Raw genomic sequence first — 57671 nt, 5'->3', positions numbered from 1 at the left:
GTGACGGCGCTGTCCGGCGTAATGGGAACGCTGGGCTTGGCGAGTAACTCGGTCTTTCGCATCGATCCTACCGAGGTGCCGAAGTAGTAGCCGATGATGCTGATCCACGCCGTTCCCAATGCGCCGACAATCACGTTGACGAGATCCTTGTTCGGCCCCGGCAGCGGCTGGAACGCCATGAGCAACAGAATGCCGAAAAAGCCTGCCGTCACCGCCATGGCGAGCACCTTGGGCACCCAGTCCTTATTGCTGATACCCATTGCACGCGCGTCGGCCCGATCGGCGGCCTGAATACGCGCCATGTCGCTTTCGTGCGCGAGGCCTGCCTGGGCGGCAGTGACCATCAGTTGTTGCAACTGCAACGAGTTCGCGCTCTCCGCCTGCCGGATCTTCTCCATTGCGCCGGGATCGTTCAGCGCGGGTTCCACGAAGGTGGGATCGCTCGGCGTTCCGAGTGCATGTGAAATGATCGAAGCGGCGGCGGTGACACCGAGGCCGACCGGACCACCCACGAGCCCTGCGAGAAGCGGGGCGGTGCTGCCAATGTTCGATGCTACTTTTGACCAGTCCATCATGCTGCTCCAAGGAGAAGGTTAGCGGCCATTCTTTCTGTCCATCCACGGCTGAAATTGGGCCATGCATGCAGGTTCCGCAGGTAACGCAAGCGATAGGCGGCAAAGCGCATGACAAACTTCAGCGGGTCCGCGCTTTTAACCGCGTCCAGTGTGTCCGGGCCGAACTTGCCGTCTTCTTGCGCACCGGACGCTTTTTGCATCCACAACACCACCAGTCCGCCGTTGTAGTTGGCGTCGAATATCTGGAAGGCCACTCGCGAGTCGAGTTCGTCGAGGTGCAAGGGATCCCAGTACCGTTGTTTCGCGATCTGTTTAGCGGTGTCCAGCGGCAGATCTTTCATGGCGCCGGTATAGCCCTGGCTGCGCGCCACGCGTGCTGTTACGCCCCACATCGTTTCTCCGCCAGGGTCATGCGGATTGAAGGAGTACCCACCTTCATTTCCGATCAGAGCCTTGAACGCTTCATCGAAGTTGTCCATCGATCATCTCCTCTTCCACTGTGTGTATGACTGCAACGGTAAAAGTGCGTCTGGGCCGAGCCGCTTGCGTGGCGGTCCATCCGGTACTACGGGGCGCCTGTTAAGCGGTTTGAAACGGAAGTGCTGCGGGGGGATGGGAAACCGGTCTGACTTGACTATCGGGTTTCGTCATGTCGCGGCGATCGCCTTCCTGAACCGCTTTGGCGACGCGCGCCAGATGACTCTCTCGCGCCGACAGACTGCCTGCGTCGAGTTGCAACGCTTGCGCATATTTGCGCGAGGCGCCGAGCAGATCGCCTTTGCGATCCAGTGCACGGCCCCATTCCGCGTATGAAGGCGCCAGATCCGGGCGCAGTGCGACCGCGCGGGAGAGCTTTTCGATCGCTTCGTCATATCGGCCGACGGTGACGAGCGCCTCGCCCCAATCGTGCAGGTTGTCGACGGAATCCGGCTTCATGCGGTCCGCCTGCTTGAATGCGTCGAGTGCTTCGGAGTGACGATTCGCATGCAGCAGCACGTCGCCGAGAAGACGCAAATTCTCGGCCGTCTTCGACTTCTCGCTCGCGCCGGCTCGCAATGCTTCGAGTGCGTCGTCGATGCGATGCTGCTGTTCGAGTGCAATGCCCAGGCTCGCACGCAGCACCGCCGAATGTGTGTAGACGGTCAGCGCTTCGCGGGTCTGCTGTTCGGCTTCTTTGGAGAGTCCCTGATTGGCAAGCAGCCACGCCTTGCCGGCGAGCGCCCATTCGCCTTGTTCGGAGGCGGGCAGTGCCAGAACTTCGTCATAGATCGAGACGATCTCGCCGTAATCACATTGCGCGAGCGAGCATCGGGTTCTCTGGACTTGCGAATAGAGGTGACTGGCGAGAATATTCGGCTCGGCCAGACGCATGGCTTTGACAGCGATGTCGTGCACGAACTTTTCCAGATCGCGTCCTTCGAAAGGCACCGTGCTTTCACGGGAATTGAAGGGGCCACCTTCAATCTGCACATGGGCGATGTAGGAATCCGCGCTGTCGTTCACCTTGGTGATGCCGACGTGAACGACAACGTCCGTGCGCTTGATGATGCCTTTAATGAAACGCACCGTCGTCGCATATGACATTTCCTGACCGGGGATTTGAATGTCCGGTTGCGCGTCGTTATCGGTCATGGTGTCGTGGGGAATCGATTCGGCGTCCTGGCCGATCGCTCTCATCGAAGACATGATGCGTTCCGCCAGGAAGTTCGACGAATAGCCGCGTTCCACGAGCGACTGCGGCGTTTCAACCGGCGGCACTAGCAATTGCCGCGTCAGTACGCCACGTACGACGAGACAGAAGAAGCCGATGGTGAGCACCGCGAAGACCCACGGCAAAACATAGGGCCACAATTGCTTCGGGCCGCGCCCGATGAAACCGGCGGTCCGTAATCCGAACGGCACGAATCCGCTGGCAAGGTGATGAGTTCGAGTGCGATGCTTCGAACCACTCTCCGCGGAAAGAGACCGGCTCCGCCAATTCACTGGACGACGCTGACTTTGCACACTCGACATGACGCACCTCGATTCAACCGATGTTGGTAAGTGCACGACTGGGTGTCGACTCTTATGCATCGACCGTGCCATAGCGCACGGTGTCTTATACGGCGGGCGTGTACGGGATGACGGCCGTTGTGAACGGCGCAAATGTGTTGTGCGTGGACCGACGAATGCCGATCGCGAGTTTGTTGGAGTGAGACAGGCGGTGTGAAATGGCGAAGCACGCGGCCAACTGTCTACGAATAATGGCTACTTCGATTAGACGCCGCATTCGCTTCGTCCAGCCAGACGAGTACGAAAATACGGCGTCGTCATGCAATGAAGTGGACGACTCACTATCCACGTCATGTCACCGGCTTCAATGCTGTCGCGCTCTTTAATTGCCGCCCTTGAACAGATCTTGCAAGCGCGCCGCTTCGCCGTTTTTCTGCGATTGAACGAGTTGCTGGTAGACAGCTGCGCGCGAGAGTCCTTGTGTGCTTGCAGGGCTGCCGGACATCGAAGTGGTGGCGGGTTGCCCGCCCACCGCGTCGGCTGCCGACGGTTGAGTTTGCGCCGTACTCTCCGTGCCGGCGTCCTGAGCGTGCGCTTGCCATGTGAACGCGCAAAGCAGTCCGCCTGCGATGATCAGAGCCTTCTTCATGTCCATCTCCTTCAAACCCTCGGCGTCGCTCTCGCGACACCTCATTGCGGAAGTTCCGCCGGACCTGCACGCAACACACGGCGGACAATCCGACGGAACACAGGGCGGAGACGATTACCGGCTTCCTTGTCGAATTCTGCGCAGCGCACCAGAGAGGTGCGTTATCGAAGTGCTTCGTGTAGCAAGGAAAGGTGCGCGCTGAGGCTTTATTGTTCGGGGACGGTTCAGAGAGCCGGTTTTGCCTCCGTCATGTGAAGCAGACGTATAGATCGCTTTCGGATTCAAGTATTAATCAGCCATCCTGAATGCGTATTTGGAAAAAATATCGGCGGGTGGAGTGGCGGCGAATACGATTGGCGTCCAAGTTTTTATTTGGCTTACAGCGCGAGTTTTTTCCGGCAATCATTGAGCGCGACCCATGTGTCGGCGGTGGCCAGCACACAAATAAAAATGCCGTTCAGTCCATGACTGAACGGCATTAGCCTTCGGTGCAAGTGTTGCTATTCAGCGTACAACGACTCCGCGATCAAACCGCAGCCGGGCGCCACTTCAACAGCCGCTGTTCGACCGCAGTCAACAGATAATCCGCTGCGAGTGCGACCACAGCCAACACAATCATCGCTGCGAACACGCCGCTTGCGTTGAATGCGCCTTGGGCAGTGGAGATCAGGAGACCGATACCCTGCTTCGAGCCGAGAAACTCGCCCACCACCGCACCGACCAGCGCAAAACCGAAGCTCACGTGCAAGCTGGCGAGAATCCAGCTCAACGCCGACGGAATCACCACCGAAGTCGTCACCTGGCGGCGCGACGCGCCGAGAATCTGCGCATTCGCGATCATATAGCGGTCGGCTTCACGCACGCCCTGGAAAGCGTTGGCGAACACGACGAAGAACACCATCACCACGGCCAGCGCCACCTTCGACGCCATGCCCAGACCTAGCGCAATCACGAACACCGAACCGAGCACCACGCGCGGAATCGAGTTGGCGATCTTGATGTAGAGGCTAAATACGTCGGAGAGCAGCTTGTTGCGGCCGAGCACGATGCCGCAGAACACCCCGGCGACCGAACCGATAATGAAGCCGAGGCCGGTTTCTTCGAGCGTGACCCACACCTGGGTGAGCAGCGGACCTTGCGAGGTGCCGTTGACGAACCAGTCGACGATCTGGTCGAAAATCGCGCTTGGCATCGAGAAGAAGAACGGGTCGATCCACTTCAGGCGCGCTGACAGTTCCCACCCGCCGAGTACGACCACCAGCACGACAATACGCAACGAGATCACGAGCGCGTGACGCTGCCGGATGCGTTTTTGGGCCACACGTTCGACTTGCGCGAGCGATGCGGCGTCGATGCCCGAAGGCATCATCTGTTGAGGGCTTGTAGACATGTTTGCCGTTCCTTGATTAACCAATCTGCACTTCTTCGCGCAGGTCGTGCCAGATGTCACGCGAGATTTCGATAAAGCGCGGGTCGTAGCGGACCTCGGACGTAACGCGCGGACGCGGCAGATCGATTTCGTACACTTTCTTCAGTGTGGCCGGGCGCGCGGTCAGTACGAACACGCGGTCGGCGAGCGCAATCGCTTCTTCCAGATCGTGCGTGACGAATACCACCGAGCCGACACCGCCCCACAATTGCAGAAGCTCGTCCTGCATCAACGTGCGCGTCTGCATGTCGAGAGCCGAGAATGGTTCATCCATCAACAGGATCTCCGGCTTGTTGATGAAAGTCTGCGCGAGTGCCACGCGCTTCCTCATACCGCCGGAGAGTTGATGCGGATAGTGCTTGCCGAACTTGTCGAGGCCCACGCGACGCAGCCATTCGTTGGCTTCGTCATACGCGGCCGATTTCGAGCGGCCACGATACAGCGGGCCCGCCGCCACGTTGTCGAGCACGGAGCGCCACGGGAACACGGCATCGGCCTGAAACACGAAGCCGATGCGCGGATCGATGCCGTCCACCGGCGCGCCCATCACCCGTACTTCGCCCGTGGTGGGTTTCAGCAAGCCGGTAATCATGCTGAGTGTGGTGGACTTGCCGCAACCCGTGGGACCGACCACCGCGACGAACTCGCCGCGAGCCACCGACATGCTGAAGTCGCGCAACGCGATGGTCGCCTTGCCATCGGGAGAAATGAAACGGCACGATACGTTGCGCATCTCGATCGCAGGCGTATCGCGTGACATGGGTTGATTCATCGGCTGCTGCCTCGCTGTTCTCGTGACGTTGATATAAGAGCGTTACTTCGCCGCGGTCTTGACCGCTGCCGACACGTAGTCGTTGGTGTAGGTCTTGGCGAGATCGATATGCTTGCCCTTCACTGAAGGATTGAACGCCGAGAGCACCTTCAATACCGTGTCCGGACCGTCGGCTGGCATCTTGCCGTCCTTCGTGAACATCGGCAGCGATGCTTTCAGTGCGCCGACGTACAGGTCTTTATTGTTGCCGTAGTAGTCCTTCGGCATCTTCGCGGCGATTTCTTCCGCGCTATGCGTCGCGATGAAGTTCAGCGTTTTCGCGAAAGCGTGCGACAGCTTGGCGGCCTCGTCTTTGTGCGATTCGGCCCACGCGCGCTGCACGTAGAAGCTCGAAGCCGGATAGGTGCCGCCGAGCGCGGCGCGCGTGCCTTCCAGGGTGCGCATGTCGACCAGCACCTTGGCGTCGCCGGTCTTCAGCAACTGCGAAACAGTCGGCTCGGTCGTCATGCCCGCGTCGATGCGGTTCTGCTTGATGGCCGCAATAAAGCTGTTGTCCGCGCCGACGGGCAGCAGCGTGTATTGTGTCGATGGCACGCCCGCACGTTGTGCGAGGTACTGCGTGAGAAAACTGGTCGACGAGCCGAGGCCCGTCACGCCGAGGGTCTTGCCCTTCGAGTCGGCCATGCTCTTGAAGGTCTCCGCCGCCTTGGTGGAAACCATCTCCACTTCACCCGGCACCTGACCGAAAATCACCAGCGCCTGGACTTCCTTGCCTTTGCTTTGCAGGTCGATGGTGTGGTCGTAAAAGCCCACCACGCCTTGTACCGCGCCCGCGAGCAATTCGTTTTCCGCGTCGACGCCGGCCGGTTGCGAGAGGATTTCGACGTCGAGCCCTTCGTCCTTGAAGTAGCCGAGTTGCTCCGTGAGCTTGGCGGGCAGATAGATGATTTTGGTGGCGCCGCCGACCATGATCGTGAGCTTTTCGGCGTGGGCCGCGGCCGAGGCGGCGGCGAGGGTGAATGCAACACCTGACACGGCGGCAATCTGGCGCAAGGTACGCATGAAGCAGTCTCCTTAGGTTTAGTCGCCGCTGGGTGATGCATGCGGCGCTTTCTGGGTGAATGACGGCGATTATAGAAATTTGAAACCTTCTGGTAGCTTTCGGGGTTGGGGGCAAATCATGGGTGTTAACCCGCAACTTAGCCGCAACCCCGCCGCAACTTCGCCGCGACCCCGCCCAAAACTCGACAGCGTATGGCGCAAACCACAGGGGAAGCGCGCAAAGACCTTGTTTTACGGCACAATCGACGGCCTGACTTTTGCCGTTCCCGCCATGAAGCTGCTGCTCATCGAAGACAACCCCACACTGGCGCACTGGCTCGCGAAGATGCTGGAGCAGGAGTCGTTCGCGCTCGACGCCGTGCAGGACGGCGACGCGGCCGACCAGTTGCTGCGCACCAACCACTACGACGTGATCCTGCTCGACCTGAATCTGCCCAAGCTGTCGGGCAAAAACGTGCTGCGCCGTCTGCGCCAGCGCGGCGACGCGACGCCGGTGCTGATTCTCACGGCGAGCGGCTCGATCGACGAAAAGGTCGAACTGCTCGGGGCCGGCGCGGACGATTATCTGGTCAAGCCGTTCGAAGTGCGTGAGCTGATTGCACGGATCAAGGTGGCGATCCGCCGGCAGTCGCCCTCGAAGGCGAGCGAAGTGGTGTGCGGCGATCTGGCGTTCGACATCGATACGCGGCAGTTCACGCTGAAGGGGACACCGCTGAACGTCACGCCGCGCGAACGCTCCGTGCTCGAAGCGCTGATCCTGCGACTGGGTAAAACCGTCACCAAGCCGGCGCTGGTCGACGCGATCTTCACGCTTGCGGACGAGCCTAGCGAAGACGCTGTCGAAATCTACATCTCGCGTCTGCGCAAGAAACTCGACGGCAGCTCGGCGGCGATCGTCACGCTGCGCGGCCTCGGCTATCTACTGCGCAAGAAAGAAGATGACCAATAGCCTGCGCATGCGCCTGTTGTGGTGGCTGCTGGTGCCGCTCGCGTTGTATGTATTCGTGACCGGCAAGGCCGAATACGATAACGCGCGGCGCACGGCGGATCTGGTGCAGGACAATCAACTGATCTCGTCGGCGCGGATGATCGCCGGCGAAGTGGAATGGGTGGACGGTTTCCTGCGCGTGGATGTGCCGCCCGCCGCGCTCGAAGTATTCGTGTCGCCTTACCGCGACCAGGTGTTCTATAGCGTGAGCGTCGACGACCGCCGGCTCCTCGCGGGCACGCCTGAGTTTCCCACGCGTCCGGCGCAGACCGCGGATACGCCCGATCACTACGACACGCATTTGCAGGGCCATGCCGTGCGCGCGGTCGGCCTTGTGCGTCTCATGTACGACAACGGCGCGACTCATCGCGTGCTCGTGACGGTCGGGAAAACCGTGCGCTCGCGCGACGCGATGGCCGAGCAGTTGTGGCAGCCGCAACTTGTGCGACAGATCGAGATGATCGTGCTGGCGGTCGCACTGGTGTGCATCGGGCTGACTTTCGAATTGCGGCCGCTGATGAAAGTGAAAGAGGACGTGGCCGACCGCGATCCAATGCAACTCGCGCCCATTCGTGTCGAGAGGCTGCATACCGAGTTGCGGCCAATCGTCGAAGCTATCAATCAGTGCATTGCGCGGCTGGGCGTTCAGGTGGCTGCGCAGCGCCGCTTTATCGCCGACGCTGCGCATCAGTTGCGCACGCCGCTTACTTTGCTCGGCACGCAGTTGCAGTTCGCGCGTCAACAGGAGGGCTTGAATCCCGCTCTCGATGAAGCACTGGCCGCCATGCATCGCAGTAATCGTTCGATGGTCGGGCTCACGAACAAGCTACTGTTGCTCGCGCAAGCCGAGGCGGCAGACAACACGCAACTGGCGGTGGAAACGGTGGACCTGGTCCCGCTAGCCATGGAAGTTGTGGAGGATCTCGCCCTGCTCGCGCAGGCGCGGGGCATCGATCTGGGCGCCGAACTGAACGGGACCGCGCCGGTAGCCGGGCACCGCGGGCTGCTTCAGGCGTTGATAGCGAATCTCGCTGAGAATGCGATTCGCTATACCGGCAGTGGCGGTCACGTGACCGTGGGCGTGGATGCCAAAGCCGATACCGTCACCGTACGCGTATTGGATGATGGCCCCGGCATTCCGGCCGAGTCGCGCAGCCGCGTTTTCGAGCCGTTTTTCCGTGCGTCCGCGGATACGGAGGGCACTGGACTCGGCCTTGCCATTGTGCGTGAAATCGCAGATGCCCATCACGGCGCAATTACGCTGAAGCCGGGCGAGGGCGGCAAAGGCGTGCATATCAGCGTTTCGTTTCCACGCGCGGCGGCAGAGCAGCCTCAGGCGGTTTAAAGCCTCGGTAAAGCGGCATCGCGTGTACGGTTGCAGAGGATCTAATGACTGACGGTGATGCGGATCAGTGCGTCCTGCAGACACGACCGTCAACGCAGTAGCTCGCCTCTGATTTGCTACGGCATGCGAAGCAAATCAAATAGCCGATCAGCAATTCGAAAGCTCTGTGCAACATACTGGAAGCAGCTCATTCACCTGGTCGAGCACGCCCGTCTTCTTCCAGGTCATATATCGAAGATAACAAGTCTGCTGCGGCGGAAAAGTGGCCGGAAGCCTGTGCCATTTCTCTTTTCTTTGCTGCAACCAGAGTATCGCGTTGAGAATTTCCCGATCGCTGCGGCGAGGCCGACCGCGGGTAGATCGAAGGTCGGGAAAGAGACTCTGGACGCGCGCCCAGTCGTCGTCGGAAAGAGGGATTTGTAGCATGGCTGCCCCGGAACACTGTGTGAGGAATGCGCAGTCGTTTTCCGCTGCATCTGTGGCGATACTAGTAAATCTTTTCTTATCGGTCAAATTGTCTTGTTGCGACGCGTCGCGGTAGATTGTTCCGGATTTTCTCGCTTGATGTGCTTGACTTCTTTGATGGGCTGGACTTGGCGAGCTTCGTCGGTATTCGTATTTGTTCCGCGCGCTCGCGACGATGTGCGGTGCAACGTAACGTAAAGCGGGACGCTACGTAACGTGTGGTATCGCGCAAACGTTTGGCTAAGCAAATCATGCTTCGCCAAGGTTGCTCCTTGTGCTGTGCAGTGCGATGCCCGGCGGGGGTTTCCGGCGATTCGGCGGGCTTTAAGCGGTAGTGATCGCGTCTGTTGGCACGACATGTGCGTATGTCGGCGAGACAAAAAACAAATTCGCCATGCACACGCTCGACTATGCCAAACCTGAATTGCTTGCGCTCCCGCTCACGAAGCGTGCTGCGCATGCCGCGCCGATCGCGCCAAATGACCCGGATGATGCCGGTGATGTTCCTGTGGGACTGAGCGAATTCGAAAGCCGTGTCTTGAAGGGGTTGAGCGCGGGTGAATTTCACCTTGTGTTTCAAGGTGCATATCGTGCGGCGAGCGGAACTCTGGCACGTCTGGAAGCGCAGGTTCGTTGGACGCATCCTGATTATGGCGTGCTGCTTCCGGGCAGTTTCATGCTGCCGATCGAGCATCCGCAGGTCGCGTTGGAAATGGCGTTGTTTATTGTGGACGGTGTATGCCGCGAACTGCGCGGTTGTCTTGAAGCGAAGCTGCCCTTGCAGCCGGTAGCGATCGCGATGCCGGTTCATGTGGCGCTGCATGAGTCGCTCGCGGGCGAAATTGCGCGTGTGGCCGGCTCGTATGGGGTGTCGCCTGCGCTGTTTGAAATTGAGGTTTCAGATAGCGCTGAAGCGGCGAAACTGCTGTCCTTGCGGACGTTGACCGCGGGTCTGCGGGATGTGGGCATCAGCATCACGCTCGGCAATTGGGGCAACGGCGGTTCCTCGATGGCGCTGCTTGGTGTGCTTGATGTGGATACCGTTACCGTCGCGCGTGAGTTGATGGCGACAGTGCCGAACGATCAGCGGGCGGGGACGGTGATGACTGCGCTGATGGACCTGCTGCATGCGCTCGATGTGCGGGTGGTGGTGAGTGGTGTCGATACGAAAGAACAGTTCCAGTGGGTGAGCCGATGGCCTGACGCGTTGGTGCAGGGGGCAATGTTTGCGCGTGCGCAGGCTGGGTTGGGGAGGGTGTTGGGGCTAGGGCGGGCGCTATGACGCCCGACCATACTCGATGACGGTTCGGCGCGAAATAAAGCTGCATGTCCCAGAAAAAAGAGCAACATGGCGAGGCGATCCAAACGCCGCCGGGTCGAGAAGATCGACCTGATAACCGGTCGATCTATTCCTCATTTGAGTAAGCCTTCACTGGGCATTGGAAGGCCGATATCCACGTCTATGTTCAGTGTTCCTCCGCCATCCGCTTGAACGTCGACGCAAGGCGTGCTCTCAATAGCATTACCGCAAACCTGTTGTTTGTAATGAAATAGCGCCTCCACATACGTCCCGGCTCCTGTGCAACGCGGTAAGCCCATTCGAGGCCGTTGCGTTGCATCCATTGCGGAGCCCGGCGCACTTTACCCGCGACCACGTCGAAAGTACCGCCGACGCCCATCACAAAGTCGACACCGAGGCGATCGTGCCAGCGGTGAATAAAACTCTCCTTCTTTGGCGATGTGATCGCCACAAAAAGAAGCTTGGCGCCGGAATGACGGATCTTTTCGACTACGCCTTCCTCGTCGTCCCAGAAGTATCCGTGATGGTAACCAGCGATCTGCAGACCTGGATGCCGCATTGCGACGGTCGCTGCGGTTCGACCTACGACTTCGTCCGTTGCGCCCAGCAGGAATACCGGCAACCCGCGCGTCGCCGCCATCTGCAAGAGGCGGTCAAAGAGATCGACTCCTGCTACTCGCTCGGGCACGGGATAACCCAAGAGACGTGCACCCCAAACGACGCCCATGCCGTCTATGTTGATAATGTCGCAGGCGCGAACCGATGAGTGAAGTACGCTGTCGGTCTGCATGTTGACAAGCTTGGCGACATTCACAACGACGTGCTGCGTGAACTGCCGCGCTTCAATGCGGTCACCGATGATTTGCACGGTTTCCTGCATGGTGGCGAGGTCCATCGGGCATCCGAATAGCTCAATTCGTTTCATTGTGTTTTCTCCCCGGCGATACTCAAGTTCTTTTCAGTGCGCTTGAACTGGACGCGATTCGCGTATGTACCGATCGCGTAGAAAGCCCATGCCTGCGTCCAGCGTAGGTAGTTAATTCGATTAGTTGTCAGTCTGTTCTTCTGATACATGAAGCGCCGTTCATCCGGCATGTAGAGTGTTTCTAACGCTCTTTCAAATACGCGGGTCGCCAACCGATGATCTTCATCAGCCCCCCCCACCTTCAGCAATGTCAGAATAGCTTGAGCGACAGAATGAGTATCGAGCGGCCAAATGCTATTGTCGTAATATTTGACGGTGCCGTCCGGCAAGAAGAAGTTTTTCCGGTAGTAGTCCATCCCGCGGCTGATGGCGTCGCTAAACTCGCTGGTGTCTGCCGCCTGTTGTAGCGCCGCTAGCGCTTCCAGGTTATAGCCGGTATGAAAACCATCCACGAACGAATGATGATCGCGCGTGCCATAGCGCCATGCTCCGTCCCCGCGCTGCGCCGCGACTGAGCTTCGGGTGGCGCTTAGCGCACGCTGCATCAGAGCGCTATTGCCTATCCGTTTCGCCGTTTCTCCGACAACGGCGGCTGCCCAAAGGTTGGCGTTGTGCACGAACGCGGATTCGCCTGGAATGTATGCGTAATAACCGCCGTCATTCCGGTGAAGTGAATTCAGGAATAGACCGGCATCTGTCGCGGCGTCGACGAACCGTTGATTGCCAGTTTCGTCTCCAAGTGCCGCAAGTGCGCGTGCTATGTAACAAGTCGTGATTGCGTTAGGCGTGCCTTTGGGTACGAAGAAGGCTCGCGCGGCCCAGTCGAAGTGATACCCCCATGCACTATGCTTCCATCTGCTCCGATCGCAACGCTCCTCTAGCAGCCATTCCGCAAGCCGAATGGCTTCCTCGATTTGTGATCCGTTACCGACCAGTTTTTCGTACTCGAGAAGACCGAGGATGATCAATGCAATACCTTTGGGGTTGCGGCGACGCGCCACACCGACTAACGGCCGCAAGTTTGCAAGACTGCGTTTATGGAGTTGCAGCCACGCTATTTTGGCGAATGGCAGAGAGCCAAGGCCTAGTTTCTTGAACAGCTCGCTGTTGAGGCCATCGAATGGGTCGTATCCTGCATAGTCCGTGGCACGGCATTGCGTAATCAGTGCATCGGCGAGTTCGCTGGCGTTCAGATGGATAGTCATTCGCTTGACTCCACGCGCTCGGAGATCGAGACGGGCCCATAGAACAGACCTGTCTCGGTAGTTTTCGAACGAAAGTTTTGCCAACTCGGCTTATAGACTCCAAGCTTCAAGTATGCGTGGCGCTCCTGAGGGTACTCATTTGGGACGCCGCGAGAAGCGAAGACCTGAGTGCCGTTCTTCCATAATTTCGTTACCGCATGCTCGCCGGTCGAATCAGGTCGATAGTGGAGAGTCCAGCGAACCCATTTACCACGGTCCGAACTTGCGCCGGGCAAGCTGGCGTCGTGGCCGTGCCTGGTATCGGAACCGCCGCGCTCAGAAAACACGTAATCGCTCCCGTGTAGTTGCAGCATAATTGGCGGAGAGCCCACCCACATGTCTGGCTGATGGATTTGCATGATGATTTGCATCTGGTCGTCGTCGAATACAAAATCGGCCGGCAGCAACGTGGTCCACTCTATGCGGTACTCACGGCCAGAAACGATTTTTGCCGCTCGTGCGAACACCATTTCGCCGCGGGGCGTGCCGTTCGCGACGTGGGAAAAGTTCTCGCTGCGTCGAATGCTAACTTTCACCGCGCGTTGATCAGGTGATAGCGGATCATTGACTACAATGAGGTCTTGCGTATCCGGACTCTGAATGTCTACCGCCGGACCGAACCCGTGTGCCCAATTGGTGGCGAACAGATTGTGAAAACCCGGCATATCCAGAACCGAAGCATCACGTGTTTGTGCCGAGCAGGCTGTGACGAGGCACAGCGAGGCTGTCACAACGTGGCGTAGCCAGGAAAGGTGTTTCGGGTTCATCGCTTACTCCCGCATTGCGTATCAACGTATCGATAGCACTGAACATATCGTTCGACAATTGATTCCGCTCTAAAGCACGTTTGAGCGCGAGCAAGTCCTGCGGAGCCCATTCGAACTGCATGCTCCGGATCGTCGACTAGTTTGCAAAGCGCCTCTGCCAGCCCGCGTGAATCGTGGACATCAACGAGATACCCGCTCACGCCATCTTCAATGAGATCGAGAAATCCGCCCACGCGGGTTCCTACCACGGGCAAGCCGCAGAACATTGCTTCGAGTGTAGAAATGCCGAACGACTCGAAATGGCTGGGCATGCAGAACAAACGTGCACCGCTATAAAACGCGAGCTTCGCATCGCCTTCCAGCCAACCTTCGAATACCACGCGGTCGGCGATTCCGTGCGATTCGGCGATATGCCTCCAGCGGTGCGTGTCACCGATTCCGGCCACACGGAGTTCGATATCGCGCCCTTTCCGCGTCAGAGCGGCAACGGCTTGAAGGAGCTCATCGAGCCCCTTGGCTTCATTCAATCGGCCGGCAAATGCAATATATGGCCTCGCGTGCGCAAGGCGGTTAGGTACCGGCGCACCGTGCTCTGCGTCAAGCGCCATATTTCCGATAACCCGAACTGCATCCTTTCTCCGCCATTGCTGAAGCCAATTTGCTAGAGGCGTCGAAACCGCGATTACGCAGTCAACCTTGCGAAGAAACAGTTCGACCAGCCGACGGGGCAGCCAGTCCGATCTATCGAAAAATTGTTCGAAATTGCCTGAATGCAGCTGAAATACCGTGCGCTTCCCAAAGAGTCGCGCGACAAGGAACAGCACAAGTTTCCGGTAGAACGACCCCCGCTCGGAGACATGAAAATGCACAACATCAACAGAAATAGCCGATCGCGCAAACAACGGAACATCGACCATCCAGAACGCCAGCGGTCCGCCGATATTCCGGAATCCGCGCGTTTCGAAGAACGAGAGAGATACGCCGGCCTTCTCGAATTGATCTCGGCTTGTGGCCAACTGAGAAAGCACCGTTGCGATGCCACCTTTTTGCCCATGCCCCGGACCAACCTGAAGAATTCGCACGCTCATTTCACGGCTCCGACAACCTCTTGGCTGAGCGATGAGGACCGATTTTGTGACGGTGCATTGCTCGAGAACAGATACATGAGCATCAATGCCGAGAAGACATAGGATGCAGACACGAACGACAAGGAGAACAGGTTGTCGAAGCAGAAGGCGCCAACTAGGAATAGCCAAACATACCTGCGTCGACTAACTTGCCCATACAGGATCATGAAACTGAGCCATAAGATCGCGCCCAGAACACCGAGTTCAACGAAGAGGTGTGGATAAAACGTGTCGGTGGTCGTGAGAGTGTTTCCAAGCCCATACCAGTTGAAGTGATAGATGCTGTACAGCGGCGAGTGATACTTGACTGAGGCCGATCCACCGAACGAGCCGAGGCCCTCGCCGAAGAAATTGCCTTTCATCAACGATTGAAACATAACGCGATACGATTCTGCTCGAGCCGAATTGCCTGCTACGACGTAGAAGGAGAGTTTGGCCATGGCAACCTTGATTAGTGAATCAAGCAGTCCCGCCAGCAATGCGAACAGTACGACGCCAATTCCGCCGATGGCTGCGATCACAGAACGCACGGTCAACTTTCTCGCGACGACAAAGTACATTCCAATCGTCGCAAAAATCTTGAAGGAGACGCCCAATAGCGAAAATGTCAAGAAGATCCACGCCACTCGCCTTGATCGCCTCGTTGGCTGGTGATGACGGCATAAGAGAAACGCACAAAAATTAATAAAACTGAACTCTGAGAAGAAACCTATCCATCCTTGCGCGCGAAGATACAGGCCGGAGTCGAATTTAACCGGCAGAAACAGGGGGAGTTTTAGCCCATATGCAAGGTAGAAGTAACACTGGAACAAGTCATTGCTTACTACGACAGCAAAGAACATGAAGATAACCGGTGAAAGCCTGCGTCTGTACGCGAACATTGCAACGGTGATCGCCATGGGTGCGAGAAACCGCATGAATTCTTCCCCACCGGCGTCGACATTGAAAGCTCGCCACATCGCTATATAGAGAGTTAGCAGGAAGGGCAGCATCAATGTAACGAGCTTGTGAAATCTTGGGCGTAGCAAAATCGCGATCGACAGCAGGACGAACGCGCCTAGCTTTACGAACTGAGAGCCATCCATTTCGAGCGATAAAAACGTATCGCTGACGCAAAAAAGAAGGTAGGCGAGTGATATCGCCCATGCGCCGACCGAATGCCATCCCGTGAATCGAGATTCACGCGATAGTGACATTGACATAGTGCTAGCGTTCATCGGGGCGCTCCACAGACTAGTGATTGCAACCGGACTTCCGTATTGGAAACATCCGCCAATCGGCAACGAGTCAGATACTGGTGGTATATCAAGTGCGCGTGACGCCGAATCAGCCAGTTGCGCCAGACTGTGATCACAATCGCAGAGCAAAGAATCATCGCGAACCCGGTCAGCGCGCCGGATGCATAGCAGGGGGCGACGAGCAATGCGAACGCCAAAGCCGTTAAGACGTTGATCTTCGCTGTTACAGCACCTTGCTCGAATATCATCATGACGCTACTGTTTGCTACGCCCGTCATGCCGACCGCGCATTGGATCGCGAGCAGCAATCCGGCTAATACGACGCCGGTCGGAAAGCTTGCGTCGCGTGCTTGTCTCGCGGTGAACAACAGGACCAGAATGACGTTACAGACCAGCATCGCTCCATTGCACCAGTTGATGCAGCGGCTCATTCGGCGAAGCGACTCGTCGAGGGACAGAAAGGCCGCCTTACGCTTCGCGAGGTCCGCCAATTGCATCATCGATATCGCCCGCGGCAGCAGCATCCCGATCGCAATCCCCGAAGACAGCAGCGAGAGCATCCCCGCGAAAGCGGCGCCACACATCACAGTCGCGGCCGGAACGAAAATCAGGGGAATGCCGCCGGACAGAAAGTTCGTAAGACCGAACTGAAGCCCTTCGATCTCCAGTTTCCTTGGCAGCATTTGCAGGTCGGGTCGACCGATCTTCACGAACATAGCAATTGCAATCAGACCGAGTCCCGTCGCCAGCGCAGCCGCTGCGGAGAGCCCGGCGTAACGAAATATGGCAAGCGTGCCGGCCGACCCACCGATCAGTGCGACGTCGAACGCGATCGCGGCGCGATAGCGCTTCAAGGCAACAAAGTAGTGGCGAGCAATCTGATAAGCAGTCCAACTCCACAGCAAGGCAAGAAACGCACACAGATCGAACGGAATGACTTTGGACACGGCAATCCCAAGGCCAAGAACCGTGCACAAAACAGTCGTGACAAGGCTCATTGCGCCGACGTGATAGAAAGCCGAAACGGCACTTCGCTCGGTCGTAGCCGCCGGAACGCGCACCAGTATCAATGTCGCCCATCCGATCGCGGTGAAGAAAGCAACCATCTGCGCGATAGACATGCTTGATGCGGTCCGCCCGAGTTCCGCGAGCGAATAGACATGCTGTATCGCGAAGAAAACCACCACGCGATACAGTCCCGGCGATCCGGTGCAGATCAGGGCTTCAATACGTTGAACGGATACAGCGCTGGCCAGCGTATCGATCCTGGAGCGGTGGCGCACCGTCGTCGCCTTTGCATGCTCAGTCACGCGAAGATTCCCCGCGTATCGACAAGCAGCTTCGACTGCAAGCGGCGCCGGTTGATGTCCTTGAACTCGCGATGATCGACCAGCAGCAGAACAATATCGGCGGCTTCAATCGCGCTTGCAAGGTTTGTTAGCTCGACCTTGCCACGAAGCGCGTCCGGAAGAACCGTCACGTTGGGCTCGACAACAACGATGTCCGCCACGTGTTCGTCGGCTAGTTGATTGACGATGTCTATCGCCGGACTTTCGCGCAGGTCGTCAATATTGGCCTTGAATGCCAGGCCAAGGCAGGCGATCACGGGTGCCTTGAAGCGCGCGGCGAGGCGCTTCGTTTGATCGATCACATAATGCGGTTTGCCGTCGTTGACGCCGCGCGCGGCCCGAATCAGTTTGGCCTCTTCTGGGGCGGAGTCGACGATGAACCACGGGTCGACAGCGATGCAATGTCCACCGACACCAGGCCCTGGCTGGAGAATGCTCACGCGAGGGTGACGATTGGCGAGTCGAATGAGTTCCCAAACGTTGATGTCGAGCCGATCGCAGATCATCGACAGTTCGTTCGCGTACGCGATGTTGACGTCCCGAAACGCGTTTTCGGAAAGCTTGCACATTTCGGCGGTACGTGCGTCGGTCAGAATACAGTCGCCCTGAACGAAGATCTGATAGAGATCGCGAGCCAACTCGCCGCATCGGCGAGTCATGCCGCCAATTACGCGGTCGTTCTGGACCAACTCGCGAATGACATGTCCCGGCAGCACGCGTTCCGGACAGTGCGCAATGCGAATGTCGGACTGTTCGCCCGAATGTTGTGGGAAGGTTAGGTCAGGACGGCATTCAGCGAGCCATGCCGACATCTTCTCGGTCGCTCCCACAGGCGAAGTCGACTCGAGCACGACAAGATCGCCTTTTTTAAGCGCAGGAGCGATCGAACGACTTGCCGCCTCAATGTAGCTCAGATCGGGTTTGTTGCCATCGCAAAACGGCGTTGGAACAGCGATCAGGAATGCATCGGCTGGCTCCGGCGCCTGGGTCGCGCGCAGATATCCCTGTGTGACGGCGGCGTGAACCAGCATGTCCAGCTCTGGTTCGACGATATGAATCTCGCCTTTGTTAATTGTATCGACTGTGCGCTGCGATACATCGACGCCGATAACTTTCTTTCGGCGTGCGGCAAACGCCGCAGCGGTGGGCAATCCAATATAACCAAGTCCAATGATGGAAACGACATCGAATGACATAGCGTTGGTCTCGTCGCTTGATAAATTTTCAATGGAGAAAAGCTTCCGGTTGCCTCATGGTCTGCAGTCGCCCGATTACGTGTCAGACGCATTACTCAGGTACGCATAGCCGCCGTAGTCCCCGTACTGCGCGGAGCGCAGACTTGGTTTGAAGCCGTTAAACACAATCCCGGTGATTTTTGCTCCAACGCGCTCGATTCGTTTGGCGGACTCGAGAAGCTCGCCACTGCTGGTCATGCCCGAACGCGCTGCCAGAAGAACAATTCCGGCGAAGGGCGCGAAGATAGTGGCGTCGGTGACTGGAAGGACGGGCGGTGAATCCAGTAGAACAATGTCGTATCGCTTGGACACGTCCGCGAGGAGATTAGCTATGCCACCCGACGACAGTAGTTCGACCGGCTGCGCCAGTAGCGGACCCGTCGCAAGGAAGTCCACGTTCGGCGAAACATCTTTGATGACGGCCGCATCCAGTGACATGTCGCCGCGAAGCACATTGGAGAGACCGACTTTTCCGGACACGTCGAACTCGGCAGCCAGATGGCCGCGGCGAAGATCCACGTCCATCAGAAGCACGCGCTTCTTGGACATCCCCAGCAGAGTGGCCAGATTTGCGGATGTGAACGACTTGCCGATCCCGACCGAGGGCCCGGTCATCAGGATGACGTTGTTCTTCGGGTTCTCCAGCAGGGCGAATTGCAACGCGGTGCAGAGACTTCGAATGGCTTCGACGGCCGGTTCCTGCGGCCGCGCCAGTGCGAGAATCGACGGACCGCGACGGCCACCGCGTTCCCGGACTCGCGTCAATTGACGTTGGGTATCGCTCAGCGGAATAGTCGCAATGACGTCAAGAGACAGATCACGTTCGATATCCATAGGATCAGTCAGACCGCCGAACAGCGTTGAACGGACCAAAGCGAATCCGATTCCACCGAACAACCCGATGACGGCTGCCAGAACGATGACCAGGGCTCTCTTCGGTTTCGTCGGTTTGTCGGCGACTAGTGCATGGTCGATCACACGTACATTGCCGATCTTGCTTGCTGTGGCGAGTTGCAGTTGTTGAACGCTGTTGAGCAAGCCGACGTAGAGACTCGTTTGCACGGTCACATCTCGATTCAGTCGGACAATATTCTGCTGATCGTCGGGAAGTCGCTGGATCGACTCGTTGAAGTTGTCGATATGCGCGCGCGCGGCGGCAATCTGTTGATCCAAGGCAAGCACAGCGGGATATTGCGCGCTGTACATCGTTGCGAGCTCTTTCCGTTTCTGCTCGAGCTGGAACAGACTGGACTGCGCCTCGACAGCCTGTCCCAACACGGCCTTTGCCTGCTCGCTGAGGTCCACGACCTTGTGGCGGTTCTGATAAGCATTGAGCCGATCCTCAGCGAGTCTCAGGCTATGCTCTACCTCCGGAAGTTGACTCTTCAGGAAGACAAGCGACTTCTCGGCTGCTGCCGCCTTTCGGTCGGCGTTTTGGGTGACGTAGTTTTCGGCGATCTTGTTCAGAACTGCAGCCGCGCGCGCGGGATTCTGATCGTCATAGGTCACGCCAATCACGCCGGATTGATCCTTGCCCATCTCCGTAATCACCAGATCTTTTCGCAGTTGCTCCAGGACCTGAATTCGGGAATAGCGTTTCAGCTCGAACTTTGCGTTCTCTCTGCTGCTCAGTTGCGACACCAGCAGCTTGACCGCCCCGGATGGCGTGTTCGCTACCAATGGGACGCCGACCTCACCGGTGACATCGGTGTCGAGGTCGCTGCCCGAGAGTCGATAGCGGTTGTTACCCAGTGCGGTGACGGAAAACTTGTCTTCTTCAAACTCACCAGGTACGTCGAATTGATCGACGATGATATTTTCCGAGCCCCATGCGTATCCGCCTATGCCGAAAATTCCCGGTTGCGACAGCGAGCTTCTGTGCTTCGCAACGAATGCCCCAAATAGCGGAAAGTATTTGGGCTTGGCGTCGATGTAAAGGCGCAACTCGTCGACCATTTTCGCCGTGACAAGTCGCGAGTCGAGGATCTGCATTTCCCCATCATCGGTCGATTTTATGTCGAAAAGAGACGTCAAACCGCTCATCAGATTACCGGCTGCCGCGCCCGCGATATCGGAGTTGTCTTCAACCTGAACCGTGATATCGCCGCGATAGATCGGCGTCGCGAGGAACGCGTACGTCACGCCGAAGACAAGGCATACGATAGTGACCGCAGCTATCAACTTCTTATTCTTGAAAATGACATCAATAAGTGCACGAATGTCAATTTCGTCCTCGTCGCGGGAAAATTGATTTTTCATTTTTTTGTGAACTCGTATTTCAGCGGTTTATTGGCATGACTCACCAACTCATCATGTTATGTACGCGAACCCCGGGACAGATCCGCAATGCGTTTTGTCCAGTCCCGAACACCTCGTTCGATTAGGGCCATTGCCTGATCGTAGATGCGCGCCGAGCGGCCAAAAGGATCCGGTATATCGGCGTGCTCCGCCTCTGCCAGTCGGTAGACGCGTCCGCGAGTGGTCGGGTAGAACGTTTCGATTGCCTGCTTCTGAGTCAACTCCATGACCAGGATCAGGTCAGCCGCGCCACACACTCGCTCGTTGAGACGCCGGGCCGCGTGAGATGACATGTCGATCCCTCGAACCGACAGCATGTCGCGCGCAAAGCTGTCGATCGGTGCGCCTTTGGCAGCGGAAAGACCGGCTGAAGTCACTTCGACGTCGGACAATTCCCGCTGCAAAAGCCCTTGCGCCATGGGACTGCGGCAGAGATTGCCTTCACAGACTATGAGTACCGTATCGATCATTTCGTCACAATCGCCGTAGTTAGACCAGCATTGATGGCGGGAAGAAGCAGACTCAATACGCGGCTGAAACGCACGAGGCCGTTGCCGTCGACGTACACCACGTCTTTCGGTTGCAATTCGAATTGATTGGCCAGGATCATTGATACCGGCGAGTGGGCGTCGAGATGGAATACCTCGGCCTGTGATTCTGTCGACCCGCGTATCACATAGAGTTGGGCCGCGTCCGCGCTGGCGGTATTCAGGCTTCCGGCTTGCGAAAGCGCATCGCTCAATGTGAGCTTGCCGCTCTTCATTGGTAGCGCGGTGATCGGCTTATTGACTTCGCCCATGACGAACACACCGTTGTCGTCGCGCGATACGACTCTCAGCAGATCGCCGTTCTTGAGCAGGATATTGGATGGGTTCTGATCGCTCTCGAGCATCTTTGAAAGGTTCAGACGATGTGAAACGCCATTGCGAACCAGAACCATCCGGCTTTGGTCGGCGGTCGTGCTAAAGCCACCGGCACGATTGATCGCCTCGTAGAGCGTCAACGGAATGTCGTTGACCGGCACAGCGCCGGGCGTCCTGACTTCGCCGTCCACATAAATCTGCTTGGCGCGAAACGATGTGACTCGAACGGTGAGTTGCGGCTTGATGAAAACCTTCGACAACTCTGCATACACTGCTTGCTGAGCCTGTTCGACACGGAGACCCGATACATGAATCGAGCCTGCATACGGAAATTGTATGTTGCCGCTGTTGTCGACCACAAAGCCTTGGGCAGGATCGAACGGTCGGGCATTGTTCTGGTTTTGCGTGCCCAATGCGGCTGCGAGTTCGGGATGGTCCCAGACGGTAATCTGCAGTACATCGCCTGGGCCGAGCGTATAAGGTCCGGACAGTCCAGACAATTCGCGCGTTTGATCCGTGCTCGTCTGATCGGCGGTCTCGCGCAGCTTCTTGATTAGTGCGGTGTTAATGTCGACGATCGGAATTTGCAGATCCGCTTGAGCGCCTTGCGCGTCGCTGTTTCCCGTCGGCAAGGTTGCGGATGTCGGCATCCGCATACCAGGCGCGGCTGCACATGCCACGAGTCCGTAGCAGAGTGCAACACATAAAAGTCCGCGTGCGTGCCGTCGATATTGACGCGCGGCACCGTGTTCAGGAGTTGTTTTCGAATGTCCCATAAGATAGACCCTCGTATCGTTCATTTCTTTTTTAGGTAAGCTGGTCGGAGTCGTCGATGTGTCAACCGATTGAGTCATCAAGACGCGCTAGCCGTTGTTATAGTTTTTTGCTCCGCGGAAACCTGTTCAAATTCCCTCAATACGCGTTGCGGTGCATAAATCCGCGTACCACGGTTGCCAGTACGATTTTCATGTCCAGTCCGAAGGACCAGTTCCTCAGGTAGTACAAGTCATGCTCGACTCGCTTCTGCATCTTCTCGACGCGGTCGGTTTCTCCTCGAAAGCCGTTCACTTGCGCCCATCCGGTGATTCCAGGTTTGATCCGGTACCGGTGGATGTATCCGTCGACGATGGTCCGGTAGAGTTCGTCGTGTTCAATGGCATGCGGGCGCGGCCCGACCACCGACATGTCGCCTCTCAGCACGTTCAGGAATTGCGGTAATTCATCCAGACTTGTGCGACGCAGGAAAGCGCCTACTCGGGTAATCCGTGGGTCGTTGCGTGACGCCTGTTTGATGACGCCGGGCTCGGCGGCGTGGGCTCGCATCGTCCGAAACTTGTAGATCGTGAATACGCGTCCATCGGCTCCCTTTCTCTTTTGCCCGAAGAAGATCGGACCGGGTGAGGACAGCTTGACTGCGACTGCAACGGAAACCATCAGAGGGGCCACGCAGACCAGCGCCGCGATCGCAAATACCCGATCGAAAATATCTTTCTTCAGTAAGGCGTGCGACGACAAAGGCGACGCGACGAGATTGATGGCCGGCACGCCGATGAGGTCGATGACGCTGCTGTCGAACAAGGCCAGGCTGCTCACATCCGGGAGGAAACGAATGTTGACCAGGTCGTCACGGAATTCGTGCAGACAGCGCGAGATCATGCTTTCCTCTGACAGAGGCAGTGCAAGCCAGATCTCCTGGAGATTCTCGGCCCGAACGAATTCGGAGAAATCGCGGAAATCATCGAACAGTGGTGTGTTCGAGGCGGAACGTTCTTCACCCGGATGCACGTCGAATGCGGCGGTTACCCGAAAACCACTGGTACGGGCTGCCTGGATGCTACGCACCACTTGTTGGCAATGTGATCCGCGGCCAACAACCGCAACGCTGCGCAAATTCAGACCTGCATTGCGGACGCGCCGCAGCAGTGCATACGTCAACGATCGCGAGACGATCAGCGCTGCACCCGTCGTGCCCGTCCAGTAGGCGAACCAAAGTCGCGAGATGAAATCGGTCCGATGCAGCGAGAACATGAGAACCAGCCCGCAACCTTGCACGACTAGCCACGCGAGACTGATCTGACCGATCAGGCGAAGCATGGAGCGGCCTCGCCACGATTGATATACGCCGAACACTGGAAAGAGCGCCAGCGCGAAGGCCGCGGCAAATGCGATGAAACCAGTGTCTATGTGAGCCGCTGTCAGATCGTCGAAGCGAATCCGCGAAGCTGAAACAGCACCACCGACGATCAACGAGATGTCGAGGACTCGCGCGAGCAATCCATGGACGCCCGCCGACTTCTTGCTCTCATGTGCAATTGATGTAGCGTTCATGCTATGGGCCGTGTCCTATACATTTTCCTGGCGCACGTCGCGCACCCGGAATAATCCATCTCATGACAAGATGGATTTTGTTTTTTAGCATTCCTCTTTTACGAGAGCTCAGCCTGTCGACGAAGCCGAGGTCTTACTGATTCCGGAGGGGATGGTTGAGCTGCTGGCTGATCGGCCACACAACGACTTTCAGCAGCGCCGATGCTTTGCGCGGTCGCGCAAAATGCCGTCGCTCATTGGCCGAAAGTGTGCTGCCGCGCCCGGTGCGTTCCCGTGGCGTGAGTTGCCACGAGACTGGCCCACCCCGAGCCAGACTGAGCTATTGAAAGAGATACTCATTTGCTTTCCCCGTTTTCTGTTGCCTGCGTCTTTTGCGCAGCGATAGGGTTAAAGCAGTAAATATGCCAGGATGAAAATTGAGGACGTAAAGTTTGCCATCTCGTTGCAGAATCAAGCCTGACAAGGGCTTCACGCTTGCGCGCGATCGTCCGCAGCGGTCAATCACACAGGTTTCGCGGCGCCGTAACGTAACGGCGTGCCGTAACGTCCTGCTTCTGGATTTCCTGTGAAGTGGCTGTACGAAGCCGGCAGGGCTGCCGGCAATCAGTGGTGTGATTGAAAGTCGAGAGACGCCACCGTGTGGCGTCTGACGCATTACTTGGTGGTCGTACCAGTCCCGCCCGTGCCACCCGTGGCGCCGTTGCTGCCACTGCCAGCAATCGGTGAAGCCGCGCCCGCCGAGACAGCTGCTGCAGCGAGAGACGCTGCCGGCTGGCCGTCGCTGGTGATCGCGCCGGCCGCCCGCAACGTCTCGAGGTCGGCGTCGGCGCCCGGTTGTCCTGGTATAAATGAAACGGTGAGGAACGACGAAGATGAGAGCGTGATGCCGTACATCGTCTTCAGTAGTTGAGCGACACCGGCCTGAGCGTTCGCAATGATAGTTGGATTAGTCAGTGCGGACTGGTACGAGGCATTTGAGGTGATGCCGGCAAGCAACCCGTCGACGGTCGTTCCGAGCTGACCCGCGAGATAGCTCAAGAGCAATTGGGTGAGCGGTGTCACATTGTAGGTGCCGGTACCGGCAGCAAAGGAGTGGATGGTGACCGCGCCGCTCGACGCAGTGATGGCACAGGGACCGTCGAAATTGAACGCTGCCGAATACGCACCGTTTGCATTAGCAGCGGCGCTGCCTGAGCCATTCTTGCAAGCCAACTGGATACTCGCGTTCGCCAACGGTGCGCCGATAGCAGCGGTGCCGCTAACCGAGCCTAGTGCAGGGTTGCCTCCGCCGCCGCAAGCGGTCAGTGCCACGGCTGCCAGAAAAATAGATCCGAACTGAAGGATACGCGACGTTGCAGTGTCTAGAACTTTCATTTTTCTCTCCAAGGTGGAAATCACTTACGATTAACTGGCAATGGCACCTGCATTTCACCTGCGCCTGCGCACTACTCTTATCTGTCATGCAAAAGCGCAGCTTTAGAATCCCACGCGCGCCCTGTCGCTCTGGGAGTCGGGTCGATTCGCTTTGTCATCCGGGTTCGCGTAGCGGAGATAGGCATCGCGCATTCTGTAGAGCTGGGTGGAGAAATACTCACCACTAAACCGCCCTTGATTCAACAGATATTGCTGGGTGCTGTACGGGAAGCTCATGTTCTGCGCCGCGTCCGGCGTCAGGTAATTTGTCGAGCCCACGCGTGAGCGGAAATCGAGCGCAAACTGCTCCGAGCCGTACACTTGGGTGATACCTGGCTTCATGCCTTGACGCAGGGTCAACGGGAAACTGACTGACGCGCCAACGAAGCTGCCCTGACCGCTATGTTCTCCATGCACGCTGACTGATACGTCGTCGAACCATCGAGTGACGGCAATCAAAGGGCCTTTATCGCCGCCGACGTAGCGTGCTACACCCGCTTCAACCCATAGGTTCCAAGCTGGTTGGACCCATCGATACGTGAGCATCGCGTTCTTTTCGCTTGGCAGCGTGTCATGCCCGGGTTCGTGATGCAGATAGGCGAGCCGAAGGCGAACCAGATCAGGGCGGCCAGGGACGAACAGCGTCGTCTCGTTCTGAACGCCGATGTAATCGAAATCGAATTTCCCAATGGCCGCAACGTTAAGGACCCGCGGCGCAATCCAGAAGCTCTGGCCCAACGCCACTGTCGATAGGCCGCCGCGTAAGCGGTAGTCGCTGAAGACGCGGCCGCTGTCCATGTTTTTCGTGTTGTACAGCGGCGCGATATAACTCGCATAGAACTCCGCGCCACGCCATAGCGGCACGAAGCCTTCTATATTGGCACCTAGAGAGAGATCGAAATTGCCGTACTCCGTGCCGTACAGGTAGCTCGCAATGGGCTCGATCTGGATGCGCGTCAGTCCATGTTTGCGTTCGTCGCCGTGCCAGGCGATGGAGTCGGCGTCGTAGGTTGGACGCGTGCGCATCGTCATCGATCCGCTTGCAGCAGTGGGTGCTGCGCCCTTGATGAAGTGTGCGAACGCTTCCCGGTCCACGGCCAATTCACCCAGCGGTTCATTTGCTTTCTTGATGACCACACGAATTTTATCGGTTCCACGTGGCGCATTGATACTGGCGACGCCGAGGACAATGCCGAGCGCGTCCGCCTCGTTCTGGTTATAACGATGGTTTTCGTATTCGATTGCCAGATCACGCCCCGCCATACCCACGCGCACCCGTTCGAGGCCCGCGGCAAAAAGCTGGGTTGCGATTGCGTCGAGCGCCGAGGTGTCCAGTGAGTCGGAGAACGTATCGATCTGCTTCTGCGGCGGGGCGGTCGATGCGTCGCTTAACAGCGCGGACGCATAAGTCTGCAACGGCAGCACATAGGCGATCGGCGCTGCAGCAAGGGAGGGTGCTGTGTCGGCAATGTGCAGACTGACAGGCCTGAGCGTGTCGCGTCGAATGATCTCTTCGTCAGTAATGTCCGACACAGTATCGCTAGCGGACGTCGGCTGTTTTTCGCAAAGACCGTCGCCGCAACGCGCTGCGTCGAAGCGCCTGCCGAGAGGTATCTGCACAGCAATCGCAATCGACGTGCGTGGCGACGCGCCGTCCGTGGAGCGCAGTGATCGTGTCACCGTTCCGATCAGGCTTGCGTCCGCTAGCCAGCTAATGCGCGGCGATTGATAGCGCAAACCTGCATACGGTGTCTTTGCGTCATCTTCAGCAAGGAGCGAGAAGCCGGTCTTCCAGATCGACAGCTGGATGCCGCCGAACAACCCGTCGAGCCTGTCACCCTGGCCGTAGCCTAAGGTTAATGTCGCCGGCCCGAATGCTTGCGACGCGACACCATACTTTGAGCGGAAATAATGCGTCCGGCCGCCGACGTCGGTCGCGCCGAAAGCGATGGACGGCTGATATCTAAAGAAGCGAGGTACTTCTACTTTTATTTCGGCTGTCAAATGCCGGAGAATCGTGTGCTCTCCGTTGGTAAATACCGCGCCCCCGTTTGTCGGATAGTTCGCCAATCCCCCCGACATTTCCACGTACGGGAAGATGCCAAAGGCCGCCCAATAGATCTGCGAACCAGTTGCCCGCTTGCCATACCGCGGATCGACGTAATCGTTATATTGTGCCTCCGCCATGCCGTTGGGCAGCGCGAAAGCGTAGGGAATAACCAATCCTCCGGCCTGTCCCAGCGAGTTCAGCGCAGGCTCACTCGCCTGCGCCGACGCCGCAAATGACAATGCTGCTGCGAACGCAAAAGCATGCGGAGAAGAACGGAGGCCCTGCGAGCGCTGCGCGCGGGTCATTCGGCGCATTGCGCACGTTGCCCCTGGTTAGTACCATTCAGACCTCCTGCTTTTATATGCCACGCAAAATTCGCCCTGTTCATTCTATTCCCCGTGTTGGTCTCTCGCGCCAAACGTTCTTATTGGTCCGCTCAACTTGTGTTTGCCTGAGCAGTTCTCGTCTCTCTTGCTACAGCAATCGCACTTTTCGCAAATACAAAACCACACGCGTGCGCGAAGAAGCGCGGAATTGCACGCAATCTGGGATTCGCCCGATAGGACAAAAAGGTCTGTGGCCAACCAGCCTGGAGAGGCGATTGGGGAAATGTACTGTCCACCGTGTGTGCCCGCTGCGTTGCGCCGTTGCGCGCCAGATAATCTAAAGCAGCAAGCGTGCCAATTGATGCGTTGAGGTGGAGCGGATTTGATGTGATCGGAGAGAGTCCTTGTCGGACAAGGCCTTGACGGTATTCGAGGAGCTTCCGCAAGCGATGCGAGCAGATCGCAAACTTACTGGTTTGCGGACTCGTAACGTTACGTAGGCCGTAACGGTTTGCTGCGGCCGGGAACAGCGAAAGGGAGTTGGCGAGCGTTATCTCTAGTGCGCCGATCCGAGCGCTTCAATTGCACACTATCGCGGTATCCAGGGCGTACGAATTTGGGTATCCTTGGGCCGTTTTTTTTTGGTGGCGTTTTCTGCCTCGAACCTATCGGGTTCTCTACGCAATCGATGGATCCGCAACGGCTAACTCAACAAATCAGAACGTCGATTTTTTTCAGTTGAACGTGCAATGGACGCAGGGTCCTCACGCAGCCCGCCTCGCTCATCCCGACACCCGCGCAAGTTTCGCAAACACCCCATTCCTCCCGATCCACTCCGCGTACTCCCGGTACGCCGGATCATTCATCAAGTGTTTTTCTTCTGTTTTGGCGCGCAGGAAGTAAAGCAGATTCACCGCAAGCAACGCCGCACAATGCGTCACCGCAACCTTCCACCCCATCGGTTCGACAAACGGCACCGTCACCATCCAGTAAGACAGATTCTTAGCGATATAAGCCGGATGCTTGGTGAACCGATAAGGCCCTGAAGTGATGATCCCGCGATTAGTCAGATTCGAAAACCGCAAGCCAAAAGAAATAGTCGCCAGCGCATAACACAGCAGCAAAGCAATGATGACAGCACCCCAGACTACCCGCACAACAGGCATCGAATTAAGCCAACTATCCCAGAAGACTGAGCCTTCGTAGCGGATGTACTGGTTGGAAATCAGCGACCAGAACGGCTGATAACAGATCAGTGCAACGAGCCAACCCAACGTGGTCGGCTCAGCGCTGCGCACGTGACTATCAAGAATGCGCAATGTACACAGGTAACCCACCGTGCCGAACATCAGATCCATCGCAAACGACAGGTCGTACATAAACCGGAAAGTCGCAAGCGAAAACGGCGCATTCAGCGCGGTCGTCAACGACGCATTCAGATGGTCCGCATTAGTCGACAGGTAGACGATCATCAGCGGAAGGAAGAACGCCTTCACCATCCACCCGGCCAGCATCTCTCTGACAGGGCGCCAGTTCGCCGGCCGCACGCCGCGAAATAAGAAGCGCGCCCATAGCAGGTACGCGTCGTCGGTTTCGCGCTGATGCCGGTCCATCCACGCAAAGTAGAAGGGCGCCGCGATGAGTACATACGGTGCTAGCGTACCGAGCAGCGACCAGAACGGGTTATAGAAGGCGCCGTGATACTCGGGCAGCAGCCAGTAAAGCGCGCCGATGCCCGCGTACACCGAGGCCAGCGCCGCGAGGCGCAATTCCACGCGCACGATGCTCAGCGGCCGCACCGCGCGACTCGCGAGGCCGGCGCTCGGGCGCAAATAGACTCGCGCGACGAATAGCTCGTAGATTGCGATGGTCGCGATGATCGCCAGACATGCAACGGTGCTACGCGTCGCGCCATCGATCGAACCGCTGTCGCGTAGCAACCAGAGCGTGAGCAATCCGACGCCGATCCCGAGCAAGCCGATCGAAAACGGCGTCGCCGAGCGCGGCCGCGGGTCGTGCGTGCGCGCGACCGTATTGAAGGTGGAGTTCATGTCATCCCTCGTAGTCATGACATTGATGGCGGCCGGGCTGTTGGTTTTTTTGCGCCCGGCCGCTGAGCTTGCGTAATGCTTATTTGCCGGCTGTCGCCACACCGCCGAGCAATCCGCCGACGAGGTTCGTCACCGGCGCAAGCGGGTTCTTGCTGGTCGAGCCGCTGCTGCCTGTGCCGCTCGCTGAGCCGCCGGTCAATCCGCTGACAAGACCCGTGAGCGGATTGGCGGGCGTGCTTCCTTGCGAGGCGCCATTGAGTGCGCCCGTCACGCCGCTCGTCAACGAGCCGACCAGAGTGACGACGGGCGCGAGCGGACTGCTCGTGCCGGTCGTCCCACCCAATGAGCCAACCTTGCCGAGGAGCCCTGTGACGGGTGCCAGCAGACCGGCAGCGCCGCCTGTGCCGCTGGAACCTCCGGTAGCGCCGCCCAACGATCCGAGGTTGCCGATCAGACCCGTCAACGGCGGAATGGAGACGCCGCCCGAACCGCCAGTGCCGCCGAGTCCGCCGAGCGGCCCGAGCAAACCCGTGATCGGCGCGAGCGGATTGGTGGTCGCGCCAGTGAGCAATCCGCCCGCACTCGTGACGGTGTTACCCAATTGGCTCACGATTCCGCCGACATCTTTGCCGACCTGATCACCCGTGGCTCCCGACACTTTTACCCCGGCCGCATTGAGTCCGTTGCCGAGCGTGCCAAGCAGCTTGTCCAGCGGCGTGCCGAGGCCCGTCGCGTTGCCGATGGTCTGCGTCGTGTTGGAGACGGCTAGGGTGATCGGGTTGATCGCGGAACTGAGTCCGGTCTCGAGTTGCTGGACCGGCGCGCTGGAGAGCGTGGTGTTCAATCCCGCTCCGACAGAGCCGACACCGCTGCCCACGCCATCGACAATGCTGCCGAGCGTCGAAGTCACCGGAGAAAGCGGCTTGAGCGGGCCGCTCGAGAGACTCGACACCGCACCGCCAAGTGCGGTGACGGCAGCACCGGCATTCGAGATGACGCCCGTGGTGGAGTTCAGCGTCGGACTGAGCGGATTGGCCGCGCTGCCCAGGGTGCCGAGGCCAGCGGCGGTGCCGTTACCCAGCACCTTCACGCCGTTGCCGAGGTCGGTGAGAGCGGTGCCGACGCCGGCGGTCGTTGCCCCGTTCACGCCAGGAATCGACGTGCCCGTGACCTTGGTGCCGGTATCGGCGACTGTGGTGCCGACTGCCGTGATGAGATTGCTAGCTTGGGTGACGACAGTGCCGATGGGGGTGGAAGAGGTACCGGAGGTGCCGGAGGTACCCGAGGTGCCGGAAGTGCCCGAGGTGCCGGAAGTGCCCGAGGTGCCGGACGTACCCGAGGTGCCGGACGTACCCGAGGTGCCGGACGTACCCGAGGTGCCGGACGTACCCGAGGTGCCGGACGTACCCGAGGTGCCGGACGTACCCGAGGTGCCCGAAGTACCCGAAGTACCCGAAGTACCCGAGGTGCCCGAAGTGCCCGAAGTGCCCGAAGTGCCCGAAGTGCCCGAAGTGCCCGAAGTACCCGAGGTCCCCGAAGTACCCGAAGTACCCGAAGTACCCGAGGTACCGGAAGTACCCGAGGTACCGGAAGTACCCGAGGTACCCGAAGTGCCCGAAGTGCCCGAAGTGCCCGAAGTGCCCGAAGTGCCCGAAGTGCCCGAAGTGCCCGAAGTGCCCGAAGTGCCCGAAGTGCCCGAAGTACCCGAAGTACCCGAAGTGCCCGAAGTACCGGAAGTACCGGAAGTACCGGAAGTACCGGAAGTACCCGAAGTACCCGAAGTACCCGAAGTACCCGACGTACCCGAAGTGCCAGACGTACCCGAAGTACCCGAGGAAGTGCCCGACGTGCCCCCCAGTCCGCCCCCACCGATACTTGGGGTATGAAGCGTCGATCCGCAACCGTAGAGCGCGAGTAATGTGGATGTCGCAACAGCGATGGCTGTCCGACCGGCAAGTTTCTTCATGATGTCCCCGTAGAACGACTGTTGATAGGGACATTCAAGCAAGATGTACGCCAAAGTCTGTTATGCTGCAATATTGTTATTTGAAAGAATATATATCGAACTATCGTGTAATTAATAAAATATAAACTGAAAAAACGGCCATTAATTCAACTCGGCAAAACCATGTTCCGCTTGCGTGCTACGTAACGCCGTAGCCCAACGTAACAGTGCAAACCTGCCGTCAATCGATCACGCAGCCAACGCTCACCACGTTCGAAATTCCCTTCGATACACCTGAAAAAAATCATACGGATACCTAAAACAATCAAAGCTGCCGCTGGCCAGAAGCAACGACCGTCGCCCACCCACCGCTACGCCCCCCGAATCAACATACAAAACTATCGAAAACTGTAAGGTCATTCCCAATCTTGATTGAGAATGATTCGCGTTTACGTTAGATTGGCGCCCTGTCCTTTGACAAAACGGAGCGAATCTATGGCTGAGGTGCTTGTCCGGCGAGAGCCTTCAACAGCGATGCCGATAGCGGTTCTCAGCGCCGCAGGCGCCTGTCCCACGGTCTCGCGCCGCACTCGCGCCCACCCGCGCCCGGTGAATTGGGAGAAGGGCACGCTGCTCGACGTGCTAATCGAGCACCGACCGATGCTCGTCAATCTGGCGCGCGGTTTCGTGGGTTGCGCGAGTCTCGCGGAAGACGTGGTGCACGACGTCTTCATCAAGCTGGTCGACTTTCCGGATCAGGACGCGGTGCGGCAACCGGTCGCCTACGTCACGCGCATGGTGCGCAACGCGTCGATCGACGCCTTTCGCCGCCAGAGCCTCGAAAACACCTATCACGCCGACGAAGACGACGGCCTGCACGTGCCATCACCGGAACCCTCGCCGGAAGCCGCGCTGCTCGTAAGGGACACGCTGCGGCACGTCTACAACGCGCTCGAGCAACTGCCGCCGCGCAGTCGCGCCGCATTCGAAATGGTGCGTCTGCGCGAAGAAACGCTGCAAAGCACGGCGCGCGCACTCGACGTCTCGCAGACGCTGGTGCATTTCATGGTGCGCGACGCGGAGAAGCATTGCGCTGATTGCCTCGACGCCTGCAATCGCGGCGAGGCGGGTCCCGCGTTTTGCAGTGGCCGCGCGCGTCGGCGGTAAAAAAGCGCGCACTCCAAACGTCAACTGAATAGAAGCGGTGCGCGCGCAACACGCGGACACCGCTGTGCCGGGGCATGCGAGCGCACTGTCCGGGCGCCTTCTGACCTTTCATCGACTGAGCCTTTCATCATGACGCAAGCACAGCAGACCTCCAGCACGGCAGCAGGCGAGGCGGACGACCTCGCCTACACGGTCGTCATCAACGACGAAGAGCAGTACTCGATCTGGCCGACATTCCGCGACGTGCCGGCCGGCTGGCGCGAAGTGGGCGTGAGTGGTCCGAAAGCCGAATGCCTCGCGCACATCGAGACGGTATGGACTGACATGCGTCCTGCCAGCTTGCGCCGCCACATGGACGGAACGGCGTAAAGCGCGCGCAGTGAAATCCGGCGGCCTCGGGCATGCTCCCGGCCACGCCGCTCCAGCAAAAGGATTCAGAGTATGACCATGCTTTCCATGCCGCTGCCCACGCTCGCCGATCTATCGATCGAGCCCGGTCTGCCGACTATCGTCTCGCCGCGCGCGGGCGCCGCAATTTCATTGGAGGAAGCGGCGCCGCTGCTGCGCGCGATAGTCGACGACACGCTTGAGCGCGCGGGCGGTGTTCTGTTCACCGGTTTCCACGTGGGCTCGATCGACGCGTTTCAACGTTTCGCGGGATCGTTCGGGCATCCGCTGATCGGCTATGAATTCGCCTCGACGCCGCGCAGCCAGGTGGAGGGCGCGGTTTACACGTCGACGGAATATCCGCCGCATCGCTCGATTCCTTTGCATAACGAACAGTCTTACACGCGCGAATGGCCGTTGCGTATCTGGTTTCACTGCGCGCTGGCTGCACGCTCAGGCGGCGCGACGCCGATCGCCGATAGCCGTGCGATCTACCGTGCGCTCGATCCGTCGCTAGTCGAGCGCTTTACGAAGCGTGAACTGCTCTATGTGCGCAATTTCGGGCAAGGGCTCGATCTGCCCTGGGAGCAGGCGTTCGGTTCGGACGACCCGCGCACGGTCGAGCAGATTTGCCGCGCGCGTGGCATCGAGTGCGAATGGCGCGATAGCGAAGACGGCGAACTGCTGCTGCGCACGCGCGAGCGTTGCCAGGCGGTAGCGCGTCATCCACGCACCGGCGAGCAAGTCTGGTTCAATCAGGCGAACCTGTTCCACCTTTCGTCGCTCGATGAAGACATGCAGGAGGCGTTGATCGACTCAGTCGGCCTGGAAAACGTGCCGCGCAACGTCTATTACGGCGACGGCGAACCGCTCGAAGCGGACGCACTGGCGGAGATCCGCGGCGTGCTCGACCAGCAACGTATCGTGTTTCCGTGGCTGACCGGCGACGTGCTGATGCTCGACAACATGCTCACCGCGCATGCTCGCGATCCGTTCGAAGGGCCACGCAAAGTCGTGGTGGCGATGTCAAGAAGCTATAGCGAAGCCGAAGGCGAAAAACGGATGGCTCCGCAATGACGAAATCGCAGGGCGTGGCGCTCGCGGCGCATTCGCTGACGGTCGGCTATCGCGATCACGCCGTGCTCCACGGTCTGAACCTGAACATCGCGGCCGGCCGCGTCACGGCGTTGTGCGGGCCGAACGGCTGCGGCAAAAGCACGCTGTTGCGCACGCTCGCCGGTTTGCAACCGGCCTTGTCCGGCAGTGTCGATGTCAACGGCGTGCCGCTCGCTTCGCACCGGCGCCGTGTACTCGCCCGCACGCTCACCATGCTCGCGCAGTTCAACCAGATTCCTTCGGGCCTCACCGTACGCGAGTTGGTCGCGTACGGCCGGTACGCGCACGGCGGCTGGCTGCGCGGACTGTCGCGCGCCGACCACGCGGCGATCGACGAAGCGCTCGCGACCAGCGGACTCGCGGCCGACGCCGCGCGTGACGTCGCCGCGCTCTCGGGCGGCGAAAGGCAACGCGCGTGGATCGCGATGGCGTTGGCACAGCAGGCGCCGATCGTGCTGCTCGACGAGCCGACTACGTATCTCGACATCCATCATCAACTGGACATTCTGCGCGAATTGCGCCGATTGAATCGAACGCGCGGCCTCACGATCGTGTGGGTGCTCCATGATCTCAACCAGGCCGCAGCCTATAGCGACGAAATCGTGCTGATGCGCGCCGGCCGCATCGTTGCGCAAGGGTCGCCCGATGCAATGCTCGACCCGCGCCACCTGAACGAAACCTTCAGTGTGCCGATGCTCAAGATCACGCATCCGCAAACGGGTGCGCCGATGTGCGTGCCGGCGTATGAAGGCGATGCATTGGATATCGCTAGTGCCTGCGCCTCGCTTCGTGAGGAAGCCACGAGCAAGGACCTCGCCGCATGACGACGCTGGCAGCGCGCAAACGCATGCGCCGCAATGCGCCGGCTCTCAACAGCTACCGTGCGCCCGTCAAAAGCCGCGTCACCACGATCGCCGCCGCACTAGTCGCGTTGATCGTCGTCGTGTCTGTGATGCGTATTACGCCCGGTTTTCGCGCATGGTTCTCCGCGCCGGCAGGCAGCGACGCCGCGCAGCTCGCCGGCATTCTGCTATTCGACCTGAGAGTGCCGCGCATTCTCGCGGCGCTGGTGGCAGGCGGCTGCCTTGCAGTGGCGGGCACGTTGTTCCAGTCGCTGACGCGCAATCCGCTGGCTTCGCCGGATCTTCTCGGCATTACCGGCGGCGCGCAGCTCGGCTTGCTCGCCGCGATGCTGGTGCCGTCGCTGGCCGGCGTGGCGTCCGTGCCGCTGCTGTTCGCGTGCGGTCTCGGCGCGGCAGCATGCGTGGCCGCGGCTGCGGGCGGCTGGCGCGCGACGCCGTTGCGGCTCGTTCTTGCCGGCAGCGTCTGCATGCTGCTGTTCTCCGCGTTGACAACGCTGATTCTTGCGTTCTTCGAGCAGAGCATCGTCGGCGTGTCGTTGTGGGCGAGCGGCAGTCTGTATCAACCTGGCGCGGCCGGGTTGAAGATCGCGGCAACCTGGCTCGTGTTGCCGCTGATCGCGTTGCCGTTCGTGCTTCGCCCGCTCGATCCGCTCGCCCTCGGCGACGATGCCGCCGCGGCGGCCGGCGTTCGCGTGGATGCCACGCGGCTCGCGGCGATGGTGGTGGCGGTGGGTTTCGCGAGCGTCGCGGTCAGTGTCGCCGGACCGCTCTCGTATGTTGGTCTGATCGCACCCAATCTGCTGCGGCAGATACGCGGCGCGAAGTCTTCGAGGCTGGCCGCGCTCGTACCCTTGTCCGCGCTGGTCGGCGGCGCGCTGGTGCTCGTTACCGATAGCGCCGTGCAGGCGCTCGATCTCGACGCGACCCTCTCGACCGGCGTCTCGATTGCCTTCGTCGGCACGCCTTTAATGCTGGCGATGATCCGGAGCGGCGCCGCGTGGTCGGGCGCGTTGCATGCCGGTCATGACCGCGCCGTCGCACGAACTGGCACGCGCCTCGTGCGCATGATTGATAGGTGGCCCTGGCCGCTGACGGCAAGCATATTGGCGCTGCTCGCTATCGCGATCGTGTGTGCGGGCGCTTCGTTCGGTCCAACGACGATCGGCGTGCAACGTTGGCTCGCTGCCTTCGATCACCGCGACGAGCTGGCGAGAATGCTGCTCGATCTGCGTCTGCCGCGCCTTATCTGCGCATTGCTGGCGGGGGCGCTGCTCGCCGCGAGCGGCGTACTGATGCAAAGCATCGTACGCAATCCGCTCGCCGGTCCGGAAGTGCTGGGCGTGACGCAAGGCGCGGGCCTTGCAACGCTCGCGGCGCTCGTCATGTGGCCGCTCGCGGCACATTCGACGCTGGCCGTCGCGTCGCTTGCGGGCGGCGGCATCACGTTGGCCTTGACCCTCGTGCTGAATCGCCGGCATTGCTATGCGCCGCTCGCGGTTGCGCTCACGGGTATCGTGATCGGCACGCTGTGGACGACACTGTCGCAATGGCTCATCACCCAGCAAAGCGTGCAGCCCGCGCGCTTCGTGGTGTGGCTGGTCGGTGGCACGTACGGGCGCAGTTGGGGCGAAGTGACGACGCTGCTGCCGTGGTGCGTGCTGGCCGTGCCGATGTTCGCGCTGCTCGCGCGTCCGCTCGATCTGCTCGCCTTGGGCGACGATCAGGCCGCCTCGCTCGGTTTGCCGATTGGCGTGCTGCGTCCGCTGGTGCTGACCGTGGCGACGCTCGCTGCGTGCGCGGCGGTGGCCGCGGTGGGGCCGGTTGGTTTCATCGGATTGATGGCGCCGCATCTGGCGTCGATGCTCGGCGCGCGTGCTCATCGCACGCGCTTATGGCTGGCTGCGGCGTGCGGCGCACTGGTGCTGGTCGTGGCCGATATCGCCGCGCGCACGCTGCTGGCACCGCGCGAAATTCCCGCGGGTGTGCTGACCGCATTGATCGGTGCGCCTTATCTGCTTGCGCTATTGATCGTGGAGGCGCGTCGCGAGAAGCGGGGCAAACGGTGATGCGGCAACCTGTGCACGACGAGCGAGCGCGCTGCTTTGCGCGCTTCGCGCCGGAGTCGATCGCGCATTATCTCGAGCATGTGTGGCTCGGTACGCCGAACGCGGTTGATGAACCCGCACTCGCCGTTGGCCCAACAGCAAGGCTGACTGTGATCCCTGTTAGCGAACTGGCCAACCATCGCGCGGAATTGCTCGATGCGATGGTCACGCTATACGGCGGCGAGCGCGAAACGCATGCACGCGCGTTGCTGTCGCAATGGACCAAGTACTACTTCGGTTTCACCGCGACCGCCGGATTCGTCGCGGCGGCGTTGCTGCGCAGGCCGCTCGTCATGTCGCCGGATAAAACGCATGTCGTGCTGCGCGACGGCCTTCCCATCGCCGCGTATTTCGCATGCGATGCACTGCAGCCCGTCGAATGTGAACCTGCTCGCCGATATGCGCCGCTCGTCGAGCACTTGAATGCGGTGATCGAGACACTGTGTGCGCTGACTCGAATCGCGCCGCGCGTTTTGTGGAGCAACGCAGGCAATCTGCTGGACTACCTGTTCGAACAGTGCGCGCCGCAATTCGATTTGAGCGACGACATGGCATGGCTGTTCGGTCCGCTCGGTACCAATGGCGAGGCCAATCCGCTGCGTTTGCCGGTGCGTCAGGCAAAGCCGCGCGCCGCCAGTCTGCCGAACCCGTTCAGCGCACGGCGTGTGTGCTGTGTACGTTATGAAATTCCCGGAGAGACGCAACTGTGCGGACGCTGCCCCCTGCTATTGACAATGAGCGATGCGGAGATCGCATTGCAGACCGCGTCAAGATGACGAGGGTGGCGTCATCGGCGCCCAAGCCACGTCATGCGAATAAAATCCCGCGTTTCAGGCAGCTTTGCGTGACCGCCGCTGTGGCGGCAACGTTGTTTTCCAACTCGTATGTGTTCGCACAAAGCACTAGCACTGCCGCGGCCGCAACGAAAACAGGCCTCGCAACTCGCGTGGCCAACCCGAAAACACCGCAGGAAGCCTGCACGCCGTTGGCCGACAATCCGATCGTTTCGCAATCGAGTCCGACGTTGCCCGCACAGCCAAAGCGTATCGTCGTGCTCGAATTCATGTTCGCCGAAGACCTCGCGGCAGTCGGCATCACGCCGGTCGGCATGGCCGATCCCGAGTATTACCCGGTGTGGATCGGCTACGACAACGCGCGCCTCGCGTCGGTGGCCGACATCGGCACACGGCAGGAGCCGAGCCTCGAAGCGATCGCAGCAGTCAAACCCGATCTGATCCTCGGCGTCGGTTTGCGCCATGCGCCGATCTTTGCGGCACTGGAACGCATCGCGCCGACCGTACTGTTCAAATACGGCCCGAACTTCACCGAAGACGGCGCCCACGTCACGCAACTCGATTGGAGCCGCAAGATTCTGCGCACCATCGGTTGCCTGACCGGACGCGAAGAGGCGGCGCGTGCCGTCGAGGCGAAGGTCGATGCCGGGTTCGCCCGCGACGCCCAGCGCCTTGCCGAAGCCGGCCGCCGTGGCGAACAGGTGGCCTGGTTGCAGGAATTGGGCTTGCCGGACCGCTACTGGGCGTTTACGGGCAACAGCACGGCGGCGGGTGTCGCGCAAGCGCTTGGACTCGATCCGTGGCCCGCCGAAGCGACACGCGAAGGCACTGCATACGTGAGTTCGGAAGATCTATTGAAGAAGCCGGCGCTGACCGTGCTGTTCGTCAGCGCGACTGGAAAAGATGTCCCGCTCGCCACCAAACTCGATTCGCCGATCTGGCGTTTCGTGCCGGCTCGAAGTTCGGGGCGCGTTGGGCTTGTCGAGCGCAATATCTGGGGATTTGGTGGACCGATGTCGGCGTTGCGGCTCGCCGATACGATGACGGACGTGCTGTTGTCCTTGCCGAAGCCCGCAGTAAAGAAGTAAGCGACCCGCGCTCCAACAAGCGGAGCGCAGAAAAAACAGCGCTCTGCTTGCAGATCTCTCACTTCATCATCCCATCGTACCGTTGGCCGCTGCCGGGCTCAGCACCGCCTGTGCCGAACCATGCGTCTCGCTGACGATACTGCCGTTCTCCAGCTTCAACACCCGATCCGCGAGATGGAAGTAACGATCGTCGTGACTGATCACCAGCACTGTCTTGCCGCGTGAACGCAACTCCGGCAACAGTTGCTCATAGAACACTGCTTTGAATTGCGGATCCTGATCCGCCGCCCATTCGTCGAACAGATAAAACGGCCGGTCTTCCAGATACGCGACCACCAGTGCCAGGCGTTTGCGTTGTCCTGTGGAAAGCGCTCGTGTGGAGAATGCGCCGTTCACGACCTGCACCTTGTGATCGAGCGCGAGCTTCGCGACCAGCGCGTTGGCTCGGGCATCCTCCTGCGCGCGCGAGGCGTCGTTCGGATCGACGATGCCGAGCAGCGCGTCGAAAAGATGAAAATCGTTGAACACGGCGGTGAAACGCTGGCGATATGCGGCGCGTTCCGCAAAGCCGACCGGCTTGCCGTCCAGTTCTATCGTGCCGTCTTCGGGTTCGTAGAGGCCGGTCAGCACTTTTGCGAGCGTGGTCTTGCCACTGCCGTTGCCGCCCACGATGAACACCAGTTCGCCCGGCCTGAAGGTCAGATTGACCGGCCCGACACGGAACATCCGCTCATCGCGCTCGTGGAAGTACGAGTGTGTGACATTGCTGAGCGTGAGCGTGCGATACGGCGCATGCGAAGCGTTTTCGTCGGGCGGCGGCGAGATGCGCAGCGCGCCGAATTCAGCCATCACTTTCTCGATGCGATCGAGCGAAACGCGCGCGGCGTTCAGCGTCGGCACATTGTTGAGCAGGCCGTCCAGCGGCAGCAGCATGAACAGGAACACGACCACGTAGCCCGATGCGGACGGCGCGTCGGCATGCACGCCGAGCGCCGGCCAGAACGCCGCAACGCCGAGAAACACGTAGAACAGGAACACGATCCAGCCGACCCCGACCGCATAAGCGCTGAACGCCCGGCGCCGATGATCGCGTACTTCGTCGATCGCGGAGCCGAGCTGGCCGTCCACGAATTGACGCGAACGCGCCTGGTGCAGCTTCAGTTCCTTCGCGCCGGTGAAGAGCGCGCCGAGGTAGCCGAACAGCTTGTCCTGAGAGCGGCCCGCGGCTTCGAGCGAGGCGATCGCGCGCTTGTCGCCGGCGTGATAGCCGAGCGAGCCGACCAGGATCGCGGCGAGCGCGAGCAGGCAGACCGGCCACGACAGCCACGCGAGATAACCCAGGCAGCCGAACACGATCGAGCCGTGCATCACGAGATTGGGCAACGCGAAGAACAGCATCGAGACGTTGGTGGCGTCGTCTGTCAGCACGGATTGAACGGGTGCCGCGCCGATCCGCTCGACATCGCGCAACTCGGCTTCGGCCACACGCCGCGCGACATGTTCGCGCAACTGCGCCATCGTGTCTTGCGAAAGGCGCGCGAACAGCACGCCGGTGATGACACGCGTGACGAGTGCGATCACCGCGCACAACGCGAAGCGCATGGCGAGCGACATATCGGCGGCGCCCGCTTGCGACAGCGCGCGGCTCAAGGTGGCAACGAGCAGCACACTGGCGATGCCGTTCAGCACGCAGGCGCTCAACGCGATCGCGAACGAGCCGCGAGAGCGCTTGAGCAGCGCCACGATCAGGCGCATGGCGGGCTTGGCCGTGGAGCGGGAGGGAGAGGAAGAAGACGAGGGTGGCGCGTCGTGGCGCTCGTTGGCAGCGGTCATCGGCAAGGTGTCGCAGTGGGTCGCAATGGATCGGTAAATCGCAGCGCATGCGTGCATGCGGCCATTCAGCGGGGCGCGAAGACTCGCCCCTCGCCTGATAGACGAATGGGCGAAGCAAACATTTACCGTGCGCAGCGATCTGCCACGACGAAATGATGCAGTCCAAATAAAACGCCATGCGCGGTAAAAATTTGCGATTGCGGATCGTCACACCAATGAAGCGGCCCATTGCGGCCGGCGACTTGGCCGAAGCGGCCGGTTTTAACGGATTTCATGCCCATGACGAGCTTCCCGATTGCGTTGCACCACCAGATCCGCGCCATGGCGCGCATCGATCCCGATGCGCCCGCACTGGCGTCGTTTACGCCGTACACCGTGCGCTTGACGCGCGGGGAACTGGATAGTCGCGCGGCGCGTCTTGCCGCGCGACTGCGCGCCGCGGGCGTGACGACTGAAGTGCGCGTGGGCGTGTGCGTTGCGCGTTCCTGCGATCTGTTCGTCGCGTTGCTGGCTGTATTGAAGGCGGGCGGCGTGTTCGTCGCGCTCGATCCGCGTCATCCGCCAGCGCGCCTCGATTGGGTCGCGCGGGATGCTGGGCTCATGCACGGCATCGTCGACGGTTCGGCTGATGCGGCAATGCGCACGCGTTTCGTTCAATGTTTCGACGTGGCAAGCGTTGCTACGGCAGACACGGCAGATGCGGCAGCGCCATATTTCGACGACGAAGACACGCCGGTGCATCCGCGCGCGGCGGCCTACATGATTTACACGTCCGGCTCGACAGGCACGCCGAAGGCGGTGCCTGTCGAGCACGGTCCGCTCGCCGCGCACGGCGAAGCGCTCGCCGGCTCGTTGCCGATCAGCGCCGCCGACCGTGTGCTGCATTTTGCTTCGGTCAATTTCGACGTCTCCATCGAAGCGTGGCTAGTACCGCTTGCCGTCGGCGGCAGCGTGGTGATCAGCGATCCACCGCCGTTCGCCCCAGAAACCGCGCATGCGTTCATGCTGCGCGAAAACATCACCAATACGACGCTGCCGCCCGCTTATGTGCGCGAGTTCGCGAACGCTTGCGAGCGTTTAGGCGTGCCGCCTTCGCTGCGCACGCTGCTGTTCGGTGGCGAAGCGATGTCGCAAGACAGTTTCGACGAGATTCGCCGCGTATTTCCGTCGGTCCGTCTCGTCAATGGGTATGGACCGACAGAGGCGGTGATCTCGCCGATGCTGTGGCCCGTCGATCCGGGTGTGGCGCCGTTGCTAGAAGAAGGCAATGGTTTTGCATCGCTGCCGATAGGCTGGCCGATCGGGCGGCGCGTGGCGCGTGTCGATGGCGAGGCGAAACGGGGCGAGGCCGGCGAATTATTGCTCGGCGGCGTGTGTCTCGCGCGCGGCTACCACGGCCGTGCGGCGCTGACAGCTGAGCGCTTCTTGCCCGACCCGCACGGCGCACCGGGCGAACGGATTTACCGCACCGGCGACCTCGCACGCGAACGTGACGACGGCTCGTTCGATTATCTCGGCCGCATCGACGATCAGGTTCAGGTGCGCGGCGTGCGCGTCGAGCCCGGCGAAATCGCGGCCTGCCTGCTGACGCATCCGGCGGTGGCCGATGCGGGCGTGCTGGCCGAAACTGCAGGCGGCCGGACGCAATTGATCGCCTGCGTGGTGCTGCGCGACGACGCACTCGACGATGCCGCACTGCAAGCGCATCTCGCCGCGCATTTGCCTCAGGCGTGGATGCCGCAGCGCATCGCGCGCTTCGAGCGTTTGCCTTATACGCTGAATGGCAAGCTCGATCGCGCCGCCTTGCGCGACTTCGTTGCTGCGATGCCGGTTGTGGCCGATGCGCATCATGTCGCGCCTCGCACCGCCACTGAAACGCGCCTGGCGGTGCTTTGGCAAGCGCTGTTGAACGGCGCGGCGCCGATTGGCTGCACGGATCGATTCTTCGCTTGCGGTGGCGATTCGCTCACGGCGATGCAATTGCAAGCGGCGATTCGTATCGAGTGGCGCGTGAATTTGCGGCTCGATGCGTTGTTCGCCGATCAACCGCTCGAAGCGCTGGCGCGTCTGATCGACGAGAGCGAGCCTGAAGCAGCAGCAGGTTCGCATTCGATTAACGTTGTGCATACCGCTGACGCGCCGTTCGTCGACCGTCCCGCCTCGTTCGCGCAACAGCGCTTCTGGGTGCTCGCGCAAACGCAGGACGCAGGCGCGGCGTACCACGTCGCCGTGCAATGGAGTGTGCAGGGCGCACTCGAGTTTGACACGTTGCAACGCGCGCTCGACTGTGTCATCGCACGTCATCAGGCATGGCGAACCACGCTGGTCGAGTCCGATGATGGAGTCGTCGTGCAACGCATTCACGCACGCTTGCCGGTCGCGATTGCGTACATTGATTTGCGCGCCGAGAGTGAGGTCGAACGCGTTGCGCGATTGGCGGCGTTCACGGAACAGCACGTTGGCGCGGCCTTCGATCTATCGAAAGGGCCATTGGTGCGCGCCGCGCTTGTCACGCTAACCGACAATACGCAGCGTTTCCTGTTGACCACGCATCATTCGATCAGCGACGGCTGGAGCTCACGCTGTGCCTTCGACGAAATCCGAACAGCTTACACAGCGTTCGCGATGGGAAGCGAGCCGCAGTTGCCCGCACTGACGGTGCAGTACGCCGACTACGCGCAATGGCAACGCGACTGGCTTGACGCGGGCGAAGGCGCACGGCAACTGGCGTACTGGCGCGATGCGCTGAGCGATGCACCCGAACCACTCGCGTTGCCGCTCGACCGGCCGCGCTCACCGGAACACGACTATCGTGGCGGCCGTCTCGCGCTGCGTTTACCCGCAGCACTTTCCGAAGCCGTGCGCGAGACGGCGCGACGCGCGCGGGCAACCCCGTTCACGGTGCTGCTCGCCGCCTTCGACGCGTGGCTCTATCGTTTGACCGGCGCGACCGATGTCGTCGTGGCCGCGCCGATCGCGCATCGGCAGCGGGCGGAGACCGTGCCGCTGGTGGGCCTCTTCCTCAACACGCTTGCGCTACGAACGCGCGTCGCGCCGGACCAATCGTTCGCCGCGTTGCTCGACGGCGTGCGCCTTTCCACGTTCAATGCGTTCGCGCATCAGGATGTACCTTTCGATCAGGTGCTCGACGCCGTCAAGCCGCCGGTGCGGCGCGGCGATGCGTGGCTGAAGGTCAAGTTCGCGCAGCAGTTCGATCTGGAGTTGACGGCTGAATTGCCGGGCGCCTCGGTGCGCATGTCGCCGGGTCTGGATCTCGCCGCCCGCTTCGATTACGCGCTCGATTTCACCGACGACCCGCGCGGCATCGAACTGGTCGCGGCGTACGCGCTCGACGGTATCGACGAAGCGACCGCCCGCGCGTGGCTCCATAGCTACGTCGCGCTCGTCGCGGATGCCGTGCGCGATCCTCAGTGCGCGATTGCTGAACTGGATTGTGCGGATAGCGCCGAATATCGATCCGCGCGACGCGGACGCGAATTTCAACCGGCGGCTGGCAACGTGCTCGCGCTGTTCGCGCGCCATGTGCGTGAAACGCCGCACGGTGTGGCACTCGCGGATGTCGATCAGCAACTCACGTATGCCGACCTCGACGCGGCGTCCGACCGAATCGCATTTGCTTTGAGGCAGCGTGAGGTTGGCGCTGAACAGGCGGTGGCGGTGTGTATCGAGCGCTCGGTGCGCTTTGTGGTCGCGCTGATCGGCGTGATGAAGTCCGGCGCGTACGTTGTGCCGCTCGATCCCGCGGCGCCGAATGAGCGCTTGACTACGTCTGTCGATACCTGTGGCGCGCGCTGGATTTTGACAGCCGGTCAAGCGGTCACCACGTTAGGCGGCGCGGCCGCGCTCGACTTCGATGCGCTCACGCAAGCTGCATCGCCAGCGAGCGTGGATGACTCGATCGCATCGCACATGCCACCGCTGGCCGATCAAGCCGCCTACCTGATCTTCACCTCAGGCTCGACCGGCACGCCCAAGGGCGTCGTGATTTCGCACGGTGCGCTGGCTGATTATGTCGAAGGCATGCTGGACGAACTCGCGTTCGCCGCGGACGCTTCGATGGCGATGGTGTCCACCGTCGCGGCCGACCTCGGCCATACGACGCTATTCGGCGCGCTGTGCTCGGGCCGCACGCTGCACCTGTTGCCCGCGCAATGCGCGTTCGATCCCGATCGCTTCGCCCACGAAATGCGCAGACGCAACGTCGGCATTCTCAAGATCGTGCCGAGCCACTTGCACGCGCTGCTCGACGCGCAGCAGCCCGCCGACGTGCTGCCCGCGCACGCGCTGGTGACGGGTGGCGAAACGCTGCCGTGGTTGCTGGTTGAGCGGATCGCTGCGCTCAAGCCCGCCTGCCGCGTTATCAATCACTATGGCCCGACTGAAGCAACCGTAGGCGCATTGACATGCGATACGTCCGCGCCGGAGCAAGCGGCATTGCGTGCGCCGAGCACGCAAGCGGCACACGCCGTGCCGCTCGGTCTGCCGTTGCCGAACGCCTACGCATGTGTGCTCGACAACAGCGGCGCGAGCGTGCCGCCAGGCGCAATCGGAGAGTTGTATCTTGGCGGCCCGGGTTTGGCACGCGGCTATCTGGGTCGTCCTGCCGCAACCGCCGAGCGTTTTGTACCGAATCCTTTCGTGCCAGGCGAGCGACTCTATCGAACCGGCGACCGCGTCAGACTGCGCGCCGATCGTCGACTGGATTTTCTGGGCCGGCTCGACGACCAGGTGAAGATTCGCGGCTACCGTGTCGAGCCGGGCGAGGTCAGCGCGGCGCTGCGCGTCCTCGAAGGCGTCGCTCAGGCCGAAACGCTTGCCGTGGAGCATGACGGGCGTTTGCGTCTGGCGTCGTTCGTTGCGATGACGAGCGGAGCGCGTTATGACGAAGCCTCGTTGCGCGCGGCGTTGAGCGTGAGCCTGCCGGATTACATGGTGCCGGCGGTGTTGCAGCAGGTCGCCGCGTTGCCCGTGACTGCCAACGGCAAGGTGGATCGGGCGGCATTGCGGGCGCTGGCGGTCGCGCCAGCGCTCGCAATGGCCGCCGCCGACGCGCCGCAAGGCCCGACCGAAGAAACCCTCGCCGCCGTCTGGAAGGACGTGCTCAAAGCCGAACGTGTGGGCCGCGACGACAACTTCTTCGAACTGGGCGGCGACTCTATTCTGGTGTTGCAGGTGATCGCCCGTTCGCGCAAACGCGGCGTGCGCTTCACGCCCAAGCAACTATTCGATGCGCCAACGCTTGCGCAACTCGCGCGCGTCGCGACTACGGTGGAACTCGCCGTGCAAGCGGCGCCCGCCATCCCGAATGCGCAAGGCACGCCACCCAAAACGGACGAGGCCACCACGCTCACGCCCGCACAACTGCGCTTCTTTGCGTTGGATATTCCGCAGCGTGGCCACTGGAATCAATCCATTGAACTCGACGCGCAAGCGCCGTTCGACTTCGACGCATTCGCCCGCGCCTTCGAAACGCTGCTGACGCACCACGACATTTTCCGCCAGCGCTTCACGCCGGTCGGGTCGCATGGCGAATGGCGGCTCACGCTGGCCGCGCAAGCGTTCGAAACACTGCCGCTAGCAGCGGTCTGCGCACGCGACGAGGCGGACGCGCTCGCTCAGTTCGACGGGTTGCAAAGCACGCTCGATCTGACACGCGGCCCGCTCGTCTGCGCCCTGGCGGCGCTGCTGCCTGACGGTGCCACCAAACTCTATCTGGCGATCCATCACATCATCGTCGACGGAGTGTCGTGGCGCGTGCTCCTGGACGATCTCGATGCCGTCTATCGCGCCGCTTGCGAGCGCCGCAGCGTGCGGCTCGCGTCGACGGGAGCGAGCGCGCAGGAATGGGCGGCGCGCCTCGCACGCGCCGCACGCGACATGACACACTCGCCGTTCGCCGCCGAAATACCGTACTGGACCGCGCTCGCCGCGCCGTACGACGATCTGCCGATCGACGATCCGCACGCCAGCGCGACCAACGCCGACGCGCAATCCGTGATCCAGACGATCGGCGCCGATCTCACGCGCGCCGCGTTGACGGAGGCGAATGCCGCCTATCGAACGCAGACGATCGAACTGCTGATTGCCGCGCTGACGCAGTCGCTCGGCTTGCCGGTGTGCCGCATCGAACTCGAAGGTCACGGCCGCGAGGCCTTGTTCGACGACGTCGACGTGAGCCGCACGCCAGGCTGGCTGACGAGTCACTATCCGGTGCAGTTCTCGCTTGAAAGCACCCCGGCCGCTACGCTCGGCGTGGTCAAGGACACGTTGCGCGCGGTGCCGAACAAAGGCCTCGGTTTCGGCGTGCTGCGCCACTACGGCGACACGGCGACGCGTGCGGCGCTCGCCGCCGTGCCGCGCCCGCATGTGACCTTCAACTACCTCGGCCAGTTCGACGCCCCTCGCGAGGCGGCGCTCGTACCGCGTTTCGGTGGCGCAGGCCGCGAGCGCGATCCGGCGGGGCCGATTGGCAACGCGTTGGCGATTCACGCCTATATCGATGGCGACGCCACGCGCACGCTCAAAGTCCACTGGGTCTACGGCGCGACGCAATTCGAGCGCGCTACTGTGGAAGTCCTCGCGCAGCGCTTCGAAGGCGCGCTTGCTCAACTGGTTGGCGCATGCGCTGGGCGTCTTGCGCAACGAGGCGGCGGCGCAACGCCTGGCGATTATCCGCTCGCGCGGGCGGGCGGCCTGACACAGGCTGCTATCGAACGCATGCCGCTCGACTTGCGCACGATCGACGATATCTATCCGCTTTCGCCGATGCAGCACGGCATTCTGTTTCACTCTCTATTCGCGCCCGAGCAGTCCACTTATGTGAATCAATTGGTCGCGACGTTGATCGACCCGGATGTGGAGCGCCTGCGTGCGGCATTCGAGGCGGCGGTGCCGCGCCATGACATTTTGCGCACGAGCTTCACGCCGGATGAAGCGGCGCCGATGCAGATCGTGCATCGCCAGGCGCGCATGCCCGTCGAGATTCTCGACTGGCGCGAGCGCGGCGCGGGTGCGATGGATGCTTTCGAAAACTGGCTTAGCGCCGACCGCTCGCGCGGTTTCGATCTGACATCGCCGCCGCTGATGCGCGTCACGCTGATCCGCATCACGGACAATGCATGGCGTCTCGTCTGGACGCGTCACCATTTGCTGCTCGATGGCTGGAGCACCGCGCGCTTCTTTGCGGATGTGCTGCGCGATTACATCGAGCCGCCGCGTCCGCAGCTGTTCGCTGCGCCCACGAAGACGCGCTATCGCGACTTCATCGCGTGGCTCGCCGCGCGTGATGCCGACAGCGCGCGCGCATTCTGGCTGCAACGCCTCGCGCTGCTCGACGAGCCGACGCTGGTTGCCGCGCCGGAGTCCGCAAGCGGTCGCCGCGAATCGCGCCATCTCACGCGCCGTGAAACCGTCGACGCAGCCACGACGGCGCGTCTAATCGACACCGCGCGCCGTCTGAAAGTCACGCTCAATACGATGGTGCAAGGCGCGTGGGCGCTCGCGCTGCAACGTATGACGCATCACACGGCAGTCGCCTTCGGCGCGACCGTCGCGGGCCGTCCCGACGCGCTGCCGGACGTCGATACCGTGCTCGGTCTGTTCATCAACACGCTGCCGGTGATCACCGCGCCGTTGCCGCAACGCCGGGCCTCGGCATGGCTGCACGACCTGCAGCGCGATAACGCCGCGGCCGCCGAGCACGCGCATACGCCGCTGTCTGAAATCCAGCAATGGGCGGGGCAGGGTGGCGGCGCGCTGTTCGACACGTTGGTCGTGTTCGAAAACTACCCCGTGGACGAAGCCTGGCAGGGCCGCGACGAGCGAGCGCTGAAGCTGCGTGAGCTGCGCAATATCGAAGCGACGGACTTCGCTCTCACGCTGGTGATCGAAGCGGGCACCACGCTTACGATCGACTACGGTTACGACGCCGCGCAACTCGATGACGCGCGTGTCGCCGCGTTGCATCGCGCGTTCGCTTCGTGCCTCGCGGGCCTGATCGCAAATCCGGACGCGCTGCTCGGCACGATTTCGATTGCCACGGCGGACGACCTCGCCGCGCTGAACCGCTTCAACGCGACGGCGCAAGCGTGGCCCCTCACGCAGCAACAGGCGCTGCATCGGCAGTTCGAACAGAAGGCGTTGATATCGCCAGAGGCTATCGCGCTGGAATTCGCCGATTCTCAAGGACGCACGCACCAGATGACCTACGGCGAACTCGACGCGAACGCCGATCGCGTCGCCGCCTCGCTCATCGAAGCAGGCGCGCGCGCGGACACGGCGGTGGCGCTGTGTGTCGAGCGCTCGTTCGACATGGTGGTGGCGCTGCTCGGCGTGCTCAAAGCGGGCGCGGCTTATCTGCCGATCGATCCCGACTATCCGGCGGAGCGCATCGCGTATCTGCTCGACGACGCGAAACCGGCCGTCGTGCTGACACAGCCCAATCTGCTAGAACGGGTCACGAATGCGGTCAACAACATCGATGTGAAAATCCTGACCGTCGACGCACTACGCGGCGCGGACTTCACGCTCAGCGCTCCCGTCGCAGTCTCGCCCGATCAGCTCGCTTACCTGATCTACACCTCCGGTTCGACTGGCAAGCCGAAAGGCGCGGGCAATACGCATCGCGCACTGGCGAACCGGATTGCGTGGATGCAGGACGCGTATCGCCTCGACGCCCGCGACGTCGTGTTGCACAAGACGCCGTTCGGTTTCGACGTGTCGGTATGGGAGTTCGTGTGGCCGCTCGCCGTCGGCGCGAAGCTCGCGATTGCGGCGCCTGGCGAGCATCGCGATCCGGCGCGCCTCGTCGCCGCGATCGAAGCACACCGCGTTACGACGCTGCATTTTGTGCCGTCGATGCTCGCTGCCTTCGTCGCTCACCTGGAAGACTTCCACGCGGCGGCGCGCTGCGCGAGTATCGAGCGGATTGTCGCGAGCGGCGAAGCGCTGGCGCCGGAACTGGCGGCGCGCGTGGCAAAGCAACTGCCTCATGCGCGGCTCTACAACCTCTACGGCCCGACCGAAGCGGCCATCGACGTTTCGCACTGGACTTGCGATGCGCGCGATGCCGACGTGGCCTCCGTGCCGATCGGTCGTCCCATTGCGAACCTGCAGCTACACGTGCTCGACGCGGCGTTGCAGCCGTTGCCGCAAGGCGCGATCGGCGAACTGTACCTGGGCGGCGTGGGACTTGCGCGCGGCTATCTTGGCCGAGCCGCACTGACCGCCGATCGCTTTGTTCCCGATCCGTTCTCGCACGGCGCACGGCTCTATCGAACTGGTGACCTTGCACGCCGCCGCGCGGACGGGGCGCTCGACTATCTCGGCCGCATGGATACGCAGGTGAAACTGCGTGGCCAGCGCGTCGAGCCGGGCGAAATCGAAGCGCTGCTGCGGGCGGCACCGGGCGTGCACGATGCCGTGGTGATCGTGCGTGACGAGCAACTGATTGGCTACGTGGCGCGCAGCGCGGACAACGCGCTCGATACGCAGGCGCTGCTCGATGGTTTGCGAGCGCAACTGCCGTCGTACATGGTGCCTTCGTATCTGATCGCGATGGATGCGCTGCCGGTCACGCCGAACGGCAAATGCGACCGTCACGCGCTGCCCGCACCCGTGCGCGGCTCTGTCGGGGAACACGCGCTGGATTTGCCGGTCACCGACACCGAGCGCGAACTCGCCGAGATCTGGAAGCGCGTGCTGCGCATCGACACGATTGGCCGCGACGAAGATTTCTTCGTGTTAGGCGGCCACTCGCTGCTTGCGACACAAGCCAACGCGCAGGCGAATCTGCACTGGGCGCTCATCTTGCCGCTACGCACCTTGTTCGACGAACGCACGTTGCAGCGCTGTGCCGCCGCGATCGATCGTGCGCTCGCCGAACGCGAGGCTCATGGAGCAGGCGATGCCGCGAGCACGATCGATGCACTGCTCGATGAATTCGAACTGCAATAAGCCCACATCGACCGATCGACCCGCCGACCCGCACTGAGACACCTGAGCATGACCACAGCCAAACCGGATCTGCTTTCCCTCGCGTCACGCTTCGCACTGTTGCCGGATGCGCAGCGCAAAGCCTTTCTTACGAAGCTCGCCGCAGCCGGCATTGATTTTCGCGTGCTGCCGATTCCGCCGCGCACCGAGCGGACCGCGAGCGTGCCGGCGTCGTTTGCGCAAACGCGTCTGTGGCTGCATGCGCGGATGATCGATGAACCGGCGGCGTATCACATCACCGAACGCCTGCGGCTCGACGGCACGCTCGATGCCAACGCATTGCGTCTTTCGTGCGATGCATTGGTCGCGCGCCACGAAGCATTGCGCACCACCTTCGTTGAAAACGGCGATGGCGTACTGCAAACGGTGCATGCGCCGTCGCGCTGCCCGTGGCGCGCGAGCGACGTGAGCACACTGCCCGCCGATCAGCGCGAGGCACGCGCTGCCGAGATTGCACGCGCCGATGAAGCGAAGTCCTTCGATCTGTCGGTCGGGCCGTTGGTGCGCGCTCACCTGATTCGCCTCGACGCTAGCACCCATTGGCTCGCGTTGACGACGCATCACATCGTGTCAGACGGTTGGTCCGCGGACGTCATGCTTGCGGAACTCGCGTCGTTTTATCGCGCGTATGCGAAGAGCGAAGCGGTGTCGCTCGCGCCATTGCCGATCCAGTACGCCGACTTCGCGCTGTGGCAGCGCCGCTGGCTCGACGCGGGCGAGCGTGAGCGTCAATTGGCTTTCTGGCGCGAGCGGCTGGACGCGAATCGCGACGTGCTGATGTTGCCGGGCGCATCGCCGCGTCCGGCTCAGCGTAGCGCGCGTGGGGCACGGCATCGTTTCGTTCTCGATACCGCGCTCGCTCAGCGCGTGAAGACCTTGGCCAATGCGCAGCGCGCGACGCCGTTCGCCGTATTGCTGGCGGCACTGAGCGCGTTGCTCGCGCGCTCGTCGGGGGAAACGCAGATTCAGATCGGCGTGCCCGCGGCGAATCGCGAGCGCGGCGAAGTGGCGGGTCTCGTCGGGTTCTTCGTGAATACGTTGACGCTGGCTACGCCCGTTTCGGCAACGCAACCGTTCGCCGCGCTGGTCAGCGCGACGCGACAAACGCTGATCGACGCCCAGTCGCATCAGGATGTGCCGTTCGAACAGGTGGTCGAAGCGCTGGGTGTGGTGCGCAGCGCGAGTCATCATCCGTTGTTTCAGGTAATGGCCGCTTATGGCGCGCGTCGGCGTTTGCCTTCACTTGCCGACGTGCGCATGACGGAGTTGCCATCGGGCGCGCCGTTCGCCAAATTCGATCTGACGCTGAGTTTCGAGGAGCGCGACGATGGTTCGATCGACGCGACCTTCATTTATGCGCTCGATCTGTTCGACGCCGACGCGATAGAGCGCCTTGCCGCGCGCTTTATCGAGTTGCTGTCGAACGCGGCGGCGGCACCCGCCATTGCGATCGGAGATGTGCGGTGGCTGCCTGAGGCCGAGCGCGTGCAACTCGATGCATGGAACAGCACGGCGCTACCGCGCGAAGCAACGTTCAGGCCGGTGCATCAGCGCGTGGCCGACCATGCCCATGCGCGGCCGGAAGCGCGCGGCGTCGCCGACATGAACTGCTCGCTCACGCGCGGCGAAGTGGATGCGCGCGCAACACGTTTGGCGCAGCGCCTCGTCGCGGCAGGCGTGCGTGCGGAAATGCGGGTGGGCGTGGCGTTGAGCCGCTCGGTCGACCTGCTGGTCGGCCTGATTGCCGCGTTGAAATCGGGCGGCGCGTTTGTACCGCTCGACCCGAGCCATCCGCGCGAGCGCCTCGCGCAGATTCTCGATGACGCGCAAATCACGCACGTCATCACGGAACGCGCGAGTCTCGCTGCGTTGCCGGCGTCGGATCGTTTACGGTTGTGGCTGATCGACGAGGAACCGCAGCCTGAGGTTCAATGCGCGGCGAATGTCGAGTTGCCACGCGTGTCGCCACACCAGGCAGCTTATGTGATCTATACATCGGGCTCGACCGGCAAGCCGAAGGGCGTGGTGGTCGATCACAGTTCGTTTGCCCTGCATTGCGCGGCAATTGCGGAGCGCTACGGCGCCGGTGAGCGTGACGTTTTCCTGCTGTTCCAGTCGGTCAATTTCGACGGCGCGCATGAAGGCTGGTTCTCGCAGTACATGTCCGGCGCAGCCGTCGCCATCACGGCGGATACGTTGTGGCCACCCGCGCAAACCTGCCGGATGATGGTTCGCGAAGGCGTGACCATGACCTATGTGCCGCCCGGTTGCGCAACCCAGCTCGCCGAATGGGCGCTCGCGCACGGTGCGCCGCCCAGCTTGCGCTCGTTGACGGTAGGCGGTGAAGCCACTTCGCGTGAAGCGTTTGCTCTGCTGCGCCGGGCGTTTCCGAAGGCGCGGATCGTCAACGGATACGGGCCGACCGAAACGGTCATTACGCCAATGCTGTGGATGTTCTATCCGACCGACGACACCGCGAAGCTCGCGGACAGCGCGTATCTGCCAATCGGCACGCTGGTCGGCGCGCGTTCGGCGCATGTGCTCGATGCGCGCTTGAATCCACTGCCGGTTGGCGTGATCGGCGAGTTGTATCTGGGTGGCGAGGGTGTAGGCGTGGCGCGTGGTTATCTCGACCGGCCGGCACTCACGGCCGAGCGCTTCGTGCCGGATCCGTTCGGTGCACCGGGTGCGCGGCTCTATCGCACGGGTGACCTGGTCAAGCGGCGCGCGGACGGCGTGTTCGACTTTATCGGCCGTGTCGATCATCAGGTGAAGTTGCGCGGCTTGCGGATCGAACTGGGTGAGATCGAAGCGCAACTCGCCGCGCACGGCGACGTGCGCGAAGCTGTGGCGGTCGTGCATGGCAAGGGCGCGCAAGCAGCGCTGGTGGCGTATGTCGAATTGAGCGCCGAAGCGCGCGAGCGCAGCACACGCGCGGACGCAGCGGAACTCGATGCGCATCTGCGTCATACGTTGCCTGACTACATGGTGCCCGCGCATATCGTCGTGCTCGATGCGTTGCCGCGCAATGCCAATAGCAAGGTGGACCGCGCGGCGTTGCCGGAGCCGCAGCGCGTCGAGCGGGCCTATCAGGCGCCCGCTGCCGGACTCGAAACCACGCTTGCGCAGATTTTCCGCGAAGTGCTGGGTGTGGAGCGTGTCGGCCGTGCCGATCATTTCTTCGAACTCGGCGGACATTCTCTTGCGGCGGTCCGCGTGGCGACGCGCGTGGCCGAACGTCTCGCGCGCGATGTGCCGGTGCGCACGCTCTTCGAAGCGCCGACGCTCGCGCAATACGCGCAGCGCGTGATGGCGTCGGCGCGCAGCGAAACGGTGGCGGATACCGGAGAACGACAGCCGGGAGGCGGTTCCAATTCACTTATTGCGCCGGACGCGAACGGCATCCTGCCGCTTTCTTCCGCGCAATTGAGCTTGTGGTTCCTGTGGCGCTCGCAACCGGACAGCGCGTCCTACAACATTCCTGTCGCGCTGCGTCTGCGTGGGCCGCTCGATAGCGTTGCATTGCGCGACGCGTTTGCTCAAGCCGCTGCGCGACATCCCGCGCTGCGCGTGCAGATCGTCGAACGTGACGGGCAACTGCCGGGCCAAAGAGTCGTGGACTCGGCGGCGTTCGAACTGCCCGTGATCGATCTTTCTGGCGACCCTTCGCAAGCCGAACGCGAGAACGCCGCTATCGCGCTCACCGACCAGGACGCACTCACGCCGTTCCACCTGCTCGACGAGGCGCCACTCTGGCGCGTGCGCTTATTACGCCTTGCCGAGCGGGATCATGTGCTGTCGCTGGTTGTGCATCACATCGTGTCGGACGGGCAGTCGATCGATCTGTGGCTCGAAGATGTGCGCGGCACTTATGTCGCGATCGTGCGCGGCGCGTCGCCGGCGGCTTCGGCTACGGGATCGCTTTCGGCTCGACAACTCGTCTTGCCTGTAGCCGCGCCGCGTGCGCGCCTGTCGTTCTGGCGCGATGCGTTGGCCGATGCGCCGTCGCAAGTGCTGCCTTCGCCGCCGTCGGGCCGCGTGGCGTCGCCCACCTGGCGCGCCGGACGCCTCGCGTTCGAATTGACCCCGGCTCTCGTGCGCCGTGCCCGTGCGATGGCGCTTGAAGTTCACGCCACCTTGCCCATGGTGTTGCACGCCGCGCTGAACGTCGCGCTATATCGCGCGACGGGCGCAACGGATCAGCCGGTCGGCGTTCTCGCTTCCACGCGCGAACTGACGGGCGAAGCCGCACGCCACGCACTGGGACTTTTCATCAACGCGGTGGTCGTGCGGACGCGGCTCGCCAAAACGGATACGCCGGTCACGCTGCTCGCTGAAGTGCGAGACGCCGCGCTCGCCGCTTATGCGCATGCGGACACGCCGTTCGCCGACGTGGTGGCGGCATTGCGCGCCACGCGCACCGAAGCCGGCAATCCGCTCTTTTCCGTGATGTTCAATTACCTGCGACCGGCCGGAACAGCGGGACGCGACTGGGCCGGCCTCACGCTCGACGATTTCAACGACGTGCGGCACCGGGTCGTGTTCGAGTTGGAACTGGACGTGGTCGAACATGCCGACGGACGCGTGACGGGCGCCTTCTCGTATGCGAACGAGTTGGTGGACGGCTGCTTCGTCGAGGCACTGTCCGCCGACTATCTGGACGTGGTGCAACGGTTCGTCGACGCGCCGCATGAACAACTGGGCGTTGCTTCAGCACGCTTTACCCTGGCGTCAGCCGGCGTTGCAACGAGCGCGCAAGCAAGCCCGGCATCTCACGCTGAAACAACGCGGCGCGCCACGGCACTCGAACGCGTGTGGAGCGATCTGTTCGAAGGCAATACACCCGCGCTTCACGACGATCTGTTCGAAGCGGGCGCAAGTTCGTTCGATGTCGTGCGCTTTGTCGATGCCGCGCGAGCCGCTGGTCACGCACTGGAGATTGCCGACGTGTTCGCCGCGCCAACCTTCACGCAACTGGGCGCTCGGCTCGATGCGCGAGCTTCTTGCGTTGCCGAGTTGCGCGACGGCGCTTGAACCCGGAGTCGAACACGCAGCCCGGCAAAAAAGGCAGTGAATAAAAACCGCATCAATCACGAAAGATTTTTCGCCGGCCCGCGCATTCGGCGTGCCGGCTTCCACCGATAAGGACCTGCGACATGCACAGAGACACCGTATTTGATCTGATCGGAATCGGCTTCGGACCGTCGAATCTGGCGCTTGCCGTGCGCCTCGCCGAAGAAGCCGGCGTGTCGGACCTCACGCATTGCTTCATTGAGCGACAGCCGGAATTCGGCTGGCATCGCGGCATGCTGCTCGACGACTGCCGGATGCAGATTTCCTTCCTCAAGGATCTCGTGACCATGCGCGATCCGAAAAGCCGGTTCACGTTCATCAACTATCTGTTCGAACGCGGACGTCTGGCGGATTTCGTCAATTTGAAGAATTTCTATCCGACGCGCGTGGAGTTCCACGATTACCTGAGCTGGGTGGCGGCGTCGTTCGACGATCGCGTGAACTACGGCCAGACCGTGACCGGTATCGAAGCGATCAAGAGCGCTGACAATACCAACGACGTCGAAGCGTTACGCGTTTTCTCGCGCGATCACGAAGGCCGTGAATGGCAACGTGTGACACGGGCGTTGTCGGTCGGCATCGGTGGCGGGCCTCAGGTGCCGGAGGCGTTCGCCGCGCTCGGCACGCATAACATCGTGCATTCGTCGCAGTACCTCACGTCCATCGATCGCGTCGTCGGACCTGCGAACGGCGCGCGAAAACGCGTGGCGGTGATCGGCGCGGGGCAGAGCGCGGCCGAAGTGTTCGTCGATCTGACGCGCCGCTATCCGCATGTGGATGCGAGCCTCATCATTCGCTCGAGCGCGCTGAAACCCGCCGACGACAGCCCGTTCGTCAACGAGATTTTCAACCCCGCCTTTACCGATGTCGTCTACGCGCAGCCGCGCGACGGTCGGCGCGCGCTGATCGAGCGTTTTCGCGACACCAATTACGCGGTAGTGGACCGTCCGCTGATCGAGCAGATCTACGAAATGCTTTACCTGCAAAACGTCTGCGCCGAACCGCGCCACCGGTTGCTCGCGAACACCGGCATCGAAACGGCGGCGCGCACGGGCGGCGGCCGGATTGAACTCACGCTGCGTGACCGTTTGAGCGGCCAGGCCCGCGCCGAGCAATTCGACGCGCTGGTGCTCGCGACGGGATATCGCCGCGACACGCATGTCGAGTTGCTGGAGGGGCTTGCGCCGCATCTGGGCGATGCGCTCACACAAGGCAATGTCGAGCGCGATTACAGGCTCGCCACGCCGGTGACCTTCAAACCACGCATTTACCTGCAAGGCTGCTGTGAAGACAGCCATGGACTGTCCGACACGCTGCTGTCGGTTCTCGCGTTGCGCTCCGACGAAATCGCCGCTTCGCTTGCGCATTACGCATCGCGCGACCGTTCGGCTGACCGGTCGAGACAGACGCGCGCAAACGCGACTCGCGCGGACCGCATGACTTTCGCGCTTTGATAGAAAGCGGCGCCACGACACACACACATAGGAATTGGCTA

Annotated in this window: 40 protein-coding genes (2 of these 40 cut by a window edge); 15 read left to right on the top strand and 25 right to left on the bottom strand. The window is 61.2% G+C overall.

Annotation, left to right across the window (positions count from 1 at the left end; genetic code table 11):
* The 7 genes from P0D68_RS13110 to P0D68_RS13080 all read right to left on the bottom strand — a co-directional run.
* Nucleotides 1-572, bottom strand: partial view of a hypothetical protein gene (locus P0D68_RS13110; RefSeq protein ID WP_091806249.1) — the 5' portion only. 118 nt of this gene lie to the left of the window's left edge; only the first 572 of its 690 coding nucleotides appear in the window; its start codon is at nt 570-572; its stop codon lies beyond the left edge, outside the window.
* Complete coding sequence (locus P0D68_RS13105) at nt 572-1054, bottom strand: glycoside hydrolase family 108 protein (protein ID WP_091806252.1); 483 nt, start codon at nt 1052-1054, stop codon at nt 572-574. Before P0D68_RS13105 ends, P0D68_RS13110 begins: the two co-directional genes overlap by 1 nt.
* Before the next feature lie 100 nt (nt 1055-1154).
* The gene (locus P0D68_RS13100) at nt 1155-2588 is read right to left on the bottom strand and encodes a tetratricopeptide repeat protein (RefSeq protein WP_408187906.1); all 1434 of its coding nucleotides are present in this window, start codon (nt 2586-2588) and stop codon (nt 1155-1157) included.
* A gap of 361 nt (nt 2589-2949) precedes the next feature.
* The gene (locus P0D68_RS13095) at nt 2950-3216 is read right to left on the bottom strand and encodes a hypothetical protein (RefSeq protein ID WP_091806258.1); all 267 of its coding nucleotides are present in this window, start codon (nt 3214-3216) and stop codon (nt 2950-2952) included.
* Nucleotides 3217-3742: 526 nt separating this feature from the next.
* On the bottom strand, nt 3743-4606 hold the full coding sequence (locus P0D68_RS13090; protein WP_091806261.1) for an ABC transporter permease: 864 nt from the start codon (nt 4604-4606) through the stop codon (nt 3743-3745).
* A gap of 16 nt (nt 4607-4622) precedes the next feature.
* Nucleotides 4623-5417, bottom strand: a complete 795-nt coding sequence (locus P0D68_RS13085; protein WP_091806264.1) for an ABC transporter ATP-binding protein — start codon at nt 5415-5417, stop codon at nt 4623-4625.
* A 42-nt stretch (nt 5418-5459) separates the two neighbouring features.
* Nucleotides 5460-6479: an ABC transporter substrate-binding protein gene (locus tag P0D68_RS13080; RefSeq protein ID WP_091806267.1), complete on the bottom strand. Its 1020-nt coding sequence runs from the start codon at nt 6477-6479 to the stop codon at nt 5460-5462.
* Between the two features lie 271 nt (nt 6480-6750).
* Between P0D68_RS13080 and P0D68_RS13075 the strand changes: the two genes are divergently transcribed.
* Complete coding sequence (locus P0D68_RS13075; protein ID WP_091809086.1) at nt 6751-7428, top strand: response regulator; 678 nt, start codon at nt 6751-6753, stop codon at nt 7426-7428.
* Complete coding sequence (locus tag P0D68_RS13070) at nt 7418-8812, top strand: sensor histidine kinase (protein ID WP_408294210.1); 1395 nt, start codon at nt 7418-7420, stop codon at nt 8810-8812. Before P0D68_RS13075 ends, P0D68_RS13070 begins: the two co-directional genes overlap by 11 nt.
* 147 nt (nt 8813-8959) lie before the next feature.
* On the opposite strand, the gene P0D68_RS13065 is transcribed toward P0D68_RS13070, so the two are convergent.
* Complete coding sequence (locus P0D68_RS13065; RefSeq protein WP_408187911.1) at nt 8960-9238, bottom strand: transposase; 279 nt, start codon at nt 9236-9238, stop codon at nt 8960-8962.
* Nucleotides 9239-9671: 433 nt separating this feature from the next.
* Between P0D68_RS13065 and P0D68_RS13060 the strand changes: the two genes are divergently transcribed.
* Nucleotides 9672-10559: an EAL domain-containing protein gene (locus P0D68_RS13060; protein ID WP_408468497.1), complete on the top strand. Its 888-nt coding sequence runs from the start codon at nt 9672-9674 to the stop codon at nt 10557-10559.
* A gap of 184 nt (nt 10560-10743) precedes the next feature.
* Here P0D68_RS13060 and P0D68_RS13055 read toward each other — a convergent pair whose 3' ends face one another.
* From P0D68_RS13055 to P0D68_RS12985, 15 genes are all read right to left on the bottom strand, one after another.
* Nucleotides 10744-11502, bottom strand: a complete 759-nt coding sequence (locus P0D68_RS13055; RefSeq protein ID WP_408294204.1) for a WecB/TagA/CpsF family glycosyltransferase — start codon at nt 11500-11502, stop codon at nt 10744-10746.
* Nucleotides 11499-12707, bottom strand: coding sequence for a glycoside hydrolase family protein (locus P0D68_RS13050; protein ID WP_091806279.1), 1209 nt, complete (start codon nt 12705-12707; stop codon nt 11499-11501). Before P0D68_RS13050 ends, P0D68_RS13055 begins: the two co-directional genes overlap by 4 nt.
* Nucleotides 12704-13513: a heparin lyase I family protein gene (locus tag P0D68_RS13045; protein ID WP_408294201.1), complete on the bottom strand. Its 810-nt coding sequence runs from the start codon at nt 13511-13513 to the stop codon at nt 12704-12706. The genes P0D68_RS13050 and P0D68_RS13045 overlap by 4 nt, the downstream gene beginning before the upstream one ends.
* Entirely contained in the window at nt 13510-14601 is a 1092-nt protein-coding gene (locus P0D68_RS13040; RefSeq protein WP_408294198.1) for a glycosyltransferase family 4 protein, read from the bottom strand. The genes P0D68_RS13045 and P0D68_RS13040 overlap by 4 nt, the downstream gene beginning before the upstream one ends.
* Complete coding sequence (locus tag P0D68_RS13035) at nt 14598-15857, bottom strand: hypothetical protein (RefSeq protein WP_408294195.1); 1260 nt, start codon at nt 15855-15857, stop codon at nt 14598-14600. Before P0D68_RS13035 ends, P0D68_RS13040 begins: the two co-directional genes overlap by 4 nt.
* Nucleotides 15854-17188 carry a hypothetical protein gene (locus P0D68_RS13030; protein WP_408294192.1) on the bottom strand — a complete coding sequence of 445 codons (1335 nt, stop codon included), beginning with the start codon at nt 17186-17188 and terminating at the stop codon, nt 15854-15856. Before P0D68_RS13030 ends, P0D68_RS13035 begins: the two co-directional genes overlap by 4 nt.
* A complete protein-coding gene (gene wecC, locus P0D68_RS13025) occupies nt 17185-18423 on the bottom strand; it encodes a UDP-N-acetyl-D-mannosamine dehydrogenase (RefSeq protein ID WP_408294189.1) in 1239 nt (412 codons plus the stop codon). Before wecC ends, P0D68_RS13030 begins: the two co-directional genes overlap by 4 nt.
* A 75-nt stretch (nt 18424-18498) precedes the next feature.
* A complete protein-coding gene (locus tag P0D68_RS13020) occupies nt 18499-20721 on the bottom strand; it encodes a polysaccharide biosynthesis tyrosine autokinase (RefSeq protein WP_408294186.1) in 2223 nt (740 codons plus the stop codon).
* A 56-nt stretch (nt 20722-20777) separates the two neighbouring features.
* On the bottom strand, nt 20778-21230 hold the full coding sequence (locus tag P0D68_RS13015) for a low molecular weight protein-tyrosine-phosphatase (RefSeq protein ID WP_408294183.1): 453 nt from the start codon (nt 21228-21230) through the stop codon (nt 20778-20780).
* Entirely contained in the window at nt 21227-22399 is a 1173-nt protein-coding gene (locus P0D68_RS13010; RefSeq protein ID WP_408294434.1) for a polysaccharide biosynthesis/export family protein, read from the bottom strand. Before P0D68_RS13010 ends, P0D68_RS13015 begins: the two co-directional genes overlap by 4 nt.
* A gap of 136 nt (nt 22400-22535) precedes the next feature.
* A complete protein-coding gene (locus tag P0D68_RS13005) occupies nt 22536-23951 on the bottom strand; it encodes an undecaprenyl-phosphate glucose phosphotransferase (protein WP_408294180.1) in 1416 nt (471 codons plus the stop codon).
* 654 nt (nt 23952-24605) lie between these two features.
* The gene (locus P0D68_RS13000) at nt 24606-25325 is read right to left on the bottom strand and encodes a carboxypeptidase regulatory-like domain-containing protein (RefSeq protein WP_408294178.1); all 720 of its coding nucleotides are present in this window, start codon (nt 25323-25325) and stop codon (nt 24606-24608) included.
* Nucleotides 25326-25427: 102 nt separating this feature from the next.
* Complete coding sequence (locus tag P0D68_RS12995) at nt 25428-27719, bottom strand: YjbH domain-containing protein (RefSeq protein WP_408294175.1); 2292 nt, start codon at nt 27717-27719, stop codon at nt 25428-25430.
* An 803-nt stretch (nt 27720-28522) separates the two neighbouring features.
* On the bottom strand, nt 28523-29791 hold the full coding sequence (locus tag P0D68_RS12990) for an isoprenylcysteine carboxylmethyltransferase family protein (protein ID WP_408294172.1): 1269 nt from the start codon (nt 29789-29791) through the stop codon (nt 28523-28525).
* A gap of 79 nt (nt 29792-29870) precedes the next feature.
* Nucleotides 29871-30938 carry a collagen-like triple helix repeat-containing protein gene (locus P0D68_RS12985; RefSeq protein ID WP_408468490.1) on the bottom strand — a complete coding sequence of 356 codons (1068 nt, stop codon included), beginning with the start codon at nt 30936-30938 and terminating at the stop codon, nt 29871-29873.
* Between P0D68_RS12985 and P0D68_RS12980 the strand changes: the two genes are divergently transcribed.
* The 8 genes from P0D68_RS12980 (at nt 30907) to P0D68_RS12945 (ending at nt 39256) form a co-directional block, all read left to right on the top strand.
* Nucleotides 30907-31677 carry a hypothetical protein gene (locus P0D68_RS12980; protein ID WP_408468488.1) on the top strand — a complete coding sequence of 257 codons (771 nt, stop codon included), beginning with the start codon at nt 30907-30909 and terminating at the stop codon, nt 31675-31677. The two genes, P0D68_RS12985 and P0D68_RS12980, sit on opposite strands and share 32 nt — an antisense overlap.
* Nucleotides 31678-32231: 554 nt before the next feature.
* Entirely contained in the window at nt 32232-32903 is a 672-nt protein-coding gene (locus tag P0D68_RS12975) for an RNA polymerase factor sigma-70 (RefSeq protein WP_408294167.1), read from the top strand.
* A gap of 129 nt (nt 32904-33032) precedes the next feature.
* Nucleotides 33033-33272, top strand: coding sequence for an MbtH family protein (locus P0D68_RS12970; protein ID WP_408294164.1), 240 nt, complete (start codon nt 33033-33035; stop codon nt 33270-33272).
* 72 nt (nt 33273-33344) lie between these two features.
* Nucleotides 33345-34367 (top strand): TauD/TfdA family dioxygenase, encoded by a 1023-nt coding sequence (locus P0D68_RS12965; protein WP_408294161.1) that lies wholly within the window; start codon nt 33345-33347, stop codon nt 34365-34367.
* The gene (locus P0D68_RS12960) at nt 34364-35230 is read left to right on the top strand and encodes an ABC transporter ATP-binding protein (RefSeq protein WP_408294158.1); all 867 of its coding nucleotides are present in this window, start codon (nt 34364-34366) and stop codon (nt 35228-35230) included. The genes P0D68_RS12965 and P0D68_RS12960 overlap by 4 nt, the downstream gene beginning before the upstream one ends.
* The gene (fhuB, locus tag P0D68_RS12955; protein ID WP_408294155.1) at nt 35227-37335 is read left to right on the top strand and encodes a Fe(3+)-hydroxamate ABC transporter permease FhuB; all 2109 of its coding nucleotides are present in this window, start codon (nt 35227-35229) and stop codon (nt 37333-37335) included. Before P0D68_RS12960 ends, fhuB begins: the two co-directional genes overlap by 4 nt.
* Nucleotides 37335-38150 carry a siderophore-iron reductase FhuF gene (gene fhuF, locus P0D68_RS12950; protein WP_408187788.1) on the top strand — a complete coding sequence of 272 codons (816 nt, stop codon included), beginning with the start codon at nt 37335-37337 and terminating at the stop codon, nt 38148-38150. The genes fhuB and fhuF overlap by 1 nt, the downstream gene beginning before the upstream one ends.
* A 68-nt stretch (nt 38151-38218) precedes the next feature.
* Nucleotides 38219-39256 (top strand): ABC transporter substrate-binding protein, encoded by a 1038-nt coding sequence (locus P0D68_RS12945; RefSeq protein ID WP_408294152.1) that lies wholly within the window; start codon nt 38219-38221, stop codon nt 39254-39256.
* A 66-nt stretch (nt 39257-39322) separates the two neighbouring features.
* Here P0D68_RS12945 and P0D68_RS12940 read toward each other — a convergent pair whose 3' ends face one another.
* Together P0D68_RS12940 and P0D68_RS12935 are read right to left on the bottom strand one after the other, a co-directional pair.
* Entirely contained in the window at nt 39323-41089 is a 1767-nt protein-coding gene (locus P0D68_RS12940; protein WP_408294150.1) for a cyclic peptide export ABC transporter, read from the bottom strand.
* A 122-nt stretch (nt 41090-41211) separates the two neighbouring features.
* On the bottom strand, nt 41212-41370 hold the full coding sequence (locus tag P0D68_RS12935) for a hypothetical protein (RefSeq protein WP_408294147.1): 159 nt from the start codon (nt 41368-41370) through the stop codon (nt 41212-41214).
* Here P0D68_RS12935 and P0D68_RS12930 point away from each other — a divergent pair.
* The 4 genes from P0D68_RS12930 to P0D68_RS12915 all read left to right on the top strand — a co-directional run.
* Entirely contained in the window at nt 41369-51064 is a 9696-nt protein-coding gene (locus P0D68_RS12930) for a non-ribosomal peptide synthetase (RefSeq protein WP_408294144.1), read from the top strand. The genes P0D68_RS12935 and P0D68_RS12930 overlap by 2 nt on opposite strands.
* Before the next feature lie 48 nt (nt 51065-51112).
* Nucleotides 51113-56137: a non-ribosomal peptide synthetase gene (locus P0D68_RS12925; RefSeq protein ID WP_408468483.1), complete on the top strand. Its 5025-nt coding sequence runs from the start codon at nt 51113-51115 to the stop codon at nt 56135-56137.
* Between the two features lie 122 nt (nt 56138-56259).
* Entirely contained in the window at nt 56260-57630 is a 1371-nt protein-coding gene (locus P0D68_RS12920; RefSeq protein ID WP_408294138.1) for a lysine N(6)-hydroxylase/L-ornithine N(5)-oxygenase family protein, read from the top strand.
* Between the two features lie 40 nt (nt 57631-57670).
* Nucleotide 57671 carries a 1-nt sliver of a N(5)-hydroxyornithine transformylase PvdF gene (locus P0D68_RS12915; protein ID WP_408294135.1) on the top strand. The gene runs 842 nt beyond the window's last position, so only 1 of the gene's 843 nt is visible here; only part of the start codon is in view: it crosses the right edge, with 1 base visible at nt 57671; the stop codon falls past the right edge of the window.

It is taken from the genome of Paraburkholderia sp. RL17-380-BIE-A, from assembly GCF_046028085.1.
GTDB lineage: Bacteria > Pseudomonadota > Gammaproteobacteria > Burkholderiales > Burkholderiaceae > Paraburkholderia.
The sequence above is the reverse complement of the archived record's forward strand: the minus strand, read 5'-3'. Positions and strand labels throughout refer to the sequence as shown.

Excerpts from the sequence above, each read along its gene's own strand:
- P0D68_RS13105 (WP_091806252.1), bottom strand. The coding sequence starts at position 1,054 with ATGGACAACTTCGATGAAGCGTTCAAGGCTCTGATCGGAAATGAAGGT.
- P0D68_RS12935 (WP_408294147.1), bottom strand. The coding sequence starts at position 41,370 with ATGGGCATGAAATCCGTTAAAACCGGCCGCTTCGGCCAAGTCGCCGGC.
- fhuF (WP_408187788.1), top strand. The coding sequence starts at position 37,335 with ATGCGGCAACCTGTGCACGACGAGCGAGCGCGCTGCTTTGCGCGCTTC.
- P0D68_RS12940 (WP_408294150.1), bottom strand. The coding sequence starts at position 41,089 with ATGACCGCTGCCAACGAGCGCCACGACGCGCCACCCTCGTCTTCTTCC.
- P0D68_RS12970 (WP_408294164.1), top strand. The coding sequence starts at position 33,033 with ATGACGCAAGCACAGCAGACCTCCAGCACGGCAGCAGGCGAGGCGGAC.
- P0D68_RS13065 (WP_408187911.1), bottom strand. The coding sequence starts at position 9,238 with ATGCTACAAATCCCTCTTTCCGACGACGACTGGGCGCGCGTCCAGAGT.
- P0D68_RS12990 (WP_408294172.1), bottom strand. The coding sequence starts at position 29,791 with ATGAACTCCACCTTCAATACGGTCGCGCGCACGCACGACCCGCGGCCG.
- P0D68_RS12975 (WP_408294167.1), top strand. The coding sequence starts at position 32,232 with ATGGCTGAGGTGCTTGTCCGGCGAGAGCCTTCAACAGCGATGCCGATA.
- P0D68_RS12925 (WP_408468483.1), top strand. The coding sequence starts at position 51,113 with ATGACCACAGCCAAACCGGATCTGCTTTCCCTCGCGTCACGCTTCGCA.
- P0D68_RS12960 (WP_408294158.1), top strand. The coding sequence starts at position 34,364 with ATGACGAAATCGCAGGGCGTGGCGCTCGCGGCGCATTCGCTGACGGTC.
- P0D68_RS13075 (WP_091809086.1), top strand. The coding sequence starts at position 6,751 with ATGAAGCTGCTGCTCATCGAAGACAACCCCACACTGGCGCACTGGCTC.
- P0D68_RS13010 (WP_408294434.1), bottom strand. The coding sequence starts at position 22,399 with ATGGGACATTCGAAAACAACTCCTGAACACGGTGCCGCGCGTCAATAT.
- P0D68_RS13090 (WP_091806261.1), bottom strand. The coding sequence starts at position 4,606 with ATGTCTACAAGCCCTCAACAGATGATGCCTTCGGGCATCGACGCCGCA.
- P0D68_RS13035 (WP_408294195.1), bottom strand. The coding sequence starts at position 15,857 with ATGAACGCTAGCACTATGTCAATGTCACTATCGCGTGAATCTCGATTC.
- P0D68_RS13000 (WP_408294178.1), bottom strand. The coding sequence starts at position 25,325 with ATGAAAGTTCTAGACACTGCAACGTCGCGTATCCTTCAGTTCGGATCT.
- P0D68_RS12995 (WP_408294175.1), bottom strand. The coding sequence starts at position 27,719 with ATGACCCGCGCGCAGCGCTCGCAGGGCCTCCGTTCTTCTCCGCATGCT.
- P0D68_RS13055 (WP_408294204.1), bottom strand. The coding sequence starts at position 11,502 with ATGAAACGAATTGAGCTATTCGGATGCCCGATGGACCTCGCCACCATG.
- P0D68_RS13060 (WP_408468497.1), top strand. The coding sequence starts at position 9,672 with ATGCACACGCTCGACTATGCCAAACCTGAATTGCTTGCGCTCCCGCTC.
- P0D68_RS12965 (WP_408294161.1), top strand. The coding sequence starts at position 33,345 with ATGACCATGCTTTCCATGCCGCTGCCCACGCTCGCCGATCTATCGATC.
- P0D68_RS13070 (WP_408294210.1), top strand. The coding sequence starts at position 7,418 with ATGACCAATAGCCTGCGCATGCGCCTGTTGTGGTGGCTGCTGGTGCCG.
- P0D68_RS13020 (WP_408294186.1), bottom strand. The coding sequence starts at position 20,721 with ATGAAAAATCAATTTTCCCGCGACGAGGACGAAATTGACATTCGTGCA.
- P0D68_RS13085 (WP_091806264.1), bottom strand. The coding sequence starts at position 5,417 with ATGAATCAACCCATGTCACGCGATACGCCTGCGATCGAGATGCGCAAC.
- P0D68_RS13045 (WP_408294201.1), bottom strand. The coding sequence starts at position 13,513 with ATGAACCCGAAACACCTTTCCTGGCTACGCCACGTTGTGACAGCCTCG.
- P0D68_RS13050 (WP_091806279.1), bottom strand. The coding sequence starts at position 12,707 with ATGACTATCCATCTGAACGCCAGCGAACTCGCCGATGCACTGATTACG.
- P0D68_RS13015 (WP_408294183.1), bottom strand. The coding sequence starts at position 21,230 with ATGATCGATACGGTACTCATAGTCTGTGAAGGCAATCTCTGCCGCAGT.
- wecC (WP_408294189.1), bottom strand. The coding sequence starts at position 18,423 with ATGTCATTCGATGTCGTTTCCATCATTGGACTTGGTTATATTGGATTG.
- P0D68_RS13080 (WP_091806267.1), bottom strand. The coding sequence starts at position 6,479 with ATGCGTACCTTGCGCCAGATTGCCGCCGTGTCAGGTGTTGCATTCACC.
- P0D68_RS13005 (WP_408294180.1), bottom strand. The coding sequence starts at position 23,951 with ATGAACGCTACATCAATTGCACATGAGAGCAAGAAGTCGGCGGGCGTC.
- P0D68_RS13095 (WP_091806258.1), bottom strand. The coding sequence starts at position 3,216 with ATGAAGAAGGCTCTGATCATCGCAGGCGGACTGCTTTGCGCGTTCACA.
- P0D68_RS13040 (WP_408294198.1), bottom strand. The coding sequence starts at position 14,601 with ATGAGCGTGCGAATTCTTCAGGTTGGTCCGGGGCATGGGCAAAAAGGT.
- P0D68_RS12930 (WP_408294144.1), top strand. The coding sequence starts at position 41,369 with ATGACGAGCTTCCCGATTGCGTTGCACCACCAGATCCGCGCCATGGCG.
- P0D68_RS13100 (WP_408187906.1), bottom strand. The coding sequence starts at position 2,588 with ATGTCGAGTGTGCAAAGTCAGCGTCGTCCAGTGAATTGGCGGAGCCGG.
- fhuB (WP_408294155.1), top strand. The coding sequence starts at position 35,227 with ATGACGACGCTGGCAGCGCGCAAACGCATGCGCCGCAATGCGCCGGCT.
- P0D68_RS12920 (WP_408294138.1), top strand. The coding sequence starts at position 56,260 with ATGCACAGAGACACCGTATTTGATCTGATCGGAATCGGCTTCGGACCG.